Below are 57671 nucleotides of genomic sequence, written 5' to 3'. Positions count from 1 at the left end.
GCTGACGACCGCACGGGCCGACGCGCTGGGCGAGGCGGCCCGGGCGGGCACGGCATGGCTGCGCGCCCGGCCGGTGCTCGGCGGCGTCACCGAGGCGACGACCGGACTGCCCGCGGTCCTGGACCGTCTCGACCGGTCGCTGACGGTGTCCCGTTCCACCCTCCTCGTCATCGAGCTCCAGCTGGTCCTCCTGGCGGCCGGCGCGCTGCTGCTGGTGGCCCGGCTGCTGAGCGTGGAGCGGGCGGGTGAGCTGCGGCTGCTGCGGGCGCGCGGCGCCTCCCGGGCCCGGCTGGCGGCGGTGTCCGCGCTGGAGGCGCTGCTGGCGGCGGTGCCGGCGCTGATCTGCGCGCCGCTGCTGGCCGGGCCGCTGGTCCGGCTGCTGGCCGGGCACGGGGCGGCGGCCCGGATCGGGCTCGGCCCGCAGCCGGCGGCCGGGGGCGGCGCCGGCGTGTGGCTGGTGGCGGGGGCCGCGGCCCTCGGCTGCACGCTGGCCGTGACGCTGCCTGCGCTGACCCTCGCGCCGGAGGCGGGCGGGCGGTCCCGGACGCTGCCGGGCAGGCTGCGGGCCGGCGCGGACGTGGGCCTGCTGGTGGTCGCCGGTGTCGCCTACTGGCAGCTGGACCGGCAGACCTCGGCCGCCGGGACGGGCGACGCGGAGGGCGCGGCCGCCCCCGGCGTCGATCCGCTGTTCGTGGCGACGCCCACGCTGGCCCTGCTGGCCGGGACGGTGCTGGCGCTGCGCCTGCTGCCGCTGGTGGCGCGGCTCGCGGAACGCCGGGCGGCGGGCGGGCGGGGTCTGACGGCGGCGCTGGCGGGCTGGCAGCTGAGCCGGCGTCCGATGCGCGGGGCGGGGCCGGTACTGCTGCTGGTGCTGGCCGTGGCGCTGGGCACGATGGCGATCGGGCAGGGCGCCTCGTGGTCCCGTTCCCAGGACGACCAGGCCGACTTCCGCACCGGGGCGCCGATCCGGGTCGAGGCCTCCGGCACGGCGGGCCCGGGCCGCACCGACCTGATCGCGGGCGTCACCGGCGTCCAGGAGGTGGCTCCCGCGGCCCGCTCCGAGGCCCCGCTGTCCGGCGACCGGTCGGCGACGGTGCTCGCGCTGGACACCGCGCACGCGGCGGACACGATGCTGATGCGGCCGGACCTGGCCGACCGGTCGCCGCGGGCGCTGCTGTCCCCGATGGCGCCCGGACGCCCGTCGAACGGCGCGCGCGTCCCGGCGGACACGGCGCGGCTCGCGCTGACGGCGACCCTGGCCGTCCCGGACACCGCCCCGCCCTCCGGCTCGCCCGGTGCGTCCTCCGGCGGCGGCGCCCCGTCGGCGGACGTGACGGTGACCGTCGAGGACCGCTGGGGCACCCCGTACCGGGTCGGGGCCGGTTCGCTCGCCGCCGACGGCCGGGAACACCGCCTCGCCGCGGACCTCTCCGCCGGGCCGCTCACCCTGACCGGCGTCGATTTCACGGTGGCCCGCCCCGGCGGGCCGGGCGAACGGCACCGCCTGACCGTACGGCGGGTGACGGCCACGGCCACCGACGGGACCGTACGGCCGGTGCCGCTGCCCGAGAGCTGGACGGCCGGGGTGCAGCCGTCCTCGCCGTCGGCCGTACCGGGTGCGGACGGCGCCCCGCCGGCGCCCCGGCTGCGGGGCTCCGATCCGCTCGCCGTCGAGTACTCCACGGGCCGCTCGGACGAGTCGCAGCCCACCGCGCTGACCGTGCGGCTGCGGGTCGCGCAGCCGGAGCCTGCCGTGGTGACCGCGGTGGCCACCGACCGTTTCCTCGACTCCGTGGGCGCCCGCACCGGGCAGCGCGTCACGGTGCCGGTCGGCGGCCACGAGATCCCCGTGCGGATCGACCGTTCGGTGCGCGAGCTGCCGGGCGCCGGGCCGCCCGAGGCCGCCTCGGCACGGTTCGGCGGGGCCCTGCTGGTCGACCTGCCGGCGGTGAACCGGTACCTGCAGAGCAGGTACGGCGCCGCCGTCGAGCCCACCGAATGGTGGCTGCGGCCCCGGCCCGGGAAGGGCGCCGAGGCGGTCGCGGGCCTGCGGGCGTCCCCCGACACGGCTCCGGCCCAGGTCGTGGTGCGCGACGAGGTCGCCGAGCGGCTGCGGGACGATCCGTTCGGCGCCGGACCCGGGGCGGCGTTCGCCGCGGCGACCCTGGTGGCGGCGGCGCTGGCCGCGGTCGGCTTCACGGTGAGCGCGGCGGGGTCGAGGCGCGAGCGGGCCGCGGAGTTCGCCGTGCTGCGCGCCCTGGGCGCCTCGCGCCGCTCACTGGCCCGGACGACCGCCGTCGAGCAGGGCGTGCTGACCGGCCTGGCGCTGCTGACCGGCGCCGCGCTGGGCGCGGTCCTCACCCGGGCGCTGATCCCGCTGACCGTGCTGACCCCGGGAGCCACCCGGCCGGTGCCGGACGTGCACGTCACCCTGCCGCCGGACCGGGTCGCCCTGCTGCTGGCCGGCATGGCGGTCGTCCCGCTCCTGGTCACGGCCGCGCTCGCGCTGCGCCGCCCGCACCCGGCGGCGGCCCCCGACGATCCCGGAGGTACCGGACGGTGAGTTCCGTGACCGCCCCCTGGGTGCGCACCCGGCTGCGGGCCGCACCCGGCGCCGCCGTCGCGCTGGCGGTGCTGGTGGCGCTGACCGCGTGCCTGGCCGCCGCGTTCCCCCGGGCGCTGGACCGGTACACCGACGCCGGTCTGCGCACGGCCGCCGAGCGGGCCCCGGCGGACGAGAACGGCGTCCTGGTGTCCGCCGCCCCGGACTTCGGCGAGGACGCGGCGGACGCCGAGGCGGGTCTGCGGCCCGAACGTCTCGCCGAGGCCTACCGGTTCGTCCTCGGCAACGTCGAGCACCCGCTCGTCGTCGACGAGCGGCAGTCGTCCTACGGGGTCCGCGCCACCGAAAGCGTCCCCGCACCGGAGAGGTGGCTGCCCCGTCCCGACGGGCTGCCGGCCGCGATGGTGCTCGCCGCCCCGCAGGAACTCGAAGGCCACGCACGGCTGCGCTCCGGCCGGCTGCCGAGGCTCACCGGCGGGCGGACCGGCGCCTCCCCCACCGAGCTGGAGGCCGCGGTGACCGAGGAGACGGCCCGCACGCTGCACATGAAGACCGGCTCGGTCGTCCACGTGTCCGGACACCGCGAACTCACCGTCCGCATCACCGGCGTCCTCGCGCCCGAGCGGCCCGACGGCGCCTACTGGTCCGTCGACCCCGTCCTGCGCACCCCGTCCCTGCGGCGGGTGCCGGGACCACCGGGCGACCCCGGCCCCTCCTACTGGGTCGGCGGCCTGCTGCTCGCCCCCGGGGCGGGCCCCGCCCTCCTCGGCTCGGTCCCCGTGGTCCGCTACTGGAACCTCGCGCCCGACCCGGAGGCGCTGCACGGCCGCGACCTCGGCCCCCTCACCTCCGCCGTGGCCTCCCTGGAGTCCGGGCCCGCCCTGCAGCAGCTGCAGTCGACGATCAGTCCCGTGGCGGACGTCTCGACCGGCCTCGACGACGTCCTCGCCACCTACGGGCAACTCCGCGACGACACCGGCCCGCTGATCGCCGTCGCCGCGTCGGGCGCCGGCACGGTCGCCGCCGTCGTCCTGCTGATGGCGGGCGGTCTCACCGGTGAACGGCGTCGCGCCGAGCTGGCCCTGCTGCGGGCCCGCGGCGCCTCCGTACGGGGCATCGCGGGGCGGCTGCTGGCCGAGACTGCGGTCGTGGCCGTGCCCGCGGGCGCGCTCGGCCTCGGCGTGGCCCTGCTCGCGCTGCCCGGCGCCCGGCTGCTGCCCGCGCTGTGGGCCGCCGTGGCGGTCACCGCCCTGGCCTGCCTGGCGCTCCCGCTGCGGGCCGCTCTCGCGCACCACCGGGTGCGGGTCCACGACGGCCGGCGGGACGCGGCGTCACCGCGTGCGTCCCGGCGCCGTACGGTCGCCGAGCTGACCGTCGCGGTCCTCGCCCTGGGCGCGGTCGCGGTCCTGCGCCGGCGCGGGGCGACGGACGGCGCCGGTGACCTGGTGGCGATGGCCCCGGTGCTGGTCGGGGTGATCGCCGCGCTGGTGCTGGTGCGCCTGTACCCGCTCCCGCTGCGCGGACTGGCCCGCCCGGCCCGGCGGCTGCGCGGCGCGGTCGGCCCCCTCGCCCTGGCCCGCGCGGGCCGTACCTCCGCCTCCACCCTGCTCCCCCTGCTCGCGCTGCTGACCGCGTTCACCGTGGCGGCGTTCGGCGGCTCGGTCCTCAGCGGCGTGGCCGACGCCCGCGACCGGGCGGCGCTGCTCACCGTCGGCGCCGACGCCCGCGTGGAGGCGGCCGAGGGGCTGCCCGACGGCATGACCGCCCGCATCCGGCAGGCGTCCGGAGCACGCGAGGTCACCGAGGCCGGCGTCGACTACCAGGCCAGGACGCCGGACGGCCGCCAGACGCTGCAACTGGCGGGCGTGGACCCCGATGCCTACGCGGCACTGGCCGGACACACGGACCTCGGCGCGTTCCCCGGGGGACGGCTGACGCGGCCGGACGGTGCCGGCGGCGGCGCCGAGGGCGCGGCGCTGCCGGCACTCGCCTCCGCCGCGGTCGCCGAACGGTACGGTGACCGGCCCTTCCAGCTGCGCCTGTCCGACGGTGGCGCCGTGACCGTGCGGATCGTGCTGGTGCGCGACCGCACCCCGGCCGTGGCCGGCGACGACTTCCTCGTCGTGGACCGGTCGGGGCTGCCGGCCGGGGCGGTACCGCCCAACGTGCTGCTGCTGACCGGCGACGACCTGGACGCGGTCGCGCTGCGCCGGGCGGCGGGCGACCTCGGCACCGTCCGTCTGCGGTCCGAGGAGCGCGGCACGTACGTGGACTCACCGCTGCAGTCGGGCGCGGAGCGCGTCTACGCGGCCGCGGTGGCCGCCTGCGCCGGGTATGCCGCCCTGGCGTTGCTGCTGTCCCTGGCGAGCGCCGGGCGCGAGCGCGCCGCCCTCCTCGCCCGGCTGCGCACCATGGGCCTCACCCGCGCCCAGGGCCGCCGTCTGCTCGTCCTGGAGTCCCTCCCGCAGGCGCTGCCCGCCGCGCTGGGCGGCATCCTGACCGGCTGGGCCGCGGTGCGGCTGCTGTCCCCCGGTATCGACCTGACGACCCTCGCGATGTCGACGGCGTCCTCGCCGGCGGGCCGCGCGGAACTGCGCGCCGACCCGTGGTCGCTGGCCGTCCCCGCGGTCGCGGTGCTGGTCCTGGCGGTGGGCGTGGCGACGGTGCAGGCGTGGTGGTCGGGCCGGCGCGGGGCGGTGGCCGAACTGCGGGCGGGCGACACACGGTGAGGGCCCGGACCCGGATCCGGCGGGCCGCGGACGAAGACATGGAGGAGACCCGATGACGACCGACCCCACCCTCGCCGACCTGACCGACCGCGCCACCGCGTCCCGGGGCCGGCCCGCCTACGGGCACGACGCCCTGATCACCTGCGACCGCCTGGTGCGGATCTTCAGCGCGGACGGGGTGGAGGTGCAGGCCCTGCAGGGGCTCGACCTGCTGGTCCGCGAGGGGGAGCTGATGGCACTGGTCGGCGCCTCGGGCAGCGGCAAGTCCACGCTGATGAACATCCTGGCCGGCCTGGACACGCCGACCGCGGGAGCGGCCCGGGTGGCAGGCCGCGACCTGCTGACGATGACGGCGAAGGACCGCCTGGCCTACCGCCGCTCGGTGGTCGGCTTCGTCTGGCAGCAGACGTCCCGCAACCTCGTGCCGTACCTGACGGCCGCGCAGAACGTGGCCCTGCCCCCGCAGTTGGCCGGCACCGGCGGACGCCGGGCGGCGCGCACGGCACGCGCGCTGGAGCTGCTGGACCTGATGGGCGTCGCCGACTGCCGCGACCGCCGCCCGCGGCAGCTGTCCGGCGGCCAGCAGCAGCGGGTCGCCATCGCCGTGGCCCTCGCGGGCGCCCCGTCCCTGCTGCTCGCCGACGAGCCCACGGGCGAGCTGGACTCGCACACCGCGGAGCAGATCTTCGCCGCCTTCCGCACGGCGAACGAGCAGCTGGGCACCACCGTCGTCATCGTCACCCACGACCAGGCGGTGGCCGGCGAGGTCCGCCGCACGGTCGCCATCCGCGACGGCCGCACCTCCACAGAGGTTCTGCGCCGCAGCGAGGTGGACGCCGAGACCGGCCACGAGACGGTGGTGGCCCGCGAGTACGCCATGCTGGACCGCGCCGGCCGGCTCCAGCTGCCCGCCGACTACACGACCGCCCTCGGCATGCGCGACCGCGTCGCCCTGGAACTGGAGGCGGACCACATCGCCGTACGGCCGGACGACAGCGAGCCCCACCACTGAAGCCCGTGGTCCCGCCCGCCTGGGTCCACTGAAACCCATGGTCCCGCCCGCCTGGGTCCACTGAAACCCCTGGGCCCGCCCGCCGGGAGGGCTCAGCGCACGCTGAGGCCGCCCAGGCCCCCGGCCCCCGCCCGGCGCAGCGCCACGGAGCCGAAGGGGGTGCGCAGCCGCAGCCACGCACCGGAGGAGAACAACCGGGGCGCGTCCGTGTCCTCGCCGGAGCCCGGCGCCGCGGACGGCCGCAGGAACCCGAGCGACTGGGCCGCGTGCACGGCCCGCACCGGCAGCCCCGTCCCGCCGACCGTCCGGGACCAGATCTCCCGGCCGATGCGGTCCAGCTCGGCCCGCGTACGGTCCTCGGCCGCCAGCTCCGCCGTACGGGCCCGGAACTCCGCCACCGCGGCGGCGACCAGGGCACGCAGGGCGTCCGGGGCGGGCAGCCCCGTTTCGGCCCGCCAGCCGCCGCGCGGGGGCAGCACCCCGGCCCACGGCGGCCCGGTCACCGCGCCGGGGACCCGGGCGGTGGCCGCCCGCTCGTCCACGCTCTCCAGCAGCTCACCGGCGGACACGGTCGCGTCCAGGGTGGCGTCGAGCCCGTGCTCGTAGGGTTTGGCCAGCCGTACCGCGCGCACCGCCAGCACCTCGAAGGAGGGCGGCCGCCCGAAGACGGCCAGGGCCGTGCCGGCCGCCTGGAGGCGCACCGCGGCCGAACGGTCGTAATGAAGCAGCCGGGAGAGGAAGGCCGCGAGATCCGCGGCCTCCCCCTCGTCGGCCAGATGGAGCACCGTCATGCGGCGACGGCCTCCTCCTTGGCGTCCTTGGCGTCCGTGTACTCCTCGAGGAACTCCCGCTCCTCGGCGGTGATCCGCCGGGGCCGCTGCGCCTCGAAGTCGAACGGCACGATCACGGTGGAGGCGCGGACGTAGACCACGTCCCCGTCCTTGACCTCGTAGGTGAGCGTGAAGGAAGCGGCCCTGATCTCCGTGACCCACAGCTCGACGTCGACCGGGTGGTGCCGGTGGACGAGCTGCCGCTTGTAGTCGATCTCATGGCGTGCCACCACGGACCCCTGCTTGAAGTCCTTCTCCGGGCGGAACAGGAAGTCGATGCGTGCCTCCTCCAGGTAGCGGAGGAAGACCACGTTGTTGACGTGGCCGTACGCGTCCATGTCCGCCCAGCGCAGTGGGCAGCGGTAGATGTGCCGCAAGATCAGCCCCGGGTCAGCTTCTTGTAGGTGGCGCGGTGCGGACGGGCGGCGTCCGCGCCCAGCCGCTCGACCTTGTTCTTCTCGTACGACTCGAAGTTGCCCTCGAACCAGAACCACTTGGACTCGCCCTCGTAGGCGAGGATGTGGGTGGCGACGCGGTCCAGGAACCACCGGTCGTGGGAGACGACCACGGCGCACCCGGGGAACTCGAGGAGGGCGTTCTCCAGGCTGGAGAGCGTCTCGACGTCGAGGTCGTTGGTCGGCTCGTCGAGGAGCAGCAGGTTGCCGCCCTGCTTGAGGGTGAGCGCGAGGTTCAGCCGGTTGCGCTCACCGCCGGAGAGGACCCCGGCCGCCTTCTGCTGGTCCGGCCCCTTGAACCCGAAGGCGGAGACGTAGGCGCGGGAGGGCATCTCGACCTGACCGACGTTGATGTAGTCCAGCTCGTCGGAGACGACGGCCCACAGCGTCTTCTTCGGGTCGATGTGCTCGCGGCTCTGGTCGACGTAGGAGATCTTGACGGTCTCGCCGACCTTGATGTCGCCGGAGTCCGGCTCCTCCAGGCCCTGGATCATCTTGAACAGGGTGGTCTTGCCGGCGCCGTTGGGACCGATGACCCCGACGATGCCGTTGCGCGGCAGCGTGAAGGAGAGATCGTCGATGAGGACCTTCTCCCCGAAGGCCTTGCTGAGGTTGTTCACCTCGACGACGACGCTGCCGAGCCGCGGGCCCGGCGGGATCTGGATCTCCTCGAAGTCCAGCTTCCGCATCTTGTCGGCCTCGGCGGCCATCTCCTCGTACCGGGCCAGACGCGCCTTGGACTTGGCCTGGCGCCCCTTGGCGTTGGAGCGCACCCACTCCAGCTCGTCCTTGAGGCGCTTCTGCCGCTTGGCGTCCTTCTGGCCCTCGACCTTGAGGCGGGTGGCCTTGGTCTCCAGGTACTTGGAGTAGTTGCCCTCGTAGCCGTGCAGGCGGCCGCGGTCGACCTCGCAGATCCAGCCGGCCACGTTGTCCAGGAAGTACCGGTCGTGGGTCACGGCCACGACGGTGCCCTCGTACTTGGCGAGGTGCTGCTCCAGCCAGTTCACCGACTCGGCGTCGAGGTGGTTGGTGGGCTCGTCGAGCAGCAGCAGGTCGGGCGCCTCGAGCAGCAGCTTGCACAGCGCCACCCGTCGCTTCTCACCACCGGAGAGGTTCACCACGGGCCAGTCGCCGGGCGGGCAGCCCAGCGCGTCCATGGCCTGCTCCAGCTGGGCGTCGAGGTCCCAGGCGTTGGCGTGGTCCAGCTCCTCCTGGAGCTTGCCCATCTCCTCGAGGAGCGCGTCCGAGTAGTCGGTCGCCATCTGCTCGGCGATCTCGTTGAACCGGTCGAGCTTGCCCTTGACCTCGGCGACACCCTCCTGGACGTTCTCCAGGACGGTCTTCTCCTCGTTCAGCGGGGGCTCCTGCAGCAGGATGCCCACCGTGTATCCCGGGGACAGGAACGCGTCGCCGTTGGAGGGCTGCTCCAGCCCCGCCATGATCTTCAGAACGGTCGACTTACCGGCACCGTTCGGACCGACCACACCGATCTTCGCGCCGGGCAGGAAGCTCAGGGTGACGTCATCAAGGATCACCTTGTCGCCGTGCGCCTTGCGCGCCTTGCGCATGGTGTAAATGTACTCAGCCAAGAGAAACCGTCCGGCAGCTTGATCAGGCAGTGGGCAGATACACCCCATCTTGCCGCACCGCCACCCCTGGGAGGAAACGCGTTCCGGGTGGGGGCCCTGACCTGGCCTTTCCTGGATGCCCCGGAGCCTCACCTGTCACTGTCGGTCGCTGCCGATCGGCCTCGGGCACCCCCTGGAGGGGCCCAGGGACGACCCAGGGTCGGACACCAGGCGGCCATGACGTCCTGCGGCCATGACAGCAGCGGACGTGTATGTCCGGTCTCAACCTGCAGAGGTCATGGTCCTCAGAGGGACAGCCCCGCCCCTGCCTGAGGCGATTCCTCTGCTTCCTCCTCCGGCTGCTCCTCCGAGGGTTCATCCTCCTTCGGCTTCGCAGCGACGCACTTCATCGCCGCAGGGTCGAGCTCCTCGTCCGCGCGGGAGCAGTACCTCCCCAGGTCGTCCGGCTTCGGAACTCCACATTCCAGCCCGATGGGATCGAACACTTCGCCTTCGGGGCAGCTGAACTTGGCACTGAAGAAGAAGCTGCACTTGGAGTACTTCGTCAAATCGTTCGGGTCGGGAACCTTCACCTCGTTCAGCATGGCATCTGGGGGGCAGTCAGGGCTGCCGGGACCCATGCCTACGGCCTTGACGGCAGGGAGAGGGTTCGCCTGTGCCGTGGCGACAGTGGGCAGGAGGGCCATGCCAGCCAGGCCGAAGCAGGCCAGAAGTCGAGCCGTAGAGCGATTCACCGGGAACCTTCCGTCAAGACGTGGAGCGGCAGCAACGTGGGTGCTCCACCCGCCGACCAACACGTTGCGTGTTGGAATCATAACGCAACGTAGTCACGGCTTTGATGGTCTCGTACGCCCCGCGCTGCCGGGCGTCCCCCGCCGCCCGGCTGCACGTTTACACCTCAGGGCATCCATGGCGTCCATGGCGTCCAGGAGCGGGATCGCGTGGCCCTCGGCCATACGGTCGCCGATCTCGACGGGCGTGAGCCGGGAGACGGCTGTTGACTCACTTGGGAGCAAGTTCTCGGCGTACAGGCTGTTCAACGACCGGTTCCCGCCCCCGAGAAGGGCAAGCGCTACACCGCCGCCCGCGAGCACGGCATGCACTCGGGTGCTCTGACCTGGGTGTTTCCGGCCGGCATGGGACACCCGGCCGCGGGGTCACGCCGTTACTGCTCGTTCCTGCGGCGGACGAGGAGCAGGACCGCGCCGCCGGTGACGACCAGGGCGATGGCCGTGCCGCCGATCAGGGGGGTGGCGTCGGAGCTACCGGTTTCGGCGAGGTTGGGGTCGTGGAGGGGGACGGTGACGGGCCGGGTCGGGGCTGGTTCGCTGAGGGGGTGGGTGGTGTCGGCGAGGGCGGCGCTCTGGGTGCGGCAGTCCAGGACGCCGGTGAAGCGCTGCTCGAAGCCGGCCGGGCCCCGGACGGTGAAGTCGTAGGGGCGGTCCTCGGGGAGGGGGACCGGCACCGTGCGGGTCTCGCCGGGGGCGATGGTGTACTCGGTGTCCAGCAGCTCGAAGGTGAAGGGCTCGTCGCCCTTGTTGAGCGCGGTGATGTCGAGGGTGCCCTCGGCGCAGTTCTTCCTCGCGGACAGGGCGGGTACCGGGCCCTCGGCGGCCCAGGTGGCCGTCGCCGTCGCCGCGACCGTCGACTCGCTGGAGCCGGCCAGGATCTGGGTCTGGCTGCGGCTCTCGGAGGCGAAGGCCCGGCCGACCGGCACGGTCGTCGAGGCCTGGACGGACAGCTGGGCCGTGCCGGCCTCCGCGGCCTCGGGCACGTCGAAGAAGATCTGCGCGCCGTCGGTGACCTCGGTGACGGGCCGGCCCTTCTTGTCGACGATGCGGACCGCGTCCTTGGCCGCGGCCCCCAGCGGCGGCGTCACCGTCGCGCCGCCCGCGTTGGTGTGGACCGTCACCGGGCCGAGGCGCTCACCGGGGCGGCCCGACACGGCGGGCGGGTCCAGGGCGAGGGACGCGGCGGGCTCGGCGAGGCCGCGGGCGTTCTTCTCCAGGTAGTCGGCGAGCCGCTCGGCCCGCGGGTCGACAGCGTCGACGTCCGTGTCGTCCGAGTAGCGCCAGATGGCGACCTGGGTACCGGCCGCCGCCTCCTCCTCGGTGAGCCCGCCGCGGACGCCCGCCTTCTTCGCGAGCGCGGCCAGGTCGTTGACCTGCGGGTAGCTGTTCTGCAGGATCCAGCGGACGCGGCCCGCGTCCTTGTTGGTGCCCAGCGACGTGGAACTCCACGAGGTTTCCAGGTACTTGGCGTCCTTCTGCGTCGGGTTCTGGATGTCGACGCAGTACGTCTGGAGCGTGCCGCCGCCCTCGACGGACATCTCGAACAGGCCGGCCGCCACCTGCTGGTCGCCGCCCTGCCCGTGGATGACCGCGGTGCCGTGCGTCTTCAGGCCGCCTATGGTGGCCGTCGCCCCGCCCTGGCTTCCCGCCGCGCCGTCCTCAGCGGCGGCGGCCGGAGCCGCACCGGCCGCCACACCGGCGACGGTGAGCACGGACACCAGCGCACCGGCGGCGAGACGCACCGCCCCTCGACCGGGCAGAGACGGCGCAGCGAGCGAAGAAAACACCAAATTCCCCTTCGAGCAGGACCCGTTGACGTGGGGGGAACGGTCCCACCAGCAGAATCAGCAGCCACACAAGGCTCGTTCGGCATCCTAAGGACGTGACGGACCGGGCTCGGCGGTGATCGTCGCCCGTGCGGTGATCCGAATCGGAATCGTTATCGCCGAGAGCACCACTGAGCAGGGCTTATCGACAAATCCACCCGGGTTCACGCCGGGCGCATGGGGCGATAAGCCGTGCTTCGGGCGGTTCCGGATCGCCTCGGTGTCAGGCCACCGCGACGGGCTCCGGGCGCTGCTCAGGGGCCGGGCCGACCTGCTCGGCCACCGGTTCCACCGCCGGTGTCTCCCAGTTGGGCTCCGGCTGTGGTGGGGAGGCCGGAGCCTCCGTCCTGCCGGTGCGCCGGAACGCCGCCGTGCCGCGGGCGAGGTCGTGGCCGATCGCCACCGCGTCGATGTCGGCCGAGGTCCGGCTCTGCCCCTCGCGCACGTCGGTGCGCACCTTCAGCCTCCCCTGGACTACGACGGGGTCGCCCACCGCCAGGGAGGCCGAGGCGTTGGTGGCGAGCTGCCGGTTGGCCCAGACCGTGAAGAAGTTGGTGTGCCCGTCCGTCCAGGCGCTCTTCTCGCGGTCCCAGTAGCGCGCGGTGACCGCGAGCCTGAAGCGGGCCGACGGTCCGTTCGCCAGGTCCCGGAAGACCGGCTGGGTGGCCACGTTGCCCACGGCGCAGATCATCGTCTCGTTCATCGCGAGTCCTCCCTCCCGTACGGGCGTCTCCCGTACGGCACGGGGCGACCGCGTCCCTCGCGATCGCCGCGAAGGCCAGACTGCCCGCGAACGGCCGGGCCCGCCGGGGGCTGGGGACCGGCCCGGCACCTGTGGAGAACTCCGCCACCCGAACGGGTGGCGGTGTGACCGCCGTGACCGCCCTGGCCACGTCGGCCCAGGGAGACCCACAGCCGCCGCGCCGAACCGGCCCCGACGGCCGACCGGGCCCGCGCCGCTACCTCCCCGCGGCCCCGACCCCCGTGACCCGCGCGTACTGCTCCCGCACCTCGCGGTACCGCAGCAGCTCCGCCGCCAGCGGATCCAGCACCCTGGCCCGGCCGCACCCGGCGGCGGCCTCCCGCAGCAGGCGTTCCGCCTCGTGGCCGTAGCGTTTGGCGGGGCCGCGGGCCGCCAGGCGGCAGCTCCACTCGATGAGGGGTCCGCCGACGATGCCGGCCAGCATCAGCAGCACCGGCACGCCCAGGTTCGGCGGCAAGAAGCCGATGATCTGGCCGAGCAGCCACAGCCCGCCCACCACCTGGAGCAGGGTCATGGTCGCCTGGGCGAGGACGGCCGCCGGCCACCACCCGGGCCGCGGCGGGCGCCCCGGCGGCATCCCCGTGCGCACCGCCAGCTCGTCGAGGGCCTCGGGCAGCCCGTGGGCGCCGCGGACGGCCGCCTCGCGCATCGCCTGCGCCCACGGCGCGGGCAGTCCGGCCGACGCCTGGTCGGAGACCGTACGCACCGCGTGCTCGACACGCTGACGGGCCGTGGCCTCCTCGTCCGCCTGGGCGCGCGACGACAGCCGTCCCGTGACGGGATCGCGCCGGTCGTGGTACCAGCGCCACAGCCGCAGCCAGGGCGTTCCGCACGCGCGGTTGGCGTTGCGCAGCCAGGCGCGTTCGGCCGCCTCGCCCGCCGCGGTGGCGCCCACGGCGTCGGCCAGCCGGTCCGCGAACTCCTCCCGCGCCTCCTCGCTGAGCCCGGTGCGCCGCCCGGTGACGTACACCGGGCGCAGGTGCAGGGCGGCGGCGTCCACGTCGGCCGCGATCCGGCGGGCCGGAGCCTGGCGCTCCGCGACGAACTGGCCGAGGGTCTCGCGCAGTTCGCCGACGCCCTCCCCCGTGAGTGCGGACAGGGCGAGTACGGTCGCGCCGGGTTCGCCGTGCTCGCCCAGCGCGATGCCGTCCTCGTCGAGCAGGCGCCGCAGGTCGTCGAGGACCTGCTCGGCGGCCTCGCCGGGAAGCCGGTCGACCTGGTTGAGGACGACGAAGGTGACCTCGGCGTGGCCCGCCATCGGCCGCAGATAGCGCTCGTGGATCAGGGCGTCGGCGTACTTCTCCGGGTCGACGACCCAGATCACGGCGTCGACCAGCGCCAGGATGCGGTCCACCTGCTCGCGGTGCTGCACGGCCGCCGAGTCGTGGTCGGGCAGGTCGATCAGGACGAGACCGCGCAGCGGCGACTCGGAGTCCGGGTGCTGGAGGGGACGGCGGCGCAGCCGGCCGGGGATGCCGAGCCGGTCGAGGAGACTGGCCGCGCCGTCGCTCCAACTGCACGCGATGGGAGCGGAGGTGGTCGGCCTGCGGGCACCGGTCTCGGAGATCGTCACCCCGGCGAGGGTGTTGAACAGTTGCGACTTGCCGCTGCCCGTCGCGCCGGCGATGGCGACGACGGTGTGCTGCCCGGAGAGCCTGCGCCGAGCGGCGGCCTCGTCCAGGACCCGGCCCGCCTCGGCCAGGGTGCCGCTGTCGAGCCGGGTCCGGGAGAGGCCCACCAGTTCGCGCAGGGCGTCCAGACGTGACCTGAGGTTCCCGTCGTAGGCGAGCGGCATCAAAGCGGTCGAGGACGCGGCGGGCCTGCTCGGCAGGACGGCGTACTGCTCCGCACCGCCGTTCTCGTCCACCCGCCGCGCGATCAGCCCGTCGCCCCAGGCGCCCTCCCCGTCCCCGGAACCGGCCGAACCACCCGACGGACCGAGGGCCGAACCACCCGACGGACCGGCGGACGGCCCACCCGACGGACCGGCGGACGGACCACCCGCCGGACCGGTGGACGAACCACCAGCCGAACCACCCGCCGAACCGGCCGACGGACCGGCTGACACAGCCGTGGGCAAGCCCTCGGCTCGATCCCGACGGCCATCGCCACCGTTCTCGCGGCCGCCACGATGCTCTCGGCCGGCGCCGCGGTCCCCGCGGTTTTCGGCCCCGTCCCTCCGCCCGGCGCCACCGTCGCGGTGGGACGACACCTCCGCGTCCTTCACTCCCTCGGCCGTCACGCGCTGCACGCGCGCGTGGCGAGCGGCCTCACGGGCGGCCTCGGCTCCGACGGCCCCCGTCCGGACGGAAGCCACCGGCCGCCGGCCGCCCCGCTCACCGCGGCCGCCCGGCTCACCCCGGTCGCCCCGCCCGCTCCGGCCACCCGGCTCACCCCGGTCGCCCCGCCCGCTCCGGCCACCCGGCTCACCCCGGTCGCCCCGCCCGCTCCGGCCACCCGGCTCACCCCGGTCGTCCCGCTCGCTCCGGCCGTCCCGAGCGTTCGCATCGCCCGGCCGACCGGTACGAGCCGCCTCCTTCACCCTGCGCTCACCACGACCCGTGTGCTCGCCGCGATCTGTGCGCTCACCGCGCTCCGTGCGCTCACCGCGCTCCGCGTGCTTGCCGCGCTCGGCGTGCTCGGCGTGCTCGCCGCGCCCCGTGGGCTCCGCATGCTCCGGGGACTTCGTGGGCTGTGTGGGCTGTGTGGGCTCGGTGTGCTCGGTGTGCTCGGTGGGGTCCTGGTCAGTGACGGCGGTCACCGGTCACCTCTCCTTCTGCAGTACGGACAGCGCGGCGATCAGCTCTGCCTGCGGTTCGGGGTGCACGTCCAGGCTGTCGAGCGGCGCCAGCCTGCGCTCACGTTCGGCGTGCATGACCCGGTCGACGCTTTCGTCGAGCAGCCGCCCGCCCCGGTCGCGCAGCCGCAGCGCGCCGTGGGCACCGATCCGCTCGGCGAGCCGCTCACCGGCGGCCCGCGCGCGCCGCCCGCCCAGCAGCACCGTGGCGACCAGGCCGGCCACCACGCCGGGGTCCGGCGCGAGGTTGCGGTCCAGCTCGCGCACCTCCTCCTCGGCGTACTCCTCCAGCTCGCGCCGCCACCGCCGTACGGCCATTCCGATGCGGTGTTCGGCGCTCTCCGGGGCGGGGGCGGGGTCCGCGAGTTCGGGGGCGCCCGCGGCGGGTTCGTCGCGCCAGGCCCCGTCGACGCGTTCGTCGGCGGCGGTGACGGCGCACAGCAGCAGGGTGCTCAGGCTCTCCACCAGCGAGTCGAGCAGTTCCTCCGGGGAGCAGTCGAGGGGGAAGGCGCGCCAGCGCTTCAGCGCGTCCCCGGCGAGCACGGCGCCCGCCTGCAACCGCCCCCGTACGCGTGCGTGCTCGCTGTCGTAGGCGCCGTCGACGGCGGCGGTGAGCCGCAGCGCGGCGGCGTACTGCGCGGCGGTGGCGCCGGCCAGCTCGGGCATCCGGGACTTCAGCGAGTCCAGGATGCCGTGGGCCGTACGGGCCATGGCGTCGTGCCGGGCGTCGAGTTCCTGCGCCCGGTGGACGAGCCAGGCCCGCAGCGGCGCCACCGCGCTGGCCGGCAGCAGTCCTCCGCCCCAGGCCGACTCGGGCAGTTCGGGGACGGTGAAGCGGGGCACGTCGCCGAGCCCGGCCTTGGTGAGCAGGGCCGCGTACTGCCGCGACACCTCGGACACCACCTGGTGGGGCACCCGGTCGAGCACCGTGACCAGGGTGGCGTCGTACTCCTTGGCGGTGCGCAGCAGGTGCCAGGGCACCGCGTCGGCGTACCGGGCGGCCGTGGTGACCATCACCCAGATGTCGGCGGCGCAGATCAGCTCGGCCGCCAGGACGCGGTTGTCGGCGACGAGGGAGTCGATGTCGGGCGCGTCGAGGAGGGCGATGCCGGACGGCAGGGTGTCGGCGGTCTCGACCCGCAGCACGCGCGCCGGGTTCTCGCCGGGCAGCAGCAGGTCCTCGTCCGGGTCCCGGTGGGGCACCCACACGCGCGTGAGGTCGGGCAGTACCCGCATGCCGCTGAACCAGTGGTGGTCCTCCGGATGGCACACCAGGACCGGTGTGCGGGTCGTGGGCCGCAGCACGCCCGCCTCGCTGATCCGGCGCCCCACGAGGGAGTTCACCAGGGTCGACTTGCCGGCGCCGGTGGATCCGCCGACCACGGCGAGCAGCGGCGCCTCGGGCTCTTTGAGGCGGGGCATCAGGTAGTCGTCGAGCTGTGCGAGCAGTTCGTCGCGGTTGGCACGCGCGCGTGGGGCCCCCGCCAGCGGCAGCGGGAAGCGTGCGGCCGCGACACGGTCGCGCAGGGCGGAGAGTGCGTCGAGCAGCTGAGGCCGTACGTCCAAGGTCACCACATGGGAAGAATGCCCAATTTTGAGGGAATTCTGAAGCATATGAGCATGATGAGCATGTCTGCGCGCCGACCGGACACTCCGGACGGAAGGGACTACCGGGACGCGGGCGCCGTCCAGGCATAACGAGTGGACAACACCCGATGCGCGAGACGCCAAAAGCGATGCACGATTCGTAACTGCCTGCGATTATCGGGATCGCTTCACCGAACCTCCACATCAAGCCACGGAGGGGAAGCGTCCGGGACATGGAACCGGGAGCCCTATCCTTGTCCCGGCGAGGTCACGGACCGGCCCACACCGGGCACCACGACCGAGGCCACCGCACCGCACCAGGCCCCCGTAGCTCAGTGGATAGAGCAGGCGCCTTCTAAGCGCTTGGCCGCAGGTTCGAGTCCTGCCGGGGGCGCCACCGACACGCTGTCCGTCGGCGACGTCGCGCACGGGCGGGTGACGAGCCGTGGGCGAGGTCTCCTCCGCCCCGCCCGGGACGCATCCGGGTGGCCCTCCCCGGGCCGGAACGGGTGTGGCACGATCGGCCCTTGATCGTGGCTCCCGCCGGGGCGCCACCGCTCGTTTGGCGGAAGGGACCGGACGACGTGCGACTGCGCTGCGCGGTGCTCGACGACTTTCAGCGGGTGGCGACCGAGGTCGCCGACTGGTCCCCGCTCGCGGACCAGGTCGACATCGTCTCCTACGACACCCACTTCACGGACGAGGACGCCCTCGCCTCCGCACTCGCCGACGCCGACATCGTGGTCACGTTGCGCGAACGCGTGGCCTTCCCCGGTTCGCTGATCGCGCGCCTGCCCCGGCTGAAGCTGATCGTCGCCTCCGGCATGCGCAACAGCGTGATCGACTACGCCGCCGCCGAGGCGCACGGCGTCACCGTCTGCGGTACGGCGTCGTCCTCGACCCCGCCCGTCGAGCTGACCTGGGCCCTGCTGCTCGGCCTGGCCCGCGGCATCGTCCAGGAGGGCAACGGGCTGCGCGAGGGCGGCCCCTGGCAGCAGACGGTGGGCGCCGACCTGCACGGCCGCCGGCTCGGGCTGCTGGGCCTGGGCAAGATCGGCGGCCGGGTGGCACAGGTCGGCCTGGCCTTCGGCATGCGGGTGAGCGCCTGGAGCCAGAACCTCACCCGGGAGCGCGCCGACGAGGTCGGCGTCGAGCTGGCCCCCTCCAAGGAAGACCTCCTGCGCGAGGCCGACTTCGTCTCCGTCCACCTGGCACTGGGCGAACGCACCCGCGGTCTGCTCGGCCCCGCCGAACTGGCCCTGCTCAAGCCGACCGCCTACCTGGTCAACACCTCGCGCGCGGCGATCGTCGACCAGGAGGCGCTGCTCGCCGCCCTGCACGAGGGCCGTATCGCCGGCGCGGGCGTGGACGTGTTCGACACCGAGCCGCTGCCCGCGGGGCATCCGATGCGCACCGCCCCGCGCCTGCTCGCCACGCCCCATCTGGGCTATGTCTCCCGCGCCAACTACGCCACGTACTACGGCCAGGCCGTCGAGGCGATCGGCGCCTACCTCGCCGGTTCCCCCGTACGGCGGCTGCCCGTGTCCCCGGCCGGCCCGGGTCCGGCGTAGGGGCGGCTCAGGCGGTGTCCGTCCTGGCGTCGTCCGCCGGGCGCGTGTAGATGCCGTCGCTCCGGCGCAGGTGACCGAGGTCCACCAGGTGGCGCCGGAGCGTCACATGGTCGACCTCGCCGTCCTCGCACCACGCGCGCAGCTTCTCGTCGACGGTGCGCTCCGGGTACTCCACGCCGGGCGCGAAGGTCTGCTCGGCGATGTGCCGCAGCACCACCTTCTTGCGCGTCCAGCGTGCGGGGAGGCGGACCAGCCGGCCGTCCCTGACGAAGGTCCGCACGACGATGCCGGCCGGGCCGTCGTCACCCGTCACGGACGGGTCCTGGGCCGCCTCCGGCGTCGGGCGTCCCGCGCGGGCCAGCTCCCTGAAACGGTCGTGGGCGACGACGAGTCCGCCGTCGCGGCCGGACACCACCACGCCCTGGTCCCGCAGTCGGCGCAGCGCGCCGGCCGTGTCCTTCGCGGAGAGGCCGGCCGCCCGGGCCACCTGCGCGGCGTCACCGGCGCCCAGCGCCACGGCCGCGAAGGCCCGTACCCGTCCCTCCTCGGAGAAGAGGGCGGCCAGCGCGGCCGACGCGGACGGTTCGGGGGTCCTGGCGGACATGTCGGATCGGTCGTTCGGCATGCCTGGAGGCTAGTGGACCCACCGGTGCGCACGGCAGCGGTTTTCCGCCGGGTGCCGCCGCCACCGGCAGCGCGTTCAAAACGGGTGATCGGCGCATTCCCCCCGTGACCCGCTGCGACCGGGTGCGTTGAACCGGCAGTGCGACGGCACGTCCTGCCGCCGCACTCCCCGAGTCAGAAGGAGAACGTGATGTCTCGCATCGCGAAGGCCGCCGGCATCGCCCTCGGTGCCGGTGCCGTGGTGCTCAGCGGCACCGGCATGGCCATGGCGGACGCGGGCGCGGCGGGCGCGGCCGTCGGCTCGCCCGGCGTCCTGTCCGGCAACGTCGTCCAGGTCCCGATCCACATCCCGGTCAACGTCTGTGGCAACACCATCGACGTGATCGGCCTGCTGAACCCGGCCTTCGGCAACACCTGCGACAACGGTGACGACGACAAGAGCAGCGGCTACGGCAGCTGATCCCCCGCCAGGCACCGAGGAGCCCCGGCCTTCCCGGCCGGGGCTCCTTTCCGTCTCGGGTCCCGCTCGGGCCCGTCTCGGGTCCCGCTCGGGCACCGTCATAGGTCCCACCGCGTCGCCGAGTCCCGGACCCGCCGCCCTGCCGTCCGACCGCCCGACCGCCCCGCTCAGGCGTACCGGTAGATCCGGCTCACGTCCTCCAGCTCGGCCGGCGTCACGTCCCACGGCGGCAGCTTCTCGTGCCGTGCGACGATCCGCCCGCGCTGCGCGCTGCCCCGGGCGGGCGGCTCGGCGGGCAGGTAGCGGGCGCCGCGGTGGCGGGCCTGCCAGCGGGACCACTGGAGGTCGACGAAGGCGTGGTGCAGCCAGAACACCGGGTCGTTGACGGAGGCGCCGCCGACCATGGCCCCGCCGACCCAGCGGTGCACGCGGTTGTGGTTGCGCCAGGAGACGCTGCCGCGGCCGGTGCCCCACCCCTCCAGCTTGTTGCGGAACCCCTTGCCGACCGTGGAGTCGTAGGGGGAGGTGTCGTACTTCGGGTCGTCCAGCGCCCACTGGAGGTCGCTCTTCGTGGGCAGGGCGAGGGGGTTGCCGGCGCGTCCGAGGTCCCGGGTGAGGTACTCGGTGTCGGTGACGTTCTCCCTGAGGGTCCAGTCGCCCCCGGCGTGGGCGAAGGGGCCGGTGGTGACCCGGTGGTCGGAGCGCCGCCCGGTGCCGCCCAGCAGATCGGCCGTCCAGGGGGTCGACTTGGTGCCGCGGTCCTTCGTCCAGTCCCAGTACGGCACCGTGACCGACGAGTCCACCCGGCGCAGCGCCTCCTCCAGGTCCAGCAGGAACCGGCGGTGCCAGGGCAGGAAGGACGGCGCCATGTGCGCCGTACGCAGTCCGTTCTCGCCGTCGGAGACGTAGTACTCGATGTGGATGCGCACGAACTCGTCGTACTCGCCGCGGCGTTTGATCTCCAGCAGCGCGTTGACGAAGCGCCGCTTCTCGGTGCGGGTCAGCTTGCTGACGTCCTTACGCGTGTACGCCATGCCGCCCCCCGGAGTGCTGGTCGTGGCCGGTGGACGGGGTGTCGCGCAGGTGCTCGCCGGGGCCGAGTTCGTCGACGGCGCCGCGGGCCGCCGCGAGCGGGGTGGGGTACGACCGGTAGTGGTCGACCATGCTGAGCCAGCTGCCGTCGGCCCGGCGCATCAGGTGCAGCGGCCGGCCGTCCACCGTGACGTGCCAGGTGCCGGCGCCCACGGCCCGTCCGGCGGCGGAGCGGATGCCCTGGATCCGCCGGCCCCGGTAGGTCTCGTCGAAGGAGGTCCCCCCGGCGTCCCCGGTGTTCTCGGCGGACCCTGCTTCCCCGGCGTCCACGGAGTCCCCGGTGCCGCCGGTCTCCGCGGCCCGGGAGGGCCGGGAGGCGGCGATCAGCGGTGCCAGGCCGACCGCCAGGGCCGGGGCGAGCAGCCCCCGCATCAACTGCCGCCGGGTGCCGGACGCCGGCCCGCCCGCCGCCGCGCCCTCCCCGGCGGTCTCGTACTCCCCCGCCCGCTGCGCACCGCCCGCAGTCGCGCCGTTCGCTCTCGTGTCCGCGCTGACGACCATGGCTCACTCCTCGCTCGGTTCCGTCGGTCCGCACCGCTAACCGATCGGCGGGCCCCGCGGTCACCACCCACGGGGCCAGTCGGAGCACGGCCGCCGCGCCGGGCGGGGTCGCCGCGGGCCGGTATGCCTACAGCCCCGGCCCGACGCCCAGGTCGGCCACCGGCACCGTCCGCACCACCGGAGCGAGCAGCCCGGCCTCGGGAAGCTTGGGCGTCGGCAGGCCCAGGGCCGCCGGGTTCGGCGCGGTGAGCGGGGCGTCCAGGGACAGACCCGGCGCCAGGGTGCGCAGTTCGGCGGCGGGGGCGTCGACGGCGGCGTGGTCGAAGTCGTCGCCGAGGACGCGCGGCAGCGGCTGGCGCAGGTCGACGCCGGGCAGGCCGCCGCGCACCGGCAGCTGCGGCAGGGTCCGCTCCGGCAGCATCCGGCCCTCGACGTACCGCGGGCCCTCGGGGGCACCCGCGGTCGGCACGGGCAGCTCACCGGCCACCTCGGGCAGCTCCATGCCGAGGGCCGTCTCCGCGCCGCCCAGCGGCACCGGTACGGGAATCGCACCGGCCGCGGCGGCGGGGGACGCGGCGGCCCCCACGGCGGCGGCCACACCGGTGACCAGGGCGGCCAGGGTTCGTCTGGTGGTCGGCTTCATGACAGGCACGGTCCCTTTCGAGAAGGCGGGGGGTACGGCTTCGGGAAGGCGGGAGAAGGCGAAGACGGGGGGAGACGGGGCGAGACGGGGCGAGACGGGAAAGCGAAGGCGCGGAAGCTGAGCGAGCGGGGCGGGGTGAGCCGCGCGGTGGCTCAGCCGCCCAGCGGAAGGCCGCCCAGAAGACCGCTCGCCGAGTTCAGCTTGGTGGTCGCGCCCTTCACCGTGTGCAGCACGGAGTCCTTGTTCTCGGTGTCCAGCGCGTCGGACCGCCCCTCCGACTGGTGCTTGATCGGCATGACGTCGATGGGCTCCGCGGTCAGCGCGTTCACGGCACCGTTGAGGCTGGTGGGCGTGAGGGCGGCGGCGTCGGAGGCGTCGTAGGCGAACGCGGGCACGGCGGAACCGGCGGCGACCAGGGACCCGGCGACGACGGCGGCGGCCTTGAGGGACTTCATCGTGTTCCTTTCTTCGGCGACCCGTGGCGGACCCGTGTCACCGGAGGGATTGCTGACGCCCTCCCTAACGACCTGCGACGGACCCGGAAACTCCGCCGTCCGGAAGACATATGAGATCTCCGGACGGCACGGCCGTGGCCCGGACAACGCGAAGGCCGTCGCGGCTCCGCGGAGGGAGGCGCGACGGCCCGGGACGTCCGGTGACGGCGTCAGGAAGGGTTCGCCGGTGCGGCGGCTTCCGGCGTGGCCGCCTCGGGGGCAGTGGCCTCCGGCGCGGTCGGGACGCCGGGCAGACCGGCCAGGTCGGCGGCGGGCAGACCGTTGCCGACCATCGTGGCGGCGACGACGTTGACGATGCCCGTCATCACCTCCTTGACGGCCGGGCTCACCTGGTCGGCGGAGCCGGACGTGGTGGCCTTGACCAAGGCGTCGATCCGCTTCTGCAGTTCGGCCTGCGCGCTCGCGGAGAGGTCGGAGGCGGCGGCGGTGCCGTCGTCGCTCCGCGCCGCGGCGGGCGCCACGGCCGGGGCCGGCAGCGTGACCGGGGCCGGCAGCGTGACCGGCGTGTCGTCGGTCCCGGCCTCGGGCGCGGTCACGGCCGGCGGCTGGGCCGGGGTGGTCGTGCCGGGCGCGGTCGCGTCCGGAGCGGTCGCCGTGTCGTCGGCGTCCGCGTCCGCCGCGTCCGCCTTGGCGAGGGCGTCCTTGACGGCGTCGGAGAACGTGGCCGCGTCCGTGGCGGAGAGCTGGCCGCCGTCGGCCTTGAGGACGGCGGTGAGCAGGTCGGTGACCGGCGTGAGCACTCCGCCGAGGCCGGCCAGGCCGGCGACCTGGTTCTGCAGTTCCTCGGCGTCGGGGAGGGGCGCGCGGGACGCCGCGTGGGTGCGTTCCCGGACCGAGTCGCCGTCGGCCGCCATCACCGCCGGACCGGAGAGGCCGATCAGCAGGCCGGCGCAGAGAGCGGAGGTGGCGATTCGCCGTGCGGGCAGACGCATGGGGGGTTCCTTTCGGTGGTGCGTCGGATCTTGGACCCACCGTGGAATCGCCCGTGGCGCTCTGCAACCGAGGCGTGACCGGGCGGTGACCGGGCCGGTCCGGCCCGTCTTCCCTCCGCCCGACGTCCTACCTGGTGAGACGCGCGGTCAAGGTCCGTGCGCCGTGTCGCCGCCCGGTCCCCCCATTCGGGGCAGCGCACCGCCGTCCGCGCCGCACACGCGAACCGGCCGCCCGTTCGCGGAGGAACCGCGGTACGGACGGCCGGTGCGGAGAGTCGCCAGCCGACGTCAGTCGTTCTCGCACTCGTTGCCGAACGCCGGGTTCAGCAGGCCGATGATGTCGATGGTGTTACCGCAGACGTTGACCGGGATGTGGACCGGGACCTGCACCACGTTGCCGGACAGGACGCCCGGGGAGTGGGCGGCGGCGGCCTGCGCGCCGCTGTCGGCGGCGGCGACACCGGCGGTGCCCGCCACCGCGGCGGCGGCGACGGAGGTCAGGGCCAGGCCCTTCGCGATACGCGACATGGAGAAGTGCTCCTTGGGGTTGTCACACACATCCGGGCGGCTGCCCGGCGCAGTGTCAACGCGTGGCGCAGGCCCGAGTTGTGCCGCCAAAGGGGTGATCTCGTGTGAATCCGGGATTCACCGATCCAACACACTTACCCGGTTTCGACGTATTAGTACGGATAGCAGCTAGAGTCCCACACCATTCGACGCACCCGTATGCCGCGTCGCGGCCGGCGCCCCGCGATCGGGCGCCTTTCCGCCCGTCCCGAGCAATCCCCGTGAGCGAGGAAACGCGCATGCACCTGCCAGCGGCCGGCTTTCGGCCACGGGTTCTGCACCTCACCCAACCGGTGGACGGCGGGGTCGCCCGGGTGGTGACGGACCTGACGCGCGCTCAGCTCGCCGCCGGGCTGCACGTCGCGGTCGCCTGCCCCGGCGGGGAGCTGGCCGACCGGCTGCGCGCGCTGGGCGCCGACGTACGGCACTGGCCCGCGACCCGCCCGCCGGGCCCCTCGCTGGTGCCGGAGGTACGACGGCTCGTCCGCGTGATCGACGACGTGCGGCCCGATCTGGTGCACGCGCACAGCGCGAAGGCCGGTCTCGCGGGGCGGCTCGCCGTACGGGGCCGGGTCCCGACGGTGTTCCAGCCGCACGCCTGGTCGTTCGAGGCGGTCGGCGGGGCTCCGGCACTCCTCGCGCTCGGCTGGGAGCGCTGGGCGGCGCGGTGGACGGCACGGACGGTGTGCGTGAGCGAGGCGGAACGCGTGCGGGGGGCGCGCGCCGGGCTGCCCGGCCCCTGGGCGGTGATCCCGAACGGCATCGATCCCGCCCGTTTCGACGCCACCGCTCCCCGTCCCGCTCCCGACGAAGACACCGACACCGACGCGCCGGTCGCCGCTCCCGGCGCCCCGGCCGACCCGGCCGTGTCCACCGACCCGGCCGACCCCGCCGATCCCGCCGGTGTACGGCTGCGGCTCGGTGCCGGGCCGCAGGCCCCGTTGGTGGTCTGCGTGGGGCGGCTGTGCCGGCAGAAGGGGCAGGACCTCCTGCTGGACGCCTGGGAGTCGATCCTCGCGCGCGTGCCCGGCGCCCGGCTGGTCCTGGTCGGTGACGGCCCGGACCGCGCCCGGCTGGCCGCCCGGGCCCCGGCGTCCGTGCGCTTCACGGGGGCCGTCGCCGACGCCGCCGCCTGGTACCGGGCCGCCGACCTGGTCGTCCTGCCGTCGCGCTGGGAGGGGATGGCGCTGGCCCCGCTGGAGGCGATGGCCTGCGGACGGCCCGTGCTGGTGACCGACGTGGACGGTGCCCGTGAGGGCATGCCGCCCGCACTCGTGCCGCACTGCCTGGTGCCGCCCGGGGATCCGGCGGCGCTGGCCGACGCCGCCGCCGCACTGCTGCGCGACGCCCCGTTGCGTGCGTCGCTCGGCCGTCAGGGGCGGGCCCACGTCCGGTCCGCGCACGACGTACGGCACACCGCGACGGCGGTCGCGGCCCTGTACGGCGAACTCCTCGCCGGCGTACGGCCCGCGGCCCCGGCGCACACCCGCGACACCGACACCGGCACCGGCACCGGCACCGGCGGCTGCGCCGTGCCTGCCGCCGCGCCGCGTCCTCTCCCCGGCGGCAGGCCCACGGCCTCGGGCCGGCCGGCCGTCGTGCCCATCGAGTGCAGGGAGTCCACCCACCCGTGAGCGCGGAAAGCACCGTCCCCTCCCCCGCCGGCCAGGCGCGCGGCCTCGGCTCCTCGCCCGTCTCGGTGCTGCCGCAGCGCGACGGCACCGGAAGTCCCCGGCTGCCCGCCGGGCGCCCCGCGGCTCGGCGGGGCTCCTCGCTGGCGCTGCTCGTCGCGGACGGCGCGGCGGCCCTGCCGGGTTCGCTGGTCCTCGCCGGTGCCCCGCACCGACCGCTGCTCGCGGCCCTGCTGGTGGGCGCCTCGCTGCTGCTGCGCCCGCGGCCGGTCCGGCCGCCGTCCGGCGTGCTGGACGACCTGCCCGCGCTGTGCGGCCGCACGGCGGTGGTGTGGCTGGTGCTGGCGGCGCTCCTCGCGGCGTACGCGCCGCAGCACGCGCTGTCCGCGCCGGCCCTGGCCGCCGGTTTCCTGCTGCACGCGGTGAGCGGCTGCGCCGGCCGGGCCGCCGTGCACCACAGGCACCGTACGGCGCTGGTGAACCGTCCCCGCGCCGCCCTCGTCGTCGGGCCCGTCGCGACCGCGCAGAACGTGGCCTCGGCCCTGCTGCGCCACCCGCGCTGCGGCCTGCGCCCCGTCGGGATCGTCACCGACGACCCGGGCGGCACCACGACCCTGCCCGTGCTGGCCACGGACGAGGAGGTACGGCGGGCGGTCGTGCAGAACGGCGTGCGGGACGTCCTGGCCGTGGACCCCTCGGTCCGGCCCCGGCAGGCGGCGCTGCTGGGCGCGCTGGCCGAGTCGGGCTGCGCGGTGTGGGAACTGGACGCCGAGCCCCCCGCCCAGGCCGGTGCCCCGTCGTACCCGGCCGGGGACCGGATCGCCGCCTACCCCTGCCGACGTCTGGAACCGGCGGCGGCGCGGCCGGGCGGCGCGGGCAAGCGGGTGCTCGACGTGACGGTGTCCGGGGTGCTTTTGCTGCTGCTGAGCCCCCTGCTGCTGGCCTGCGCCGCGACGCTGAGGGTGGTGGGCGGTCCGGGTGTGCTGTTCCGGCAGGAGCGCGTCGGGCAGGGCGGGCGGCCGTTCACCCTGCTGAAGTTCCGCACGCACCGCCCGGCCGACGAGCACGAGTCGGCGACCCGGTGGAGCGTGGCGGACGAACGCCGGATGCCGTGGTTCTGCCGTTTCCTGCGGCGCACCTCGCTGGACGAGCTGCTCCAGCTGTGGAACGTCTTCCGGGGCGACATGAGCCTGGTCGGCCCGCGGCCCGAACGCCCGTACTTCGTGGCGCGGTTCAGCCAGACCTACCCCGGTTACGCCGCCCGGCACCGGATGCCGGCCGGGATCACGGGGCTGGCGCAGATCAACGGGCTGCGCGGCGACACCTCCATCGAGGACCGGGCGCGCTTCGACAACGCGTACATCGACGACTGGTCGCTGTGGCGGGACGTGTGCATCCTGCTGCGCACGGCCGTGGCACTCGTGCGCCCCACGGGGAGCTGAGCCGAGGTGAGCAGTCCCGCCCTGCCCCTGTGGTCCGCGGTGCGCCTGCGGCGTCCGCCGCCCGTGCTGGCCGTGGTCGCGGTGGTCGCCCTGCTCGCCCTGCCCGTCGCCCCGGACGACGGGGGCGGTGCGCACCCGGCCGACGCGGTCTCCGCGCTGGCGGTGCTGTACTGCGCGCTGCGGCTGGTGCGGGACCGGCGGCGTCCGCTGACCCGTGCGGCCGCCGTGGTCCTCGGGCTGCCCGTGCTCGGCCTGGCCGTCGCCGCCGCCGGCGCCCTCTCGCCGGGGGCCGGGCTCGGCGGACTCGGACGGTACCTCCAGGTCTTCGTCCTGGTCCCCGCCGCCGTACTGCTGCTCGTCCGCGACCGCGCCGACGTGACGCTGCTCGCCTGGTCGACGACGGCGCTCGCGGTGTGGCAGGGGGCGGTGGGCGTGCACCAGTACGTCACCGGGACCGGCGCCTCCTACCAGGGTGAGCCGATCCGGGCGGTGGGCACCTTCGGGCCGCAGGACGTGATGGGGATGGCGACCGTCGTCTCGCTGGGACTGGTCTGCGCCCTCGGGCTGGCGCTGGGCAGGGGGCCGGCGCGCCGGCGGCTGCTCGCCGCCGGGTGCGTGCTCGCCCTGCTGCTGCCGCTCGCCCTGTCGTTCAGCCGCGGCGCGTGGATCGCGACGGCGGTGACGTGCGCGGTGCAGCTGCTGCTCGCCGGGGTGCGCAGGGCGCTGGCGGTGGCGGCGGCCGTGGTCGCGGCGGCGGTGGTGCTGGTGGGCGGCTTCGGGGTCGGCACGGCGATGCTCCAGGAGCGCCTCGGCAGCATCACGCGGGTCGCCGACGCCCCCGACCAGTCGGTGACCGACCGCTACACGATGTGGGCGGCGGCGGCCGGCATGTGGCGGGAGCGGCCGCTGACCGGCGTGGGACTGAAGGGCTTTCCCGAACACCGGGACACGCACGCCTCGTTGGCGCTGTCCTCGGGCAGCGAGACCGACGGCGCCGGTGCCGGGTACCGCAGGCAGCCGCTGCTGTCGCCGCACAACATGTACCTGCTGGTGCTGGCGGAGCAGGGGCTGATCGGGCTGACCGCGCTCGCCGGGAGCTGGCTGGCGCTGCTCGTCCTCGGGCTGCGGGGGCTGCGCCGCGCGCGGCGGGCCGAGGGGGCGGCACCGGACTGCGCGTTCGTCGCCTGCGGGCTGCTGGTGTGGCAGTTGACCGACTTCGCGTACGCCGACATCGGCGGGCCGTCGACCGTGCTGACGGCGGTGTGCTTCGGGCTGGCGGCCTGGTGGGCGCTCGGGTCCGCCGCGCGGGAGGTGCCGGGACGGTGACGACGACCGGTCCGCGCACGGCCGGCGAGGCGCCCCGCGCCCCCGCCCGGCCCGCCCCGCCGCACCCCGGGACCGGGACCGCGCCCGCGCCCGCTCCCGAGGTCCGGTCCTCGGGCCGTTTCCTCGCCCGGGCCGCGCTCGTCACCGCCGTGCTCTCGGTCGCCGGGTCGGTCCTCGGACTGGTCCGCGACCAGGCGCTGGCGCGGCTGTTCGGGGCCGGCGGCGAGACGGACGCCTTCCTGGTGGCCTGGACGGTGCCGGAGTTCGCGGCGACGCTGCTGATCGAGGACGGGCTGGCCTTCGCGCTGGTCCCGATGTTCAGCCTGGCCCTGGCCCGCCGCGCGCGGGGCGCTGCCGGGGACCCGGTCCGTGCGCTGGTCGCCTCGACTCTGCCCCGGCTGGCCCTGGCCTTCGGCGCGGCCGGTGCGCTGGTCGCCGCCGCCGCGCCCGTGCTGGTCCGGGCCCTGGCGCCGGGGCTGCCCGACCACGCCCTCGCCGTGGACTGCACCCGGCTCACCGCCACCTGCGTCGTCAGCTTCGGGCTCGCCGGGTACTGCAGCGCCGCGCTGCGGGCGCACCGGCGGTTCCTGGCCCCGGCGGCGATCTACGTCGCCTACAACACCGGCATCATCACGGCGATGTTCGTGCTCGGCGGACGCTGGGGGGTGCGCTCGGCGGCGGCCGGGGTCGCGGTGGGCGGGTTCCTGATGGTGGCGGCGCAACTGCCCTCGCTGCTGCGGCGGCTGCGGCGGCGGGAGGGCGGTGAGCCGCCGACGGCGGCGGCCGAGGAGCCCGCCCGTCCGCTCGCCCTCGCCCTGTTCACGACCGTCCTGCTGTTCGCCCTGTGCCGCCAGTCCCAGGTGCTCATCGAGCGCTTCCTCGCCTCCGGGCTCCCCTCCGGTGCCATCTCGCACCTGAACTACGCGCAGAAGGTGGCCCAGATCCCGATGACCCTGTCGCTGATGCTGTGCACGGTCACCTTCCCGGTGGTCGCCCGCGCGCTGGCCGACGGCGACACGGAACGGGCCCGCGACCGGGTCGAGCGGGACGTGGTGCTGGCGTCCTGCCTGGTGCTGCTCGGCGCGGCCACCGTGGTCGCCTGCGCACCGCAGATCATCGAGCTGCTCTTCCACCGCGGCGCGTTCACGGCGGCCGACACGGCGGCGACGACGGCCGTCATGCGCGTGTACGCCCTCGGGCTGCTCGGCCAGACCGTGGTGGGCGCGCTGGCCCGCTCGTACTTCTCGGCCGGCCGCGCCTCCTGGTACCCGTTCGGCGCGATGGGCGTCGGCATCGTGGCCACGGCCGTCGTCGGCGCCTGCTCGGTCGGGCCGTGGGGGGTGACCGGCATCGCCGCCGCCAACGCCGCCGGCATCACCGTGACCGCCGCCCTGCTGCTGGCCGGGACGGGACCGCGCAGCGTGCCGGTGCGCGTGCCGCGGGTCCTGGCCGGCCTGGTCCGGCCGGTGCTGGCGGCCGCGGTGGCGACCGGCGCGGGGGCGTGGGCCGCCGACCTGGTCACCGGCGCCGCGGGCCCGGCGGCGGGTGCCGCGCAGGCCGGCCTGTCGCTGGCCGTGGGCGCCGCGACCGTCGGCGGTGTCTTCGTCGTCCTCGGCCTGGCCCTGGACGTCCAGGGCCTTCGCCCGGCCCTGCGGACGGTCCGCCCCGTCCGCTTCCCCCTCCCCGTCACGCAAAGGCACCCGCATGGCCCTTCACGCTTCCGGTTCCCCTTCCGCAACGACCGTTGACGCCCGCCCCGGCGCCGTTCCCTGGGTGGCGATGTACCACTCGGTCGGCGACTGCTCGGACGACCCGTACCGCATCACCGTCACGCCCGGCCGGCTGGACGCGCAGCTGGGCTGGCTGCGGCGGCGCGGGCTGCGCGGCGTGCCGGTCGCCGAACTGCTGGCCGCCCGAGCCCGGGGCGGCGGCCGGGACCTGGTGGGGCTGACCTTCGACGACGGATACGCCGACTTCGTCGAGCACGCCCTGCCGTGCCTGCGCCGCTGGGGCTGCGGGGCGACCCTCTTCGTGCTGCCGGGCCGGCTCGGCGGCGACAACGCGTGGGACCCGCTGGGCCCGCGCAAGCCGCTGCTGACCGCCGACGGCATCCGCCGCGCCGCCGCCGAGGGAGTGGAGATCGGCTCGCACGGCCTCACCCACGTCGACCTGACCACGGCGGACGACGCCACGCTGGCCGCCGAGACCGCCGGGAGCAGGGCACGGCTCACGGAGTTGACCGGCGCCCCGGTCGGCGGTTTCTGCTACCCGTACGGCACGGTCGACGCCCGCGCCGCCGACGCCGTACGCGCCGCCGGCTACTCCTACGCCTGCGCCATCGACCCCGGCCCGCTGACCGGCCCGTACGCCCTGCCCCGCGTGCACGTGGGCCAGCGGGACACCCCCGTACGGCTGCTGTTGAAGACCCGGCTGCACCGCCTGCGCCGCCGAGCCGCGACGGGAGTGTGAGGTGACGGACGTGAAGGCCCTGCACATCATCACCGGCCTCGGTGTCGGCGGCGCCGAGCAGCAACTGCGGCTGCTGCTGCGGCACCTGCCCGTCGACTGCGACGTCGTGACGCTCACCAACCCCGGCCCGGTCGCCGAGGGGCTGCTGGCCGACGGTGTGAACGTCGTCCACCTCGGCATGACCGGCAACCGCGACGTGGCCGCGCTGCCCCGGCTGGCCCGCCTGATCCGCGCCGGCGGCTACGACCTCGTGCACACCCACCTCTACCGCGCCTGCCTCTACGGCCGCCTCGCCGCCCGTCTGGCCGGCGTCCGCGCGGTCGTCGCCACCGAACACTCCCTGGGCGACTCCCAGATGGAGGGCCGCCCGCTCACCCCGGGCGTGCGCGCCCTCTACCTGGCCGGTGAGCGCCTGGGCAGCGCCACGGTCGCCGTCTCCCCCACCGTCGCCGACCGGCTGCGGCGCTGGGGCGTGCCCGCGCCCCGCATCGAGGTCGTCCCCAACGGCATCGACCTGGCCCGCTTCCGCTTCGACCCGGTCCAGCGGCTGCGCACCCGGCGCCGCCTCGGCCTGCCCGAGGGGGCGTACGTCGTCGGCGGCATCGGACGGCTGACGGCGGCCAAGCGGTTCGACGTCCTGGTCCGCGCCCTTGCCCTGCTGCCGCCCGACTGCTGGCTGCTGCTGGTCGGCGGCGGCCCCCAGGAGCACCTGCTGCGCCGCACCGCCCGGGAGGCCGGGGTCGCCGACCGCGTCCTGCTCACCGGCGAGCGCCCCTACCTCCCCGACGGCTCCCCGGGCCCCGACCTGCCCGCCCTCGCCGCCGCGATGGACGTCCTCGCGTCGCCGTCGCGGGAGGAGGCCTTCGGCCTGGCCGCCGTGGAGGGGCTCGCGTCCGGGCTGCCGGTGCTGTACTCCTCCTGCCCGGCGATCGAGGACCTGCCGCCCGGGTCCGCGCCCGGGGCCCGGCGGGTCGGCGGCGGCGCCGCGGAGTTCGCCCGTGCCCTCGCCGGGACCCGCGCGTCCGGCGGTCCGCTCCCCGGCACGCGCGCCGCGCCCGAGGCGGCCCGGCACTACTGCGTCACCCGCAGCGCCGCCCGGCTGATGGACGTGTACGCGACCACCCTCACGCAGCCATTGCCCCCGTCCCCGGCACCCCAGGGAGTCAAGTCCCCATGACCGAGCCCCTCACCCAGTCCCCGGCCGAGCCCGCCGCGGACCTCGCGCCCGGCCCGCCCTCCCGCCGGGACCGCGCCCGGACCGCCCTGCGCCGCGTCCGGCGCCGCAGCCTGCTCCGCCTCCGCTCGCTCCCGCCCTGGTCCCCGCTCGCGGCCGGCGTCGCCGCCGGCGGGCTGCTCGGCGCCGGGTACGGCCTGGTCACCACCCCGCAGTACACGGCGACGAGTTACGTGGTCGCCGTCCCGGCCGACGCGTCCGACCCGTCGTCCGCGCTGGGCTTCGCGCAGGCCTACGGCCGGGTCGCCACGCAGCTCGCCGTGCTCGGGGACGCGCAGATGTGGGCCCACGTGCCGGTGGCGACGCTGGAGCGGAGCGTGCGCACCGCGACCTCGCCGGACGCGCCGATGGTCTCGGTGACGGCCACCTCCGCCGACCCGGAGGAGGCCGCCGACATGGCCAACGCGGTCGCCCGTGCCCTCACCCGGCACGCGGACGCCACGGCCGACGACACCCACGTGGAACTGCGGCAGTTCGCCCGGGCCACCGAGCCCGGCGAGCCGTCCTCGCCGTCCGCCGCCGTGACGGGCCTGGTGGGTGCGAGCGCGGGCGGTCTGCTCGGCGGGCTGGCCCTGCTGGTCCGGCCCCGCCGCACCGCCCCGGGGCCCGGCCCCGCGGCCGCCGTGCCCGGACCGGCGTCGGCGTCGGACGCCCGCGGGCAGCTGTGACGTACCCGAGGCAGCCGCGCGCGGACGCGTTCCCGCCCGGGTACACGGTCGAACTGGTCACCGACGAGCGCGTCTTCGCGGGGCTGGCCCCCGAGTGGCGGCGGTTGTACGACCGGTGTGCCGCCGCGACCCCGTTCCAGAGCCACGCCTGGCTGCTCTCCTGGTGGCGTGCGTACGGCTCGGCCGGACGGCTGCGCCTGGTGCTGGCCCGCGACGGCCGCGAACCGGTGGCCGCCGCGCCGCTGATGCTCGTACGGCACCCGGTGCCCTCGCTGGTGCCGCTGGGCGGGGCGATCTCGGACTACGGGGACGTCCTGCTGGACGACGAGCGGGGCCCGGACGCGGAGGCCGCGCTCACCGCGGGCCTGGCGGCGGCGGCCCGCACGGCGCTGGTCGACCTGCGCGAGGTACGGCCGGGCGCGGCTGCCGAACGGGTCTACGCCCGCTGGCGCGGACCCCGGCGCCGGCTGGCCGACTCGCTCTGCCTGGAGCTGCCCGCCGTGCCGATGGACGAGCTGGTCGCCCGGCTGCCCTCGGCCAAGGCCAGGCAGCGGGTCCGCGCCCGGCTGCGCCGGCTGGACGCGCTCGGCGTCAAGAGCCGGCCCGTGCTGCCCGAGGAGACGGACGCGGCGCTGCGACGGCTCCTCGAACTGCACCGGCTGCAGTGGCGGGGGCGGCAGGTGACCGGCGAGCACCTGCGCGGCCGCTTCCGTGAGCATCTGGTGCGGGCGGTGGGGCCGATGGTGCGCGCCGGGGACGCGGTGGTCACCGAGTTCCGGATGGACGGGGAGGTGGTGGCCGTGGACGTGACGCTGCTCTCGCGCCGGCTGGCCGGCGGCTATCTGTACGGCGCGCACCCCCGGCTGCGGGAGCGGAAGGCGGACGTGGCGGTGATGCTGCTGGACGCGTGCGCCGAGCACACCCGGGCCCCGGGACGCGGCACGCTGAGCCTGCTGCGGGGCGACGAGCCGTACAAGCACCACTGGCGTCCGGAGCCGGTGCCGAACCAGCGGCTGCTGCTGGCCCGCCGCCGCACGGCCCCGCTGCTGGCGGCGGCCCTGGGCGACGCGGCGGCGCGGCGGCAGGGCAAGGAGCTGCTGCGGCGGCGGGCCGGGCGGAAGGAGCGCGGCGGTGACGGAGGAAGCTGACCGGCCCCCGGGCCACCGCCGCGTCCGCCCCCGCCGCACACCGCTACTTGGTGCGCGAGTACCAGTCCAGGCGCATGCACAGCTTCCCGCCGAGCCAGTACTCGACCCAGTCGCCGAGCTCCAGCGGCGAGCAGTCGGCCGGGGGTTCGGTCCCGGTGGGCGGCGCCGGCGGGACGGGCGGCGCGGTGGGCGTGGTCGGCTTGCCGGGTTCCGGGGCCGTGGGCTCGGTCCCGTCGGTGCGGCCGAAGAGCACGGACCGGTAGACGGCGGTGGAGCGGGGGTTGTCGTCGCACTGCCACACGCCGTGCGGGCAGTAGTCGGTGACCGTGTTGTAGACGGGCTTGTGCTCGTCCATCCAGGCGAGCATGCGCCGCATGTACGCGGCGTTGTCGCCGTTGCGGAACAGTCCCCACTCCGGGTAGGAGACGGGCTTGCCGTGCGCCTTGGCGAAGTCGACGTGCGCCTGGAGTCCGTAGGGTTCCCCGACCTGTTCGTCGAAGCTCATGCCGCGCGGCTGGTCGTAGGAGTCCATGCCGATGATGTCGACGGTGGCGTCCCCCGGATAGCACTGCGTCCAGGGCACGGCGTCCCGGCCCCGGCTCGGCGCGAAGTCGAACCGGAACTTCTGGCCGGGCACCGCGCGCATGGTGGTGACGATCCGGTTCCAGTACGCCTTCCATGCCTCGGGGTCGGGGCCGCAGCGGTGGGTGTAGGTGGTGCCGTTCATCTCCCAGCCGAGCACGAGCACCGTGTCGGGCACCTTGAGGGCGACGAGGCGTTCGGCGAGGGCGCGGAAGTGGCGGTCGAAGCGTCCGGCGGCGCCCTGCCGCAACAGTTGGCGCACCTCGCGGTCGCCGACGTGCTCTTCGTTGCGCTCCATCATGGGCACGTTGAGGACGAGCATCCGGTCGGCCTGACGGGTGCGCCAGTCGGCCCACACGTCGAGGAAGCCGGGGGCGCCCTCGATGTTGCTCCAGCGGTCGCCGGGCAGGTAGGTGTGGCCGACGCGCAGTTCGGCACCGCCCAGCCAGTGACTCAGCGCCGCCATCCGGGCCACGCCGCGCGGGCCGTAGTCCAGGTACGCGCCGAACGCCGGAGTGGGTTCGGGCGCGGGCGGTTCCCCGGAGGCGACGGCGGGGGTCGCGGCCAGGAAGGTCGCCGCGGCGACGACCGCCGCCGCGACGTACGCCGGCCGCCGCCTGGACCGGTCCCGTGACTGCCGTGCGGCCATGCCGGCCTCCTCTTGTCTTCTCGTCTCGCCGTTGTCCGCCGCTTCTCGTTATCCGTTACTGACAGCCAGTCATGTGAAAGTCCGTCACGCCACCGCTGTTACGGCGTTCGAGTGCGTCGACCGCCCGGACCGGTGAAAGCCGCACCGGCAGCCGCTCGAAGCAGCCCGCATACGAAGCCCGCATACGAAGGAAGTCTCCCGTGTCGCTGTTCGACACCCGTGTCCCCGCCGTTCTGCTGCGGACCGACCGGAATCCCTTTCACCACGGAACGCTGGGCGCCGTGCGCTCGCTCGGCCGCGCGGGGGTGGACGTGCACGTGGTCGCCGACTGTGCCGGCAGCCCGATCCGCGCCTCCCGTTATCTGAGCGGGCTGCACACCCCGCCGCCGCCCGCGGCGTCGCCCGCGGAGATCACGGTGGCGCTGCGCCGCGTCGCCGCGCGGATCGCCCGGCCCGCCGTGCTGATTCCGATGGACGACGCGTGCGCCGTGGCGGTGGCCCGGGCGCGGGCCGAGCTGGGGCCCGCGTATCTGCTGCCCGACCAGCCGGAGGGGCTCGCGGAGCGGGTGGCCGACAAGGCGGAACTGGCCGCTCTGTGCGCGTCGTTGGACGTACCGCATCCCGAGACGCTGGTGCCGGACGGTCCCGCCGAGGCGGTCCGTGCGGCGTGGCGGCTCGGCCTGCCGGTGGTGGCGAAGTGGAGCCGCCCCTGGCTGGTGCCGCCGGGCGGCGGACTGCGCAGCACCGTGCTGGTGCGCTCCGCGCGTCAGGCCGGGGAGCTGTACCGGCGGGCCGAGGAGGCGGGCAGCCGGCTGCTGCTCCAGGCGTTCCTGGCGCCGGGCGCCGACCGGGACTGGTTCTTCCACGGGTACGCCGACCGTACCGGCGCGGTGCGGTCGGGCGGCCCGGGCCGCAAGACGCGGGCCAGGCCGCGCGGCGCCGGTCTGACGGCGGTGGGCCGCTGGACGCCCAACCCGCGGGTGCGGGCGCTGGCCGAGCGGGTCACCGCGGAGCTGGGCTACCGGGGCGTCTTCGACCTCGACTTCCGCCGCTGCGGCACCACGGGCCGCTATCACCTGCTCGACTTCAACCCGCGTCCCGGCGCCCAGTTCCGGCTGTTCACCGACAGCGCGGGACTGGACGTCGTACGGGCGCTGCATCTGGACCTGACCCACCGGGTGCTGGCGGAGGGGGCGCCGCGGCCGGGCCGGGTGTTCGTGGTGGAGAACTACGCGCCGCTGAGCGCCCTGGGCCCGGCGCCGAACGAGCGCGGGGGGCGTGAGCTGGCCTGGCACGCGCGGGACGACGAGGGGCCCGGCCGGGCCCTGTGGACGCTGTGGGGCCGGCACGTGCGCACCCGGCTGCGGGACCGCGTCCACCGGGGCGGCGCCGCCCGTCCGGGCACCGCGGCCCCGGTCCGCACCCGCGTCGTGCGCCAGGCCCCGCCCGCCGCCCCGGCGGCCGGGGGTGCCGTGGCGAGGGGCGGTGGCGCGGGCCGTGCCGACCGGCCTGAGGAGGACCGGGCCGGCAGCCACTGACGTACTCCCACGGCCGGGGGCGGACACCACGACGCCCCCGGTGGCCCGTGCGGGGGCCGGCCGGGGGCGTCGGGGCGGACGGGAGCGGGATCAGCGGCCGGAGAGGGCCCGGCCCCGGCGGTACAGGATCGCTCCGCCCGCGATCAGCACGGCGCCGGCGGCCGCGGCGCCCAGCGTGCCCTCACTGCCGGTCTCGGCCAGGACGGGCGGGTGCTCCGTCTGGGGAGCCGGCGGAGGGTGCTCCTCCTCACCGGGGGGCGGGGGCTCCTCCTCGTCGGTGGGCGGCGGGGGCTCCTCCTCGCCGTAACCGGGGGGCGTGGTCGGCGGCGGGGGCTCCTCCTCGCCGTAGCCGGGGGGCGTGGTCGGCGGCGGGGGCTCCTCCTCGCCGTAGCCGGGGGGCTCTTCCGAGGCGTTCTCGCACTCGTTGCCGAAGACCGGGTTCAGCGCGGCGATCACGTCGACGGTGTTGCCGCAGAGGTTGACCGGCACGTCGACCGGGACCTGCGCGTCGTTGCCGGAACCGACGCCCGGCGAACCCGCGGCCACGCCGTCCGCCTGGGAACCCGATCCGGACGGGGAACCGCTGTCGGCCTGGGAACCGGATCCGGACGAGGAACCGGTGTCCTCGCCGTACCCGCCGCCGGAGCCGCCCTTGTCCTCACCGTGCTTCTCGGGCTCGTCCGAGGCGTTCTCGCACTCGTTGCCGAAGGCGGGGTTCAGCGCGGCGATCACGTCGACGGTGTTGCCGCAGGCGTTCACCGGCACGTCGATGGGGACCTGGAGGGCGTTGCCGGAGACGGCGCCCGGGGAGTTCGTGGCGATCCCGTCGGCCTGCGAGTCGGCAAGGGCGGGGCTGCCGCACAGGGAAAGGATGCCCGTCGCGGCGGCAGCCGCGACCATCCCCCTGCTCAGGGTCTGTCGCACTCTGGTTGTCTTCCTGCTTGGAGAGATGAGAGATGACTGGAGAACGATCTGGGGGACGGGCTGCGGAAAGGGGAAAAGCCGGCCCCGAACCAAACGAGTTGGCCAAGGCCGGCCGTGACGCAGCCGATCGGTGCGGAACGACGTCAGTCGTTCTCGCACTCGTTGCCGAACGCCGGGTTCAGCAGACCGATCACGTTGATGGTGTTGCCGCACACGTTGACGGGAACGTGCACGGGGACCTGGACGACATTGCCGGACAGGACACCCGGGGAGCCGATGGCGGCACCCTCGGCACCCGCGTCGGCGAAGGCCGGGGCGGCCATGCCGAGGGCCATGATGGCGCCCGCGACGACAGCAGCGCTCTTCTTCATGAACTTTCCCTTCTCTGCGGTCATGCCTGAATGACGGCCGAAACCGCGCGAGCACAGCATTGACGGCTCGCACCATGACCTGCAGCCTGCAAACGAGGAATTGACGGCCGGAGAAACTGTCGAACGTGGGACACCCCGAAATTCACTCGAATGCCTCACGAATCGGTCCGGCCGTTCCCCCAGGAGAGCGACGACGTCGGTCCGCTCCCCCGAAATCCCGTCCCGGGCGCGGCCGGGCGGCCCGCGGAGTGATCAGCGGGCCGCCCGGCCGGGCGGAATGGGGCTCAGCCCTCGCCGTTCGCCGACAGGACGGACAGGTCCTCCAGGACGTGCGAGACGGCACCGTCGCGCTTGGCCTGCGTGGAGTTGTCCGTGCACTGCTGGTTCAGGTCGTCCGCCAGGACGTTGACGTCCTGGATCGGGACCAGGTTGATGACGGCGACGTTGACGTCCTCGACACCGAGGCACGGCTTGTTCAGCGTGCCCTCGACCAGCGACAGCTGCGGGCTCATGTCGCCGTCGGTCGCCGAGTTGCCGAACGACGACGAGGCGCCGTTGCCGTTGGCCACGGCCGGCCCGTTGTCGTCCCCGATGGCCAGAGCCTGGGGAGCGGCGGCAGCCGACATGCCGATCACAGAAGCGGCAGCCGCCGCGGCGACCATTGCCTTCTTGAGCACTTCGCGTTCCTTTCGTCGTAGCGACGCACTGTCCTACGGCCTCATCAACCCGGTGCGCCATGATTGGTTGCGGGCGTTCACCCGGTTGGCCCGCACCGGATCTCGAAATCGCCGCGGAAATCGCCGGAATCCCGGGGAGAAACGCGCACCCGTACACATTTCCCGCTGTCCGCCGTCGGAGTGAACGGGAGAAACCCGGACGGACTCACGGAGTTGACCAGAGAGCTCCGGTGGACGGGGTTTCCTCAGAAAGGACTGGCCAGTGATCAAGAAGGTAGTTGCCTACGCGGCGATCGCCGCCTCCGTCATGGGCGCCTCCGCTGCCGCGGCCCCGCAGGCGATGGCGATCGGCGACGACAGCGGGCCCGTCTCCGCCAACGGCAACGGCGCGTCGCAGTACTTCGGCAACTCGGCGACCCACGGCAACATGAGCCCGCAGATGGCGCTCATCCAGGGTTCGTTCAACAAGCCGTGCATCGCGGTCAGCGACATCCCGGTCAGCGTCATCGGTCTCGTGCCGATCCAGGACCTCAACGTCCTGGGCGACGACCTGAACCAGCAGTGCGCCGAGAACTCGACGCAGGCCAAGCGCGACGGTGCGCTGGCCCACCTCCTGGAGGACGTCTCGATCCTGTCCTCCAACGGCGAGGACTGACAGCGCCCGAGGGGCGGGTCGCCGAGCACGTCGGCGGCCCGCCCCTCTCGCGTGCCCGCTGCGGCGGTCGGGCCTCCGGGTCAGGCGCGCGGTGTCGCGTACAGCGCCTCGATGTCCTGCGCGTACGCCGCGACCGCCGCGTGCCGCCTGACCTTCAGGGAGGGGGTCAGCAGCCCGTTCTCCTCGGTGAACTCGCCCTCGACCAGCCGGAAGGCGCGGATCGACTCGGCCCGGGAGACGGCCGCGTTGGCGTGGTCCACGGCCTTCTGGACGTAGGCGCGCATACTGTCGTCCCGCACCAGCTCGGAGATCGGCGTGGCGGCGGGCAGCCCGCGCACCGCGAGCCAGTGGGCGACGGCGTCCGGGTCGAGGGTGACGAGCGCGGCGACGAAGGGCCGGTTGTCGCCGACGACCAGGCACTGGGCGACGGGTGGGCGGCTGCGCAGCCGGTCCTCCAGGACGGCCGGGGAGACGTTCTTGCCGCCCGAGGTGACCAGGAGGTCCTTCTTGCGGCCGGTGATGGTGAGGTAGCCGTCGGCGTCGAGGGAGCCGAGGTCGCCGGTGGCGAACCAGCCGTCGGTGAGGGCGGCTTCGGTGGCCTCGGGGTTGCCCCGGTAGGCGCCGAAGACGATGCCGCCCTTGACCAGCACCTCGCCGTCGTCCGCGATGCGCACGGCGGTGCCGGGGACCGGCTGTCCGACGGTGCCGGGGCGGGGGCCGAGCGGCGGGACGATGGTGGCGGCGGCGGTGGTCTCGGTCAGGCCGTAGCCCTCGTAGACCATGATTCCGGCGGCGTAGAAGAACAGGTTGAGGTCGCTCTCCAGCGGGGAGCCGCCGCTGATGGCGTAGCGCAGCCGGCCGCCCAGCTCCGCCCGCACCCGGCGGTAGACCAGCAGGTCGTAGAGGGCCCAGCCGGCCCACAGGCCCGGGGTGGGGCCCTTGCCGCGGCCGAGGAAGCGCTCCAGGTGGGCGGTGCCGAAGCGGACGGCGAGGCGGTGGGCGCGTTCGAAGGAGGCGCCGCGGCCGATCCTCTCGGCGGTCGCCCGGCCGGTGTCGTGGATCTTCTCGAAGAGGTACGGGACGCCGACCAGGAAGGTCGGGCGGAAGGACTTGAGCGCGGGGCGCAGCTCGTCCGGCTTGATGCTCGGGAAGTGGCCGATCTCGATGCGGGCCAGCAGGCAGGCGATCTGGATGGTGCGGCCCAGGATGTGGGCGAGCGGCAGGAAGAGGAGGGTCGAGGCGGTCTGGCCGGTGACCTCCTTGAAGACGGGGTGCAGCAGCTCGACCGTGTTGGCGGCCTCGGCGTGCAGGTTGGCGTGGGTGAGGACACAGCCCTTGGGGCGGCCGGTGGTGCCCGAGGTGTAGCAGACGGTGGCGACCGTGTCCGGGGTGAGGGCGGTGCGGCGCTTGGTGACCTCGTCGTCGCTCACGCCTCGGCCGAGGGCGGCGAGGTCGGCGAGCGCCCCGGCGTCGAGTTCCCAGACCCGCGGGTGCCCGGGGTGGCCGGCGGTGCCGGTGAGGACGGTGGCGGTGTGGGCGGCGGTCTCGGTGACGACGTGCCGGGCGCCGGAGTCGCGGACGATCCACTCGACCTGGTCGGCCGAGGAGGTGGCGTACACGGGGACGGTCTGCCCGCCGGCCGTCCAGACGGCGAAGTCCAGGACCGTCCACTCGTAGCGGGTGCGGGACATGACGGCGACCCTGCCGCCGGGTTCCAGACCCGCGGCGATCAGCCCCTTGGCCACGGCGGTGACCTCGCGGGCGAACTCCGCGGCGGTGACGGGCCGCCAGGCGCCGCCCGCCTGGCGGCGCAGGACCACCGCGTCGGGGGCCTCGGCCGCGTTGGTGAACGGGATGTCGGCGGTGCTGCCCTCGGTGGGGCGGGGTGCGAGGGCGGCGGTGCGGGCCTCGCGGACGGCGCCGTGGGCGTCCACGACGGTCTCGGTCCTCGCGCGGGACGCGAGGCCGCCGCGGTTCTTCGCCCGTTTCAGGTCCCTGCGTACGCCCATGGACGGCTCCCGGTCGCGGTCGGACTGCTGCGCTGTCGCGTGAACTCACCTACGAACTTACTTCGGAGTAAACTTACTCACGCGTAAGGAAACGTCAATGGGCGCACGGGGGCGGGCCGTCGGGTCCTGTGGATGATCCGCCGGGGACCTACGACACGATGTCCTTGCGGGCGAAGCCCCGGAAGGCCAGGGCGAACAGCACGAGCGCGTACGTCACCGAGACCGCCGTGCCCTGGATCATGCCCGACCACTCCGGGTGCGGCTGGACGGCGTCCGCCCAGGCGAACTGCCAGTGCGCGGGCAGGAAGTCGCGCCAGTGGCCGAGCGCGGTCACCGCGTCCAGGACGTTGCCGACGATGGTCAGGCCGACGGCGCCGCCGACCGCGCCGAGCGGGGCGTCGGTCCGGGTGGACAGCCGGAACGCGAGGGCGGCGGTGACCAGTTGGGAGACGAACAGGTACGCCACGACCACCACCAGGCGCTGCGCCGCCGTGCCCGGGGCCAGCGAGCCGCCGGTGGGGACGGCCAGCGGGCCCCAGCCGTAGGCGACCGTGCCCACGGCCAGCGCCACCAGGGGCAGCAGCACCATCGCGGCCAGGCTCAGCCCGAGTCCGACGGCGAGCTTGGACGCGAGCAGCCGGGCGCGCGGCACCGGAGCGGCGAGCAGGTAGCGCAGGGAGGACCAGCTCGCCTCGGAGGCCACGGTGTCCCCGCAGAACAGGGCGACCGGGACGACCAGCAGGAAGCCCGCCGACACGAAGAGGTTGACGGCGGCGAAGTTGGCGCCGGAGGCGGTGGCGGTGTCCATCAGGGTGATGCGGTCGCCGGGTCCTTCCGGCTCGCCGCCGATCGCGAAGGCGACGACCAGGACGAACGGCAGGGCGGCGAGGATCGCTCCCATCACGAGGGTGCGGCGCCGCTTGAGCTGGCGCACCAGCTCCACCCGCAGGGGCAGGGTGCGGCCCGCCCGGTAGCCGGACGCGGACGACGGCGCCGCCTCGGGCGCGGGTCCGGCCGGGACCGTCTCGGTGGGCGTGCTCATGCGGAACCTCCGATCAGGGTGAGGAAGGCGTCCTCCAGGCGGCGGTGCGGGCCCACCGAGGCCACCGGGATCTCCAGCCGGACCAGTTCGGCGACCAGGCCGGACGCCGTGCCGCCGGGGTCGAGGCGGACCAGGAGCCCGTCGTCGGTGTGCACGACCGAGGCGACACCGGGCAGGGCGGCGACCTTGTCCACGAGCGGTCCTTCCACGGGCAGGCCGGTGCCGACGAGGAGGGTGTCGCCGGAGCCGGTGATCTCGGCGACCGGACCGGCCTGGACCAGCCGGCCCCGGTCCATGACCACGAGGTGCGTGCAGGACTGCTCGACCTCGGCCAGCAGGTGGCTGGAGACGATCACGGTGCGGCCGACCGCCGCGTAGCGGATCATCACCTCGCGCATCTCGCGGATCTGCGGCGGGTCCAGTCCGTTCGTCGGCTCGTCGAGGATGAGGAGGTCGGGCAGGCCGAGCATCGCCTGGGCGATGGCGAGGCGCTGGCGCATGCCCTGGGAGTAGGTGCGCACCGCGCGGGCGAGCGCGTCGCCGAGCCCGGCGATCTCCAGCGCCTCGTCCAGGTGGGCGTCCTCGGGCGGGCGTCCGGTGGCCCGCCAGTACAGCTCCAGGTTCTCCCGGCCGGACAGGTGCGGCAGGAAGCCCGCGCCCTCGACGAAGGCGCCGACCCGGGACAGCACCGGGGCGCCGGGGCGGACGGCGTGGCCGAAGATCCTGATCTCGCCGTCGTCCGGCTTGATCAGTCCCATCAGCATCCGCAGGGTGGTCGTCTTGCCCGCGCCGTTGGGCCCGAGCAGGCCGAGCACCTGCCCCTTCTCGACGCGGAACGACAGCTCCCGCACCGCGTACCGTTCGGTGGCCCCGGCGTACCGCTTGCTCAGGCCGGTGATCCGCAGGGGCACGTCGGCCGACGCGGGGTCGGGGGCCGGTGCGGCGGTGCGGCGGCGGCCGGCCCACAGCAGGGCCAGGGCGACGGCGGCGCCGGCCAGGGGCAGCCACCACACCCAGGCGGGCAGCGGCGCCGCGGCGGTCGTCACGCCGGGGGCGGTCGGCACCTTCAGGTCGCCCCGGAGGGAGACGGTGTACGTCGCCGGGGCGGCCGGGGAGGCGTAGCCGAGGTCGGTGGAGGCGAGGACCAGGCGGAGGCGGTGGCCCTTCTCCACCTCGTGGTCGATCGCCGGGAGGGTGACCGTCACGTCCCGGCCGGCCTCGGCGTCCTCGACGCGGACGGGGGTGACCAGCTGGGAGGGGAGCACGGGCGCGGTGCCGCCGGGGCCGACGTCGTACACCTTGGCGAAGAGGACGGCGTCCTCGGTGGTGGAGCGGACGTGGACGGTGGCCGTCGGTGAGCCGGTGATCCGCAGGCCGTCGTCGACGGGGGCGGACTCGAACGCGGCGTACTGGCCGGGGAAGTCGAGGGAGACGCCGACGCCGAGCGAGGAGAGCTGCGAGAGCCCTCCGGCGCCGCCGAGGCCGGGGAGGGCGGAGACGGCGGGCGGGTTCGCGCCGGCCGGGTTGTCGACGCTCTGCTCGCGGCCCCGCAGGGGCACGGAGCGCTGTCCGGCCGCCAGGCCCGGGTACCGGTCGGCGCTCGCGCCCCGCAACTGGGCCCGGCCGTCGGTGGAGTCGACGCCTCCGGTGCGGGTGACGCGGAAGGCGGGGCCGGTGGCGGCGCCCTCGTCGTCCTTGAGGTAGCGGTCGAACCAGCCGTCGATGCGCGCCCGGACGCGGTCGTTCTCCAGGTCGCCGCCGTCGTGCCCGCCCGCGATCCAGTCCACGTCGACGGGGGCGCCGTTGGCCCGGATCGCCCGCGCCGCGGCGTCGGCCTGGCCGAGCGGGAAGAGGGAGTCGGTCTGGCCCTGCGTCAGCAGGGTGGGCACCTTGACGCGGTCGCCGACGGCCTGCGGACTGCGCGCCTCCAGGAGCTTCACGGCCTCGGCGTCGGGCCTGCCGGACTCGGCGACGCGCTGGTACATGCGGCACAGGTCCGCCTCGAACCGGTCGCAGCCGCCGCCCGTGTTGACGAAGATGCCGGCCCACAGCTTCTTGAAGACACCGTTCGGGAACAGGGCGTCGGCCAGGTTCCAGTAGGTGATCGCGGGGGCGACGGCGTCCACCCGGGTGTCGTGGCCGGCCGCGAGCAGCGCGACCGCGCCGCCGTAGGAGCCGCCCGCGATGCCCACGCGGGGGTCGCCGTCCTCGTCCAGCTCGACCTGGGGCTGCCGGGCGAGCCAGTCGATCAGCCGGGACACGTCGGCGACCTCGCCGTCCGGCGCGTTCAGCCCGATCTTCCCCGTGGACTTCCCGAATCCGCGCGCGGACCAGGTCAGGACCGCGTACCCGTCCCTCGCCAGGTCCTCGGCCTGCTCCCGTACGTCGTCCTTGCTGCCGCCGAAGCCGTGCGCGAGCAGGACGGCCGGTCGGCGGCCGCCGGAGCCCGACGTGAAGTACGAGGTGTCCAGGCGCACGCCGTCGCCCACCGCCACGGTCCGGTCGGCGCGCCGCACCGGGGCCGCCTCGTCACCGGCGACGGCCGTCCACGTCCCGGCACCGGCGAGCACGACGACGGCGGCCGCGGCGCAGAGCATCCGCCGCGGCCCCCGTAGCAGCCCCCGCACGCGGGGCAGTCGAAGATCCATGGGTCAACGGTACGGGCCGGTGCGGACGGCGGAAGGCGTCCGGAGGCTGAACCGGCGGCCCTCCCACGGAAGTACGGGACCGCTCGCGCCTACCGCGGGCGCGGTAGGCCGGCAAAGGCCCCGCGGGGCGCCGGGGCCGCTGTCACGGCCCGGCGGGCTCGCGGACGTCCTGGGGCACGGTCACCAGCCAGCGGGTGTCGCGGCGCGGGCGCAGGTACAGGGCCCAGTACAGGGTGGCGACGGCCGCGATGCCGCCGGTCCACAGCAGGTGGGCCACCTCCTGCTGGGTCAGGATGTAGGCGAGGACCGCGATCAGCACGATCGGCACCGCCGGCCACAGGGGCATGCGCCACGCGTGCGCACGGCGGTGCGCGCCGCGCCGGGCCCCGAGGGCGGCGACGGCGACCAGCAGGTACATCGCCGTGACGGAGACGCCGGTGACGCCGTACAGGGTGTCCAGGTCGACGAAGCACAGCGCGGCGCCGGGCACGCCCACGGCGAGGGTGGCGACCCACGGGGAGCCGAACCGGCCGAGCCGGGCGAAGAGCCCGTTGACCGGAGTGGGCCACGCCTTGTCGCGGGCGGAGGCGAACAGGACGCGCGAGTTCTGGATGACCATCACGATGCCCGCGTTGATGATGGCGAGGGCCACGCAGAGGCTCACGAAGGTGCCGACGGCCGAGTTGGACCAGGCGGTGACCATGGCGCCGATGTCGCCGCCGGTCAGCTCGGCCAGGTCGGAGGCGCCGAACGTGATGGCGACGACCGGGACCAGGATGATCACCGTGGAGATGGCGAGGGTGGCCAGCACCGTGCGGGCGACGTTGCGGCGCGGGTTCTCCAGCTCCTCGGAGAGGTAGACGGCGGTGGAGAAGCCCTGCGTGATGAAGAGGGCGATGGCGAGCCCGGAGACGACCAGCAGGGCCGTCACCGGGTCCGTGCCGCCGTGGGCGCCGCCCACCTCCATCGACACCAGGCTGCCGGGGCCGCGCTCGGCGTGGGCGAAGCCCAGCACCGCGACGACGGCCGCGGCGATGACCTCCAGGACCAGGAAGACGCCGGTGATCCAGGCGTTGGCCCGCAGGTCGAGCAGGCCGGCGAGGGTGGCGAGCAGCATGACGCCCGCGCCCGCGAGGGACGGGTCGAGGTGCAGGATCGGTTCGAGGTAGTCGGCCGTGCCCATCGCGATCACCGGCGGCACGATCATGACGACCAGCAGGGACAGCACGAAGACGAGCCAGCCGGCCAGGCGCCCGGACAGGGTGGAGACCATGGCGTACTCGCCGCCGGCGCTGGGGACGAGGGTGCCCAGCTCCGAGTAGCAGAACGCCACCGCGACGCAGAGCAGGGAGCCGATGGCGATGGTGAGCGCGGTGGCGGTGCCGAGCGAGCCGAAGAGGTCGGGGACGACCACGAAGAGCGTGGAGGCGGGGGTCACGCACGAGAGGGTGAGCAGGGTGCCGCCGACGACGCCGATGGAACGCTTGAGGGTGGTGGGGGCGCCGTCCGGGTCGGGTGCGGGGGCGGCACCGGGCTCGGTTGCGACGGGGCGGAGCGTATCGGTCATGCGGCGGGGTTCCGATCGACTCGTGCGACTGAGGGTGACGTCGGGAGCGCTATCGCCTCCGGCGGATCAGGTCTGTGGGTCTCGGTCCGCTCCCGGTTCGCAGCATCGAACACCGACGAAAACCGAGTCGTCAATGGTCAATTACCTACGGATTCCGTGGTCGTGAAGCGCCGATGATGTCGATCACGACGTAACAGGGCTCTGGCGGTGGCGTCTTGCCCGCCTACGGGAACCGCACGGTCCGCACGCAAAAAAGGAGGCCGTCCACGGAGTGGACGGCCTCCCACGGGCTTGCTTCCCGTATCCGCGATCACCCTCGGTGATCGGCTCGGGGTCGGTCAGTGGTTGCGCGGGAAGCCCAGGTCCACGCCCGCCGGGGCGTCGGCCGGGTCGGGCCAGCGGGTGGTGACGACCTTGCCGCGGGTGTAGAAGTGCGTGCCGTCGTTGCCGTAGATGTGGTGGTCGCCGAAGAGCGAGTCCTTCCAGCCGCCGAAGGAGTGGTAGCCCACGGGGACCGGGATCGGGACGTTGACGCCGACCATGCCGGCCTCGACCTCCAGCTGGAAGCGGCGGGCCGCGCCGCCGTCCCGGGTGAAGATCGCGGTGCCGTTGCCGAACGGCGAGGCGTTGATGAGCGCCAGGCCCTCCTCGTAGGTGTCGGCGCGCAGCACGCACAGCACGGGACCGAAGATCTCGTCCTGGTACGCCTTCGCCGTGGTCGGTACGCGGTCCAGCAGGGAGATGCCGATCCAGTGGCCGTCCTCGTGGCCGTCGACCGTGTACCCGGTGCCGTCCAGGACGACCTCGCAGCCGTCGGCCGCCGCGCCCTCGACGTAGGAGGCGACCTTGTCGCGGTGCGCCTTGGTGATCAGCGGGCCCATCTCGGAGGACGGGTCGGTGCCGGGCCCGATCTTGATCTTCTCGGCCCGCTCGCGGATCTTCTCGACCAGTTCGTCGCCGACGGCGCCGACCGCGACGACCGCCGAGATGGCCATGCAGCGCTCGCCGGCCGAGCCGTAGGCCGCGCTCACCGCCGCGTCCGCCGCCGCGTCGAGGTCGGCGTCGGGGAGGACCAGCATGTGGTTCTTGGCGCCGCCGAGGGCCTGCACGCGCTTGCCGTTGGCGGACGCGGTGGTGTGGATGTAGCGGGCGATCGGCGTGGAGCCGACGAAGGAGACGGCCTTGACGTCCGGGTGCTCGAGGAGGCGGTCCACGGCCACCTTGTCGCCGTGCACGACGTTGAAGACGCCGTCCGGCAGACCGGCCTCGGTGAGCAGCCCGGCGATCCGCACCGCGGCCGACGGGTCCTTCTCACTCGGCTTGAGCACGAAGGTGTTGCCGCAGGCGATGGCGATCGGGAACATCCACAGCGGCACCATCGCCGGGAAGTTGAACGGCGTGATGCCCGCGACCACGCCGAGCGGCTGCCGGATCGAGGACACGTCGACGCGGGTGGCGACCTGCGTCGACAGCTCGCCCTTGAGCTGCACGGTGATGCCGCAGGCCAGGTCGACGATCTCCAGGCCGCGCGCGACCTCGCCGAGCGCGTCGGAGTGCACCTTGCCGTGCTCGGCGGTGATCAGCGCCGCGATCTCGTCGCGGTGCGCGTCCAGCAGGGCCCGGAACGCGAAGAGGATGGAGGTCCGCTGGGCCAGCGAGGACTGACCCCAGGTCAGGTACGCCTCCTTGGCCGCGGCGACCGCCGCGTCCACCTCGTCGACGGAGGCGAAGGCGACCTTGGTGGTGACCGCGCCGGTCGCCGGGTCGGTCACCGGCCCGTACGTGCCCGAGGCGCCTTCGGCGGTCTTGCCGCCGATCCAGTGGTTGACGATGTTCGTCATGACCGAGAACTCCTTCACAGATGGCGGCGACGGGTCGAGACGTGCCGTGGGTGCAGCGCGCGCTGCTCGTGCTGCTCGCGGGCCGGTGACCGCGCCGGTCGGGTCGCGGTCTCGGCCATGACTCCATCCCAGCAGCCGGGCGCCGCGCACGCGCCCGACACTGTGTCTGCGGTTTCGGTGTCCGCGTAGACACGTGGGGCAGTGGGGGCGCCGCGGGCACGGGCCGCCCCGGCGGGACGCGGGAACCTCCGGCGCGGAGCCGGTGCGAGCGGGGAGTCGGCGCTCGTGCCTCGCTCCTGCCAGGGCGAGGCCGCCTTCCCGCGCCGGAGGCGTTCGGTGGGGGAACCGGCGACGGGGCCGTGTGTCATCGGGCCGTCCGCCATCGCGTTCCCTTCTTGCCCGCCCTTGCGTCTCCCCGGTTTCTAGCGGCGTGCGTGCGGCCTGTCAATGTTTTGTCCGGACATTCGGACGACTTGCCCCCTGTGGCGGTCCGCTGGCGGTCCGGTGGCGCACCACCGAGCACCGACGGCCGCCCCAGTCAACGCGCCGCGCCTGAACGACGGCGTACGCCTGTGTGGCGCTCGTGTCACGAATGCGCCTCGCGGGTCACACATGTCACCGGTACGCGGGTCTTCCGTCACACCCGCGAACGTCCCCCGACCGCCCCTCACCCGGCGTCGTTCACCCGGCACAGGCTTGGTGATCGCCAGCGCAGCGCCCGGCTCCCCCCGCGGCCGTCCCCGGTCGCCGCCGTGGCGCGCGCAGGGAGGTGCAACGAGTGACCGACCGGAGGCTCTGGTCCTACAAGGACATCGCGGCCCACATCCACGTCCAGCCGGACACCGTGCGGTCGTACCGCAAGCACGGGCTGCTGCCGCCGCCCGACCACGTGGAGGGCGGGAAGCCGTACTGGTACGCGGAGACGGTCCGGGCCTGGGTGGCGTCCCGGCCGCGCAACAGGAACAAGTAACGGGAGCGACGGCGGCGAGGAGCGGCGGCGCCGGAAGGCCGCCCGGTGCCCCACGGCCGCGTGGGGCACCGGGCGGGCGGCCGTCAGGACCCGGTGACCGTCACGGCTCGACGAGCGTCACGGCTCGACGACCGTCACCCCGGCGCCGGGCGCCGTGCCCATCGCCGCGAGGGCCGCCGGGACCGCCTCGAGACCGATGGTGGACGTCACCAGCCGGTCGGGCCGGAGCACTCCGGCGCGGACCAGCTCCAGCATCGGCGGGTAGGTGTGTGCGGCCATCCCGTGGCTGCCCAGCAGTTCCAGCTCCAGGGCGACGGCGCGGCCCATCGGCACCGGTGTGGTGCCGTCCGCCGAGGGCAGCAGCCCGACCTGTACGTGCCGGCCCCGGCGGCGCAGGCCGGCCACGGACGCGGCACAGGTGGCGGGCGATCCGAGGGCGTCGAGCGAGAGGTGGGCGCCACCGCCGGTGAGGTCGAGGACGGCGGCCGCCGTGTCCGGCGTCCGGGAGGCGTCCACGCACTCGGCCGCGCCGAAGGCGTGCGCCAGCTCCAGCGCGCGGGCCGACACGTCCACGGCGACCACGCGCGCCCCGGACGCCGCGGCGATCATCACCGCGGACAGGCCGACACCCCCGCAGCCGTGCACCGCGACCCACTCCCCCGCCGCGAGGCGCCCCTGCTGAACCACGGCGCGGTAGGCGGTGGCGAACCGGCAGCCGAGCGAGGCGGCCGTGGCGTACGACATGCCCTCGGGCACCGGGACGAGGTTGACGTCGGCGTGGTCGAGCGCCACGTACTCGGCGAAGGAGCCCCAGTGGGTGAAGCCGGGCTGGGTCTGGCGCTCGCACACCTGCTGGTCGCCCGCCGCGCAGGCCGCGCAGGTCCCGCAGGCGCAGACGAAGGGCACGGTCACCCGGTCGCCGGGCCGCCACCCCGCCACCCGGTCGCCGACCGCCTCGACGACACCGGCGAGCTCGTGGCCGGGGACGTGCGGCAGTGCGATGTCCGGGTCGTGGCCCCGCCATCCGTGCCAGTCGCTGCGGCACAGCCCGGTGGCCGCGACGCGCACCACGACACCGTGCGGCGCGGGTGCGGGGTCGGCGACCTCCCGCACCTCGGCCGGCTCCCCGAAACGCTCGAACACGACCGCGCGCATCGTCACCCTCACTTCCGTACCGTCGTGGCTGTCGCATGCCGGGGTGGCGGCGTCCGAGCCTCCCGTCCCTCATCTCACGGCAGGCCCATCCGGAGCCATACCCCCTGGGGGTACAGTGGGTGGTACGTGGTCCCGCGCGGACCCACGGGTACCCGCCCGTGCCACCCCCTGACGAGGAGTAACGACATGACCGCCCAGACCGACACCGCCCAGGGCTCCGTCACCACCGTCTACAAGGTGAGCGGCATGAGCTGCGGCCACTGCGAGGGCGCCGTCTCCGGCGAGATCTCCGAGATCGCGGGCGTCGCCTCCGTGCAGGCCGTCGCCTCCACCGGCGAGGTCACCGTCGTCTCCGCGACCCCGCTCGACGACGCGGCCGTGCGCGCCGCCGTGGACGAGGCGGGTTTCGAGCTCGTCGGCCGGGTCTGAGCCCCGGCGCAACCGCCCCCCCTCCTGGAGCCCGGACCATGACCAGCACCACCGCGGACACCCCTGCCGCCGCGGACACCCCTGCCGCCGCGACGGCCGCGGCTCCCGACGCCGGTCTCGCCGAGGTCGAGCTGCTCATCGGCGGAATGACCTGCGCCGCCTGCGCGGCCCGCGTCGAGAAGAAGCTCAACCGCATGGACGGTGTCACCGCCACGGTGAACTACGCGACGGAGAAGGCCCGGATCAGCCACCCGGTGACCACGGAGGTCGCCGACCTGATCGCCACCGTCGTGAAGACCGGGTACACCGCCGAGGAACCGGCGCCGCCGCCGGAGCCCGCTGGCGGGACCGGCACCGGGGAGAGCGGCACCGGGGACGGGGGCCGCGACCCGGAGCTGTCGGCCCTGCGGCAGCGCCTGCTGGTCTCGGCCCTCCTGGCCGCGCCCGTCGTCCTGCTGGCGATGGTCCCGGCGCTCCAGTTCGACAACTGGCAGTGGCTCTCGCTCACCCTCGCCGCACCCGTCGTGGTCTGGGGCGGGCTGCCCTTCCACCGCGCGGCCTGGACGGGCCTGCGGCACGGCGCGGCCACCATGGACACGCTGGTCTCGCTCGGCACGCTGGCGGCGTTCGGCTGGTCCCTGTGGGCGCTGTTCTTCGGGGACGCGGGCATGCCGGGCATGCGGCACGGCTTCGACCTCACCGTCTCCCGCACCGACGGCGCCTCCGTGATCTACCTGGAGGCGGCGGCCGGGGTCACCGTCTTCCTGCTCCTCGGCCGGTGGCTGGAGGCCCGCTCCAAGCGCCGCGCGGGGGCCGCGCTGCGGGCGCTGATGGAGCTGGGCGCCAAGGACGTCGCCGTCCTGCGGGACGGACGCGAGGTGCGGATACCCGTGGCCCGGCTGGCCGTGGGCGACCGGTTCGTCGTCCGCCCCGGCGAGAAGATCGCCACCGACGGCACGGTGACCGAGGGCACCTCCGCCGTGGACGCCTCCCTGCTGACCGGCGAGTCCGTGCCGGTGGACGTCACGGCCGGGGACGCCGTCACCGGCGCCACGGTGAACGCCGGGGGCCGGCTGGTGGTCGAGGCGACCCGGGTGGGCGCGGACACGCAGCTGGCGCGGATGGCGAAGCTGGTGGAGGACGCGCAGAGCGGCAAGGCCGAGGTGCAGCGCCTCGCCGACCGGGTCTCCGGCGTCTTCGTGCCGGCCGTGCTGCTCATCGCGGTCGCCACCTTCGGCGGCTGGCTGGGCGCCACCGGCGACACCGTCGCCGCGTTCACCGCGGCCGTCGCCGTCCTGATCATCGCCTGCCCCTGCGCCCTGGGTCTCGCCACGCCGACCGCGCTGCTGGTCGGCACCGGCCGGGGTGCCCAGCTCGGCATCCTCATCAAGGGCCCCGAGGTCCTGGAGTCCACCCGCAGGGTCGACACCGTCGTCCTGGACAAGACCGGCACGGTCACCACCGGCCGCATGACCCTGCACGAGGTGTACGCCGCCGGGGACACCGGCGAGGAGGAGCTGCTGCGGCTCGCGGGCGCCGTCGAGCACGCCTCCGAGCACCCCGTGGCCCGCGCGATCGCCGCGGGGGCCGAGGAGCGGCTCGGCACGCTGCCGGACGTCGAGGACTTCGAGAACGTCCCCGGGCGTGGCGTACGCGCCCGGGTGGCGGGCCGCGAGGTGGCCGTGGGGCGCCTGTACGACGCCCTGCCGCCCGAGGTGTCGGCCGCCCGGGACGAGGCCGAACAGCGGGGCCGTACGGCCGTCGTGGTCGGCTGGGACGGTGTGCCGCGCGGCGTCGTGACCGTGGCGGACGCGGTGAAGGAGACCAGCGCCGAGGCGGTGGCCGGGCTGCGCCGGCTGGGTCTGAGGCCCGTCCTGCTGACCGGGGACAACCGGCGGGTGGCCGAGTCGGTCGCGGCGGCCGTCGGGATCGACGAGGTGATCGCCGAGGTGCTGCCCGAGGACAAGGTCGCCGTGGTGGAGCGGCTGCGCTCCGAGGGCCGTACGGTCGCCATGGTCGGCGACGGTGTCAACGACGCCGCCGCGCTCGCCGCCGCGGACCTGGGCCTCGCGATGGGCACGGGGACGGACGCGGCGATCGAGGCGGGCGACCTGACGGTGGTCCGCGGTGACCTGCGGGTGGCGGCGGACGCGATCCGGCTGTCCCGGCGCACCCTGTCCACGATCAGGGGCAATCTCGTGTGGGCCTTCGGCTACAACGTGGCCGCGCTGCCGCTGGCCGCCGCCGGACTGCTGAACCCGATGATCGCGGGGGCGGCGATGGCCTTCTCCTCGGTCTTCGTGGTGACCAACAGTCTCCGGCTGCGCGCCTTCCGGTAGCCCGCACCGCTCCACGCACCGGCCGCCGACCGGGCCGCCCCCTGTTCACGTGCGGTTCGTGCCGGTCGTGAAGGCCCGCCCGTGACCGTCGCCGTACGCGTGCGCCGACGACGTGCCGGAGGCGGGCACCGCCGCCCGGTCGGTGCGAAGCCGGTCCGCGCCGTACAGGACCAGGGCCCAGGCCAGGCAGGCGAAGGCCGCCGTGTGCAGCAGCGCGCGCACGATGTTCCAGGTGACCCAGGCCGCCTCGAACCGTTCGCGGACTGCGGCCGGGTCGCCTATGGAGTCCGGGTCGCCGGCCCGCTCCAGCTGGTCGTTGAGCGGGACGTTGACCGCGACGGTCACCGCGAACGCGACCAGGTACAGGACGAGCGCGGCGATGAGCCAGGGCAGCGCCGGCCGTCCGTGACCGCGCCGGGCGAGGAACACCGCCACGGCGATCAGCGGGATCGTCCCCATGAACGGAAGCATGAACACGGGGTTGACGATCGCCTTGTTGATGCCCTGCATCGTCTCCACGAACGTGTGGTCGGACGTACCGCGCAGACCCGGCATCACGGCGTACGCGAAGGCCGCGAAGAGGCCCGCCATCAGGCCGGAGGTGACGACGGCGGCGAGCAGGGCGGCGGTCTGGGTGGTCTTCACGAGGCGGCCCCGGGGGTCCAGACGCCTGCGGCGGCGGCCTCGGCGACGTGGTCGGTGAAGTCTCGGGCCGGCCGGCCGAGGACCTGCCGGACGCCGTCTCCGAGACGGGCGTTGCGGCCGTCGAGGACGCTCGTGAACAGGTGGGTCAGCAGGTCGGCGAAGGCGGCCGGGACGCCGTGCGCGGCGAGGTCGGCGGCGTAGGCCTCCGCGGGGACCGCGACGTAGCCGATCTCGCGGCCGGTCGCCGCCCCGATCGCGGCCATGGCCTGCGTGAAGGTCAGCAGCCGGGGGCCGGTCAGGTCGTAGGTGCGGCCGGTGTGCCCGCCTTCGGTCAGGACGGTGGCGGCGACCTCGGCGATGTCGTCGGCATCGACGAAGGGCTCCTCGACGTCCTGGACCGGCAGCGCGAGCCGCCCGCCGAGGACCGCACCGAGGAAGTCGCCCTCGCTGAAGTTCTGGGCGAAGAACGAGGCGCGCAGGACCGTCCACTGCGCGCCCGAGGCCGCCAGCGCCTTCTCGCACGCCTCGGCCTCCGGCTCACCGCGCCCGGAGAGCAGCACCAGACGGCGCGCTCCGGTCCGTACCGCCAGCTCGGCGAAGGCGCCGATCGCCTCGGGGGCACCGGGCACGGCGAGGTCCGGCTGGTAGGAGACGTAGACGGCGTCGACGCCGGTCAGGGCGGGCTGCCAGGTCGCGGGGTCGTCCCAGTCGAAGGGGATCCCGCCGGACCGTGAGCCGATCCGGACGCTGTGGCCCCGGTCGGTCAGCCGGCGCACGACACGGCGTCCGGTCTTTCCGGTTCCGCCCAGGACCAGGGTGAGTGCGGGGGACGTCATGGTGATCGCCTCGACTTTCACGGATGGTGCTCCGAGGCCGCGTTCTGCGGCGTGCTCACAGCCTCGGCCACCCGGGTATCGCCATCAACTGCCGATCGTGCAAGGATCGTTGACCTGTGGTTGACGGTGGGGGGCCGTGGTGGAGCGACGTGAGATCGAGATCTTTCTGACCGTCGGCGAGGAGCTCCACTTCGGGCGCAGCGCCGAGCGGCTGCGCGTCTCGGTGGCCATGGTCAGCAAGACGGTCCAGAAGCTGGAGCGGTCGGTCGGCGCGGCCCTCTTCGAGCGGACCAGCAGACGGGTGGCCTTCACCGCGATCGGGCGGCGCCTCTTCGAGGATCTGCGGCCCGCGCACCAGGCGGTCCTGGACGCCTTCGCGCGAGCGGTGGCCGCGGGCCGGGGCGTGGACGGCGTGCTGCGGGTCGGGTTCCTGGGGACGGCCACCGCGGAGTTCGTGGTGCGCGTGGCGGAGTTGCTGCGGACCCGGCATCCGGGGTGCGAGGTGCGGCTGCACGAGAGCCGTTTCACGGACGGGACGGCGCCCCTGCGCGAGGACGTGATCGACGTCCTGCTCATCGACAACTTCGCCGCCCCGGTGTCGACGCAGGCGCCCGAGCTCACCGCGGGCCCGGTGCTGTTCCGGGAGGCGCCGATGCTCGCCGTCTCCGCCCGGCATCCGCTGGCGCGGCGGGCGGCGGTGGACGTGGCGGAGATCGGACGGTACGAGGTGCTGCGGCCGCGGGCGTCCCCGGACCGGGCCGTGCGGACCTCCGCACCCGGGCAGCCGGCCGGGAAGGCCGTGCCCGGGCAGGCGGCCCGGTGGGCCGTTCCCGAGGGCGCGGAGCAGTTGTTCGCCTGGCCGGAGGATGCGTCGTCGTACCCCCTCGGCGGGGCGCCGGCGGGCGGGGCCGCCGGGAGGGGCGCGGAATTCGGCAGTGTCCAGGAGATGTGTGCGCTGATCGGCGCGGGCCGCGGGGTCTACCCCGTCCCGTCCCACGCGAGTGTGTACGACGCCCGCCCCGACGTGGCGTTCGTGCCGATCAAGGGCGCCCCGGCCTACGAATGGCGCCTGATCTGGCTCTCCGCGGCGGACAACACCCTCGTCCGCGCCTTCGCCGAAGCGGCCCGCGACTACGTGGCGGCGCACCCCGACCCACTGACCGCGCCGGCGTAGGCGCCGTGCGCACCCCGACTGGTCCGCATTTCACGCAGGTCGAGGGGCTGCACCTCTGGAGTCCGGCACCCTCCTCACATAAGCTCTTCACAAGGCTCGCGCATCTTCCTTACGCTTGAGGCCCGTGCGACGTACGGGGCTCTTGCGCACCCAAGGGACATATGCAAGAGACGCAGATCACAGTGACGCGAACGTAACCATCGAAGGGGTTCGAAGGTCTAAGTTGGCGATGTCAGGCAGCGTCTTGGGGGGCGCCACCTGGTATCTGGGGATGTCTTGGGGGACTTTCCCAGAGCTGCGTTGCCGGGACACGTACACCGGGAAGCTTTGAGCGGCCCTCCCGGGCGTGCGCTGTCCCGGCAGACCGCACGACAGGTACGACTGCACGGACCGTACGACCCCGTACAACCGCATGACCCGTACGACCCGTACGACGACTCGTACGACGCACGACACAGCGAATTCAGGCGCTGTCCTCACAGACGCCCGGCCGGATCCCGTGGGGGGAATCCGCACCGGGGCATGGGAAGGCGCCCTGGATCGTCGGCCCGTGGGGGGACCGGCGCCAGGGCGCCTTCTGCTGTTGCCGGGCACGGACCACCGTTCCCGCGCACGGACCACCGTTCCCGGGCGGCACGGAAAAGCCCCGTACCACTCGGGGCGGTACGGGACTCACCTGACGCGCTGCGGGGGTGCCTTGCGGCTCAGCGCTCCTCGACGGGCACGAAGTCGCGCTCGACGACGCCCGTGTAGATCTGGCGCGGGCGGCCGATGCGGGAACCCGGCTCCTTGATCATCTCGTGCCACTGGGCGATCCAGCCCGGCAGCCGGCCGAGGGCGAACAGGACCGTGAACATCTCGGTCGGGAAGCCCATGGCCCGGTAGATCAGACCGGTGTAGAAGTCGACGTTCGGGTAGAGGCTGCGCGAGACGAAGTAGTCGTCGGAGAGCGCGTGCTCCTCCAGCTTCAGGGCGATGTCCAGCAGCTCGTCGGACTTGCCGAGGGCGGAGAGCACGTCGTGCGCGGCGGCCTTGATGATCTTGGCGCGCGGGTCGAAGTTCTTGTAGACCCGGTGGCCGAAGCCCATCAGGCGGACGCCGTCCTCCTTGTTCTTCACCTTGCGGATGAAGGAGTCGACGTCGCCGCCCGCGTCGCGGATGCCTTCCAGCATCTCCAGCACCGACTGGTTGGCGCCGCCGTGCAGCGGGCCCCACAGGGCGTTGATGCCGGCGGAGATCGAGGCGAACATGTTCGCCTGCGAGGAGCCGACCAGGCGGACGGTGGAGGTCGAGCAGTTCTGCTCGTGGTCCGCGTGCAGGATCAGCAGCTTGTCGAGCGCCGCGACGACCGTCGGGTCCAGCTCGTACTCCTGCGCCGGCACCGAGAACGTCATGCGCAGGAAGTTCTCGACGTAGCCGAGGTCGTTGCGCGGGTAGACGAACGGGTGGCCGATCGACTTCTTGTACGCGTAGGCCGCGATCGTCGGAAGCTTGGCGAGCAGCCGGATCGTGGAGAGGTTGCGCTGACGCTCGTCGAACGGGTTGTGGCTGTCCTGGTAGAAGGTGGACAGCGCCGAGACGACCGACGACAGCATGGCCATCGGGTGGGCGTCGCGCGGGAAGCCCTTGTAGAAGTTCTTGACGTCCTCGTGCAGCAGGGTGTGCTGCGTGATCTCGTCCTTGAACGAGGACAGCTCGTCGACCGTCGGCAGCTCGCCGTTGATCAGCAGGTAGGCCACCTCCACGAAGGAGGAGCGCTCGGCCAGCTGCTCGATCGGGTAGCCGCGGTACCGGAGGATGCCGGCTTCGCCGTCCAGATAGGTAATGGCGGATTTGTAGGCGGCGGTGTTGCCGT

Annotated in this window: 47 protein-coding genes, 1 tRNA gene and 1 pseudogene (2 of these 49 cut by a window edge); 20 read left to right on the top strand and 29 right to left on the bottom strand. The window is 74.5% G+C overall.

Going from position 1 to position 57671, the window contains the following annotated elements:
* The 3 genes in view from EV562_RS06390 to EV562_RS06380 are tightly spaced (at most 52 nt apart) and all read left to right on the top strand, a layout consistent with a single transcriptional unit that may run on beyond the window.
* Positions 1 to 2563, top strand: the 3' portion of a protein-coding gene (locus EV562_RS06390) for an ABC transporter permease (protein ID WP_166661618.1). The gene continues 770 nt to the left of window position 1, outside the view; the window shows 2563 of its 3333 coding nt (coding positions 771-3333); the start codon falls outside the window, past its left edge; its stop codon occupies positions 2561 to 2563.
* The gene (locus tag EV562_RS06385) at positions 2560 to 5292 is read left to right on the top strand and encodes an ABC transporter permease (RefSeq protein WP_166661617.1); all 2733 of its coding nucleotides are present in this window, start codon (positions 2560 to 2562) and stop codon (positions 5290 to 5292) included. The genes EV562_RS06390 and EV562_RS06385 overlap by 4 nt, the downstream gene beginning before the upstream one ends.
* A gap of 52 nt (positions 5293 to 5344) precedes the next feature.
* On the top strand, positions 5345 to 6304 hold the full coding sequence (locus EV562_RS06380; RefSeq protein ID WP_133885672.1) for an ABC transporter ATP-binding protein: 960 nt from the start codon (positions 5345 to 5347) through the stop codon (positions 6302 to 6304).
* A 92-nt stretch (positions 6305 to 6396) separates the two neighbouring features.
* Here EV562_RS06380 and EV562_RS06375 read toward each other — a convergent pair whose 3' ends face one another.
* The 9 genes and pseudogenes from EV562_RS06375 to EV562_RS06335 form a co-directional block, all read right to left on the bottom strand.
* Positions 6397 to 7095, bottom strand: coding sequence for a hypothetical protein (locus EV562_RS06375; RefSeq protein WP_208298299.1), 699 nt, complete (start codon positions 7093 to 7095; stop codon positions 6397 to 6399).
* Positions 7092 to 7511: a thioesterase family protein gene (locus tag EV562_RS06370; RefSeq protein WP_133885671.1), complete on the bottom strand. Its 420-nt coding sequence runs from the start codon at positions 7509 to 7511 to the stop codon at positions 7092 to 7094. Before EV562_RS06370 ends, EV562_RS06375 begins: the two co-directional genes overlap by 4 nt.
* A gap of 2 nt (positions 7512 to 7513) precedes the next feature.
* The gene (ettA, locus tag EV562_RS06365) at positions 7514 to 9178 is read right to left on the bottom strand and encodes an energy-dependent translational throttle protein EttA (RefSeq protein WP_133885670.1); all 1665 of its coding nucleotides are present in this window, start codon (positions 9176 to 9178) and stop codon (positions 7514 to 7516) included.
* Positions 9179 to 9462: 284 nt separating this feature from the next.
* Positions 9463 to 9762, bottom strand: a complete 300-nt coding sequence (locus EV562_RS35015; RefSeq protein ID WP_166661616.1) for a carbohydrate-binding module family 14 protein — start codon at positions 9760 to 9762, stop codon at positions 9463 to 9465.
* A gap of 243 nt (positions 9763 to 10005) precedes the next feature.
* Positions 10006 to 10185, bottom strand: a pseudogene (locus tag EV562_RS35440) (hypothetical protein); the annotation flags it as partial.
* 158 nt (positions 10186 to 10343) lie between these two features.
* Complete coding sequence (locus tag EV562_RS06350; protein ID WP_133885668.1) at positions 10344 to 11756, bottom strand: Cys-Gln thioester bond-forming surface protein; 1413 nt, start codon at positions 11754 to 11756, stop codon at positions 10344 to 10346.
* A 262-nt stretch (positions 11757 to 12018) separates the two neighbouring features.
* Entirely contained in the window at positions 12019 to 12498 is a 480-nt protein-coding gene (locus EV562_RS06345) for a single-stranded DNA-binding protein (RefSeq protein ID WP_133885667.1), read from the bottom strand.
* Positions 12499 to 12754: 256 nt separating this feature from the next.
* Positions 12755 to 15100, bottom strand: a complete 2346-nt coding sequence (locus tag EV562_RS06340) for a YfjP family GTPase (protein ID WP_243859994.1) — start codon at positions 15098 to 15100, stop codon at positions 12755 to 12757.
* A gap of 222 nt (positions 15101 to 15322) precedes the next feature.
* Positions 15323 to 16930, bottom strand: coding sequence for a dynamin family protein (locus EV562_RS06335; protein ID WP_133885666.1), 1608 nt, complete (start codon positions 16928 to 16930; stop codon positions 15323 to 15325).
* Between the two features lie 333 nt (positions 16931 to 17263).
* Between EV562_RS06335 and EV562_RS06330 the strand changes: the two genes are divergently transcribed.
* Positions 17264 to 17339 (top strand) — tRNA-Arg (locus EV562_RS06330).
* Between the two features lie 187 nt (positions 17340 to 17526).
* Positions 17527 to 18513 carry a D-2-hydroxyacid dehydrogenase family protein gene (locus EV562_RS06325; protein ID WP_133885665.1) on the top strand — a complete coding sequence of 329 codons (987 nt, stop codon included), beginning with the start codon at positions 17527 to 17529 and terminating at the stop codon, positions 18511 to 18513.
* Between the two features lie 7 nt (positions 18514 to 18520).
* Here EV562_RS06325 and EV562_RS06320 read toward each other — a convergent pair whose 3' ends face one another.
* On the bottom strand, positions 18521 to 19138 hold the full coding sequence (locus tag EV562_RS06320; RefSeq protein WP_166661615.1) for a DUF2087 domain-containing protein: 618 nt from the start codon (positions 19136 to 19138) through the stop codon (positions 18521 to 18523).
* 189 nt (positions 19139 to 19327) lie between these two features.
* Here EV562_RS06320 and chpF point away from each other — a divergent pair, with 189 nt between their 5' ends.
* Positions 19328 to 19597 (top strand): chaplin ChpF, encoded by a 270-nt coding sequence (gene chpF / locus EV562_RS06315; protein WP_133885664.1) that lies wholly within the window; start codon positions 19328 to 19330, stop codon positions 19595 to 19597.
* Between the two features lie 167 nt (positions 19598 to 19764).
* On the opposite strand, the gene EV562_RS06310 is transcribed toward chpF, so the two are convergent.
* The 6 genes from EV562_RS06310 to chpG all read right to left on the bottom strand — a co-directional run bounded on the left by EV562_RS06310 (position 19765) and on the right by chpG (position 23808).
* Entirely contained in the window at positions 19765 to 20631 is an 867-nt protein-coding gene (locus EV562_RS06310) for a tyrosinase family protein (protein ID WP_133885663.1), read from the bottom strand.
* Positions 20615 to 21190 (bottom strand): tyrosinase cofactor, encoded by a 576-nt coding sequence (locus EV562_RS06305; RefSeq protein WP_133885662.1) that lies wholly within the window; start codon positions 21188 to 21190, stop codon positions 20615 to 20617. Before EV562_RS06305 ends, EV562_RS06310 begins: the two co-directional genes overlap by 17 nt.
* A gap of 127 nt (positions 21191 to 21317) precedes the next feature.
* The gene (locus tag EV562_RS06300) at positions 21318 to 21833 is read right to left on the bottom strand and encodes a hypothetical protein (protein WP_133885661.1); all 516 of its coding nucleotides are present in this window, start codon (positions 21831 to 21833) and stop codon (positions 21318 to 21320) included.
* A gap of 152 nt (positions 21834 to 21985) precedes the next feature.
* The gene (locus tag EV562_RS06295; RefSeq protein WP_133885660.1) at positions 21986 to 22288 is read right to left on the bottom strand and encodes a hypothetical protein; all 303 of its coding nucleotides are present in this window, start codon (positions 22286 to 22288) and stop codon (positions 21986 to 21988) included.
* Positions 22289 to 22497: 209 nt separating this feature from the next.
* Complete coding sequence (locus tag EV562_RS06290) at positions 22498 to 23280, bottom strand: hypothetical protein (RefSeq protein ID WP_133885659.1); 783 nt, start codon at positions 23278 to 23280, stop codon at positions 22498 to 22500.
* Between the two features lie 288 nt (positions 23281 to 23568).
* Positions 23569 to 23808, bottom strand: a complete 240-nt coding sequence (gene chpG / locus EV562_RS06285) for a chaplin ChpG (RefSeq protein ID WP_030179666.1) — start codon at positions 23806 to 23808, stop codon at positions 23569 to 23571.
* Between the two features lie 278 nt (positions 23809 to 24086).
* Between chpG and EV562_RS06280 the strand changes: the two genes are divergently transcribed.
* The 8 genes from EV562_RS06280 (at position 24087) to EV562_RS06245 (ending at position 33765) form a co-directional block, all read left to right on the top strand.
* The gene (locus tag EV562_RS06280; RefSeq protein WP_133885658.1) at positions 24087 to 25481 is read left to right on the top strand and encodes a glycosyltransferase; all 1395 of its coding nucleotides are present in this window, start codon (positions 24087 to 24089) and stop codon (positions 25479 to 25481) included.
* The gene (locus tag EV562_RS06275) at positions 25478 to 26920 is read left to right on the top strand and encodes a sugar transferase (RefSeq protein WP_133885657.1); all 1443 of its coding nucleotides are present in this window, start codon (positions 25478 to 25480) and stop codon (positions 26918 to 26920) included. The genes EV562_RS06280 and EV562_RS06275 overlap by 4 nt, the downstream gene beginning before the upstream one ends.
* A gap of 6 nt (positions 26921 to 26926) precedes the next feature.
* Positions 26927 to 28246 carry an O-antigen ligase family protein gene (locus tag EV562_RS06270; RefSeq protein WP_208298298.1) on the top strand — a complete coding sequence of 440 codons (1320 nt, stop codon included), beginning with the start codon at positions 26927 to 26929 and terminating at the stop codon, positions 28244 to 28246.
* Positions 28247 to 28395: 149 nt separating this feature from the next.
* Positions 28396 to 29994, top strand: a complete 1599-nt coding sequence (locus EV562_RS06265) for a lipid II flippase MurJ (RefSeq protein WP_133886041.1) — start codon at positions 28396 to 28398, stop codon at positions 29992 to 29994.
* Positions 29995 to 30025: 31 nt separating this feature from the next.
* Positions 30026 to 30715, top strand: coding sequence for a polysaccharide deacetylase family protein (locus EV562_RS06260; RefSeq protein WP_133886040.1), 690 nt, complete (start codon positions 30026 to 30028; stop codon positions 30713 to 30715).
* A 10-nt stretch (positions 30716 to 30725) separates the two neighbouring features.
* Positions 30726 to 31892, top strand: coding sequence for a glycosyltransferase (locus EV562_RS06255; protein WP_133886039.1), 1167 nt, complete (start codon positions 30726 to 30728; stop codon positions 31890 to 31892).
* Positions 31889 to 32617 (top strand): lipopolysaccharide biosynthesis protein, encoded by a 729-nt coding sequence (locus EV562_RS06250; RefSeq protein ID WP_133885656.1) that lies wholly within the window; start codon positions 31889 to 31891, stop codon positions 32615 to 32617. Before EV562_RS06255 ends, EV562_RS06250 begins: the two co-directional genes overlap by 4 nt.
* Positions 32614 to 33765 carry a GNAT family N-acetyltransferase gene (locus EV562_RS06245; RefSeq protein WP_133885655.1) on the top strand — a complete coding sequence of 384 codons (1152 nt, stop codon included), beginning with the start codon at positions 32614 to 32616 and terminating at the stop codon, positions 33763 to 33765. The genes EV562_RS06250 and EV562_RS06245 overlap by 4 nt, the downstream gene beginning before the upstream one ends.
* A 43-nt stretch (positions 33766 to 33808) precedes the next feature.
* Here EV562_RS06245 and EV562_RS06240 read toward each other — a convergent pair whose 3' ends face one another.
* Positions 33809 to 34996, bottom strand: a complete 1188-nt coding sequence (locus EV562_RS06240; RefSeq protein ID WP_133885654.1) for a glycosyl hydrolase — start codon at positions 34994 to 34996, stop codon at positions 33809 to 33811.
* A gap of 200 nt (positions 34997 to 35196) precedes the next feature.
* Here EV562_RS06240 and EV562_RS06235 point away from each other — a divergent pair, with 200 nt between their 5' ends.
* Positions 35197 to 36534, top strand: coding sequence for an ATP-grasp domain-containing protein (locus EV562_RS06235; RefSeq protein WP_133885653.1), 1338 nt, complete (start codon positions 35197 to 35199; stop codon positions 36532 to 36534).
* A gap of 90 nt (positions 36535 to 36624) precedes the next feature.
* Here the strand turns inward: EV562_RS06235 and EV562_RS06230 are convergent, their stop codons facing one another.
* From EV562_RS06230 to rdlA, 3 genes are all read right to left on the bottom strand, one after another.
* Positions 36625 to 37458 carry a chaplin gene (locus tag EV562_RS06230; protein ID WP_279588473.1) on the bottom strand — a complete coding sequence of 278 codons (834 nt, stop codon included), beginning with the start codon at positions 37456 to 37458 and terminating at the stop codon, positions 36625 to 36627.
* Between the two features lie 143 nt (positions 37459 to 37601).
* Positions 37602 to 37793 (bottom strand): chaplin, encoded by a 192-nt coding sequence (locus EV562_RS06225; protein WP_279588477.1) that lies wholly within the window; start codon positions 37791 to 37793, stop codon positions 37602 to 37604.
* Positions 37794 to 38113: 320 nt separating this feature from the next.
* Complete coding sequence (rdlA, locus tag EV562_RS06220; RefSeq protein WP_133885652.1) at positions 38114 to 38506, bottom strand: rodlin RdlA; 393 nt, start codon at positions 38504 to 38506, stop codon at positions 38114 to 38116.
* A gap of 262 nt (positions 38507 to 38768) precedes the next feature.
* On the opposite strand from rdlA, the gene rdlB reads away from it, so the two are divergent.
* Complete coding sequence (rdlB, locus tag EV562_RS06215) at positions 38769 to 39161, top strand: rodlin RdlB (protein ID WP_133885651.1); 393 nt, start codon at positions 38769 to 38771, stop codon at positions 39159 to 39161.
* An 80-nt stretch (positions 39162 to 39241) separates the two neighbouring features.
* Here rdlB and EV562_RS06210 read toward each other — a convergent pair whose 3' ends face one another.
* The 5 genes from EV562_RS06210 to mmsA all read right to left on the bottom strand — a co-directional run bounded on the left by EV562_RS06210 (position 39242) and on the right by mmsA (position 48268).
* On the bottom strand, positions 39242 to 41170 hold the full coding sequence (locus tag EV562_RS06210) for an AMP-dependent synthetase/ligase (protein WP_133885650.1): 1929 nt from the start codon (positions 41168 to 41170) through the stop codon (positions 39242 to 39244).
* A 148-nt stretch (positions 41171 to 41318) separates the two neighbouring features.
* Positions 41319 to 42212 (bottom strand): ABC transporter permease, encoded by an 894-nt coding sequence (locus EV562_RS06205; RefSeq protein WP_133885649.1) that lies wholly within the window; start codon positions 42210 to 42212, stop codon positions 41319 to 41321.
* Positions 42209 to 44860, bottom strand: a complete 2652-nt coding sequence (locus EV562_RS06200; protein ID WP_166661613.1) for a CocE/NonD family hydrolase — start codon at positions 44858 to 44860, stop codon at positions 42209 to 42211. Before EV562_RS06200 ends, EV562_RS06205 begins: the two co-directional genes overlap by 4 nt.
* Before the next feature lie 142 nt (positions 44861 to 45002).
* Positions 45003 to 46427 (bottom strand): APC family permease, encoded by a 1425-nt coding sequence (locus EV562_RS06195; RefSeq protein ID WP_133885648.1) that lies wholly within the window; start codon positions 46425 to 46427, stop codon positions 45003 to 45005.
* A 338-nt stretch (positions 46428 to 46765) separates the two neighbouring features.
* Positions 46766 to 48268, bottom strand: a complete 1503-nt coding sequence (mmsA, locus tag EV562_RS06190; RefSeq protein WP_133885647.1) for a CoA-acylating methylmalonate-semialdehyde dehydrogenase — start codon at positions 48266 to 48268, stop codon at positions 46766 to 46768.
* A 778-nt stretch (positions 48269 to 49046) separates the two neighbouring features.
* Here mmsA and EV562_RS06180 point away from each other — a divergent pair.
* Entirely contained in the window at positions 49047 to 49238 is a 192-nt protein-coding gene (locus tag EV562_RS06180) for a MerR family transcriptional regulator (RefSeq protein ID WP_133885645.1), read from the top strand.
* 117 nt (positions 49239 to 49355) lie between these two features.
* Here the strand turns inward: EV562_RS06180 and EV562_RS06175 are convergent, their stop codons facing one another.
* Entirely contained in the window at positions 49356 to 50393 is a 1038-nt protein-coding gene (locus EV562_RS06175) for a zinc-dependent alcohol dehydrogenase family protein (protein WP_133886035.1), read from the bottom strand.
* A gap of 186 nt (positions 50394 to 50579) precedes the next feature.
* Between EV562_RS06175 and EV562_RS06170 the strand changes: the two genes are divergently transcribed.
* Positions 50580 to 50822: a heavy-metal-associated domain-containing protein gene (locus EV562_RS06170; protein WP_133885644.1), complete on the top strand. Its 243-nt coding sequence runs from the start codon at positions 50580 to 50582 to the stop codon at positions 50820 to 50822.
* Positions 50823 to 50860: 38 nt separating this feature from the next.
* Positions 50861 to 53161: a heavy metal translocating P-type ATPase gene (locus tag EV562_RS06165; protein ID WP_133885643.1), complete on the top strand. Its 2301-nt coding sequence runs from the start codon at positions 50861 to 50863 to the stop codon at positions 53159 to 53161.
* Between the two features lie 45 nt (positions 53162 to 53206).
* Here the strand turns inward: EV562_RS06165 and EV562_RS06160 are convergent, their stop codons facing one another.
* Together EV562_RS06160 and EV562_RS06155 are read right to left on the bottom strand one after the other, a co-directional pair.
* Entirely contained in the window at positions 53207 to 53806 is a 600-nt protein-coding gene (locus EV562_RS06160; RefSeq protein ID WP_133885642.1) for an anthrone oxygenase family protein, read from the bottom strand.
* Positions 53803 to 54642: an NAD(P)H-binding protein gene (locus EV562_RS06155; RefSeq protein ID WP_133885641.1), complete on the bottom strand. Its 840-nt coding sequence runs from the start codon at positions 54640 to 54642 to the stop codon at positions 53803 to 53805. The genes EV562_RS06160 and EV562_RS06155 overlap by 4 nt, the downstream gene beginning before the upstream one ends.
* Positions 54643 to 54778: 136 nt before the next feature.
* Here EV562_RS06155 and EV562_RS06150 point away from each other — a divergent pair, with 136 nt between their 5' ends.
* On the top strand, positions 54779 to 55816 hold the full coding sequence (locus tag EV562_RS06150) for a LysR substrate-binding domain-containing protein (protein ID WP_243859979.1): 1038 nt from the start codon (positions 54779 to 54781) through the stop codon (positions 55814 to 55816).
* Positions 55817 to 56520: 704 nt separating this feature from the next.
* On the opposite strand, the gene EV562_RS06145 is transcribed toward EV562_RS06150, so the two are convergent.
* Positions 56521 to 57671, bottom strand: partial view of a citrate synthase gene (locus EV562_RS06145; RefSeq protein ID WP_133885640.1) — the 3' portion only. It continues 139 nt past the right edge of the window; only the last 1151 of its 1290 coding nucleotides appear in the window; the start codon falls outside the window, past its right edge; it ends in the stop codon at positions 56521 to 56523.

It is taken from the genome of Streptomyces sp. BK208 (genome assembly GCF_004364245.1).
Classification (GTDB): domain Bacteria; phylum Actinomycetota; class Actinomycetes; order Streptomycetales; family Streptomycetaceae; genus Streptomyces.
This window is presented reverse-complemented; position numbering and strand designations above follow the sequence as displayed.

Bases quoted from the DNA above. Each gene is read 5' to 3' on its own strand.
- EV562_RS06165 (WP_133885643.1), top strand. From the start codon at position 50,861: ATGACCAGCACCACCGCGGACACCCCTGCCGCCGCGGACACCCCTGCC.
- EV562_RS06205 (WP_133885649.1), bottom strand. From the start codon at position 42,212: ATGAGCACGCCCACCGAGACGGTCCCGGCCGGACCCGCGCCCGAGGCG.
- EV562_RS06250 (WP_133885656.1), top strand. From the start codon at position 31,889: ATGACCGAGCCCCTCACCCAGTCCCCGGCCGAGCCCGCCGCGGACCTC.
- EV562_RS06280 (WP_133885658.1), top strand. From the start codon at position 24,087: ATGCACCTGCCAGCGGCCGGCTTTCGGCCACGGGTTCTGCACCTCACC.
- EV562_RS06225 (WP_279588477.1), bottom strand. From the start codon at position 37,793: ATGGCCCTCGGCATGGCCGCCCCGGCCTTCGCCGACGCGGGTGCCGAG.
- EV562_RS06240 (WP_133885654.1), bottom strand. From the start codon at position 34,996: ATGGCCGCACGGCAGTCACGGGACCGGTCCAGGCGGCGGCCGGCGTAC.
- EV562_RS06310 (WP_133885663.1), bottom strand. From the start codon at position 20,631: ATGGCGTACACGCGTAAGGACGTCAGCAAGCTGACCCGCACCGAGAAG.
- mmsA (WP_133885647.1), bottom strand. From the start codon at position 48,268: ATGACGAACATCGTCAACCACTGGATCGGCGGCAAGACCGCCGAAGGC.
- EV562_RS06305 (WP_133885662.1), bottom strand. From the start codon at position 21,190: ATGGTCGTCAGCGCGGACACGAGAGCGAACGGCGCGACTGCGGGCGGT.
- EV562_RS06200 (WP_166661613.1), bottom strand. From the start codon at position 44,860: ATGGATCTTCGACTGCCCCGCGTGCGGGGGCTGCTACGGGGGCCGCGG.
- EV562_RS06210 (WP_133885650.1), bottom strand. From the start codon at position 41,170: ATGGGCGTACGCAGGGACCTGAAACGGGCGAAGAACCGCGGCGGCCTC.
- EV562_RS06290 (WP_133885659.1), bottom strand. From the start codon at position 23,280: ATGCGTCTGCCCGCACGGCGAATCGCCACCTCCGCTCTCTGCGCCGGC.
- EV562_RS06320 (WP_166661615.1), bottom strand. From the start codon at position 19,138: ATGCCGAACGACCGATCCGACATGTCCGCCAGGACCCCCGAACCGTCC.
- EV562_RS06295 (WP_133885660.1), bottom strand. From the start codon at position 22,288: ATGAAGTCCCTCAAGGCCGCCGCCGTCGTCGCCGGGTCCCTGGTCGCC.
- EV562_RS06195 (WP_133885648.1), bottom strand. From the start codon at position 46,427: ATGACCGATACGCTCCGCCCCGTCGCAACCGAGCCCGGTGCCGCCCCC.
- EV562_RS06375 (WP_208298299.1), bottom strand. From the start codon at position 7,095: ATGACGGTGCTCCATCTGGCCGACGAGGGGGAGGCCGCGGATCTCGCG.
- EV562_RS06300 (WP_133885661.1), bottom strand. From the start codon at position 21,833: ATGAAGCCGACCACCAGACGAACCCTGGCCGCCCTGGTCACCGGTGTG.
- chpF (WP_133885664.1), top strand. From the start codon at position 19,328: ATGTCTCGCATCGCGAAGGCCGCCGGCATCGCCCTCGGTGCCGGTGCC.
- EV562_RS06380 (WP_133885672.1), top strand. From the start codon at position 5,345: ATGACGACCGACCCCACCCTCGCCGACCTGACCGACCGCGCCACCGCG.
- EV562_RS06155 (WP_133885641.1), bottom strand. From the start codon at position 54,642: ATGACGTCCCCCGCACTCACCCTGGTCCTGGGCGGAACCGGAAAGACC.
- EV562_RS35015 (WP_166661616.1), bottom strand. From the start codon at position 9,762: ATGCTGAACGAGGTGAAGGTTCCCGACCCGAACGATTTGACGAAGTAC.
- EV562_RS06175 (WP_133886035.1), bottom strand. From the start codon at position 50,393: ATGCGCGCGGTCGTGTTCGAGCGTTTCGGGGAGCCGGCCGAGGTGCGG.
- EV562_RS06260 (WP_133886040.1), top strand. From the start codon at position 30,026: ATGTACCACTCGGTCGGCGACTGCTCGGACGACCCGTACCGCATCACC.
- EV562_RS06170 (WP_133885644.1), top strand. From the start codon at position 50,580: ATGACCGCCCAGACCGACACCGCCCAGGGCTCCGTCACCACCGTCTAC.
- EV562_RS06345 (WP_133885667.1), bottom strand. From the start codon at position 12,498: ATGAACGAGACGATGATCTGCGCCGTGGGCAACGTGGCCACCCAGCCG.
- chpG (WP_030179666.1), bottom strand. From the start codon at position 23,808: ATGTCGCGTATCGCGAAGGGCCTGGCCCTGACCTCCGTCGCCGCCGCC.